Source organism: Streptomyces sp. NPDC049879 (assembly GCF_044461265.1).
Classification (GTDB): Bacteria; Actinomycetota; Actinomycetes; order Streptomycetales; family Streptomycetaceae; genus Streptomyces.
In genome coordinates, this window is record NZ_JBITKT010000012.1 from 114,232 (window position 1) to 163,324 (window position 49,093).

48 protein-coding genes and 3 tRNA genes (1 of these 51 cut by a window edge) are annotated in these 49,093 nt (G+C 73.4%); 8 read left to right on the forward strand and 43 right to left on the reverse strand.

The genetic code is table 11. The annotated features are described in order from the left end of the window. Positions 1-956, reverse strand: partial view of a hypothetical protein gene (locus ACIBPC_RS30315; protein WP_398849094.1) — the 5' portion only. 565 nt of this gene lie to the left of the window's left edge; 956 of the gene's 1,521 nt are visible here — the first part of the coding sequence; its start codon is at positions 954-956; its stop codon lies off the left edge, out of view. A 295-nt stretch (positions 957-1,251) separates the two neighbouring features. On the opposite strand from ACIBPC_RS30315, the gene ACIBPC_RS30320 reads away from it, so the two are divergent. Further along, positions 1,252-1,935 carry a bifunctional DNA primase/polymerase gene (locus ACIBPC_RS30320; protein WP_362968239.1) on the forward strand — a complete coding sequence of 228 codons (684 nt, stop codon included), beginning with the start codon at positions 1,252-1,254 and terminating at the stop codon, positions 1,933-1,935. A gap of 97 nt (positions 1,936-2,032) precedes the next feature. Here ACIBPC_RS30320 and ftsY read toward each other — a convergent pair whose 3' ends face one another. The 5 genes from ftsY to ACIBPC_RS30345 form a co-directional block, all read right to left on the reverse strand. Beyond that, entirely contained in the window at positions 2,033-3,235 is a 1,203-nt protein-coding gene (gene ftsY / locus ACIBPC_RS30325) for a signal recognition particle-docking protein FtsY (RefSeq protein ID WP_398849096.1), read from the reverse strand. Positions 3,236-3,313: 78 nt separating this feature from the next. Further along, the gene (locus tag ACIBPC_RS30330; protein ID WP_398849098.1) at positions 3,314-4,735 is read right to left on the reverse strand and encodes a sugar porter family MFS transporter; all 1,422 of its coding nucleotides are present in this window, start codon (positions 4,733-4,735) and stop codon (positions 3,314-3,316) included. A 173-nt stretch (positions 4,736-4,908) separates the two neighbouring features. Further along, entirely contained in the window at positions 4,909-8,463 is a 3,555-nt protein-coding gene (smc, locus tag ACIBPC_RS30335) for a chromosome segregation protein SMC (RefSeq protein ID WP_398849100.1), read from the reverse strand. Between the two features lie 236 nt (positions 8,464-8,699). Continuing rightward, positions 8,700-8,906, reverse strand: a complete 207-nt coding sequence (locus ACIBPC_RS30340) for a hypothetical protein (RefSeq protein WP_362968231.1) — start codon at positions 8,904-8,906, stop codon at positions 8,700-8,702. Positions 8,907-9,238: 332 nt separating this feature from the next. Next, entirely contained in the window at positions 9,239-9,550 is a 312-nt protein-coding gene (locus ACIBPC_RS30345; protein WP_398849103.1) for an acylphosphatase, read from the reverse strand. A 142-nt stretch (positions 9,551-9,692) separates the two neighbouring features. On the opposite strand from ACIBPC_RS30345, the gene ACIBPC_RS30350 reads away from it, so the two are divergent. Continuing rightward, positions 9,693-10,586, forward strand: coding sequence for a CAP domain-containing protein (locus tag ACIBPC_RS30350; protein ID WP_398849105.1), 894 nt, complete (start codon positions 9,693-9,695; stop codon positions 10,584-10,586). An 89-nt stretch (positions 10,587-10,675) separates the two neighbouring features. Here ACIBPC_RS30350 and mutM read toward each other — a convergent pair whose 3' ends face one another. From mutM to ACIBPC_RS30405, 11 genes are all read right to left on the reverse strand, one after another. Then, positions 10,676-11,530: a bifunctional DNA-formamidopyrimidine glycosylase/DNA-(apurinic or apyrimidinic site) lyase gene (gene mutM / locus ACIBPC_RS30355; protein WP_362968225.1), complete on the reverse strand. Its 855-nt coding sequence runs from the start codon at positions 11,528-11,530 to the stop codon at positions 10,676-10,678. Continuing rightward, entirely contained in the window at positions 11,523-12,341 is an 819-nt protein-coding gene (gene rnc, locus ACIBPC_RS30360; RefSeq protein ID WP_362968223.1) for a ribonuclease III, read from the reverse strand. Before rnc ends, mutM begins: the two co-directional genes overlap by 8 nt. A 19-nt stretch (positions 12,342-12,360) precedes the next feature. Continuing rightward, a complete protein-coding gene (gene rpmF, locus ACIBPC_RS30365) occupies positions 12,361-12,534 on the reverse strand; it encodes a 50S ribosomal protein L32 (protein WP_052852033.1) in 174 nt (57 codons plus the stop codon). Positions 12,535-12,664: 130 nt separating this feature from the next. Continuing rightward, positions 12,665-13,237, reverse strand: coding sequence for a DUF177 domain-containing protein (locus ACIBPC_RS30370; protein WP_362968221.1), 573 nt, complete (start codon positions 13,235-13,237; stop codon positions 12,665-12,667). Positions 13,238-13,468: 231 nt separating this feature from the next. Further along, on the reverse strand, positions 13,469-14,539 hold the full coding sequence (locus ACIBPC_RS30375) for a cell division initiation protein (protein WP_398849107.1): 1,071 nt from the start codon (positions 14,537-14,539) through the stop codon (positions 13,469-13,471). Positions 14,540-14,609: 70 nt separating this feature from the next. Then, positions 14,610-15,089, reverse strand: a complete 480-nt coding sequence (gene coaD, locus ACIBPC_RS30380) for a pantetheine-phosphate adenylyltransferase (protein ID WP_362968217.1) — start codon at positions 15,087-15,089, stop codon at positions 14,610-14,612. A gap of 50 nt (positions 15,090-15,139) precedes the next feature. Further along, on the reverse strand, positions 15,140-15,727 hold the full coding sequence (gene rsmD / locus ACIBPC_RS30385) for a 16S rRNA (guanine(966)-N(2))-methyltransferase RsmD (RefSeq protein ID WP_398849108.1): 588 nt from the start codon (positions 15,725-15,727) through the stop codon (positions 15,140-15,142). 98 nt (positions 15,728-15,825) lie between these two features. Next, complete coding sequence (locus ACIBPC_RS30390; protein ID WP_398849110.1) at positions 15,826-16,314, reverse strand: DUF6227 family protein; 489 nt, start codon at positions 16,312-16,314, stop codon at positions 15,826-15,828. Between the two features lie 235 nt (positions 16,315-16,549). After that, on the reverse strand, positions 16,550-17,071 hold the full coding sequence (locus ACIBPC_RS30395) for a hypothetical protein (RefSeq protein WP_398849112.1): 522 nt from the start codon (positions 17,069-17,071) through the stop codon (positions 16,550-16,552). 119 nt (positions 17,072-17,190) lie between these two features. Continuing rightward, on the reverse strand, positions 17,191-19,437 hold the full coding sequence (gene recG / locus ACIBPC_RS30400) for an ATP-dependent DNA helicase RecG (protein WP_398849114.1): 2,247 nt from the start codon (positions 19,435-19,437) through the stop codon (positions 17,191-17,193). Between the two features lie 58 nt (positions 19,438-19,495). Then, a complete protein-coding gene (locus ACIBPC_RS30405; RefSeq protein ID WP_398849116.1) occupies positions 19,496-21,103 on the reverse strand; it encodes a DAK2 domain-containing protein in 1,608 nt (535 codons plus the stop codon). 272 nt (positions 21,104-21,375) lie between these two features. Here ACIBPC_RS30405 and rpmB point away from each other — a divergent pair, with 272 nt between their 5' ends. Then, positions 21,376-21,561 carry a 50S ribosomal protein L28 gene (gene rpmB, locus ACIBPC_RS30410; protein ID WP_129842680.1) on the forward strand — a complete coding sequence of 62 codons (186 nt, stop codon included), beginning with the start codon at positions 21,376-21,378 and terminating at the stop codon, positions 21,559-21,561. A 92-nt stretch (positions 21,562-21,653) separates the two neighbouring features. On the opposite strand, the gene thiD is transcribed toward rpmB, so the two are convergent. Beyond that, positions 21,654-22,457: a bifunctional hydroxymethylpyrimidine kinase/phosphomethylpyrimidine kinase gene (gene thiD / locus ACIBPC_RS30415; protein ID WP_398849118.1), complete on the reverse strand. Its 804-nt coding sequence runs from the start codon at positions 22,455-22,457 to the stop codon at positions 21,654-21,656. Positions 22,458-22,500: 43 nt separating this feature from the next. Further along, on the reverse strand, positions 22,501-23,463 hold the full coding sequence (locus ACIBPC_RS30420; protein ID WP_398849120.1) for a thiamine-phosphate kinase: 963 nt from the start codon (positions 23,461-23,463) through the stop codon (positions 22,501-22,503). A 156-nt stretch (positions 23,464-23,619) separates the two neighbouring features. On the opposite strand from ACIBPC_RS30420, the gene ACIBPC_RS30425 reads away from it, so the two are divergent. Both ACIBPC_RS30425 and ACIBPC_RS30430 read left to right on the forward strand, forming a co-directional pair. After that, positions 23,620-23,853: an Lrp/AsnC ligand binding domain-containing protein gene (locus ACIBPC_RS30425; RefSeq protein WP_362968201.1), complete on the forward strand. Its 234-nt coding sequence runs from the start codon at positions 23,620-23,622 to the stop codon at positions 23,851-23,853. Positions 23,854-23,872: 19 nt separating this feature from the next. After that, on the forward strand, positions 23,873-24,442 hold the full coding sequence (locus ACIBPC_RS30430) for a DUF3515 domain-containing protein (protein ID WP_398849123.1): 570 nt from the start codon (positions 23,873-23,875) through the stop codon (positions 24,440-24,442). Between the two features lie 37 nt (positions 24,443-24,479). Here the strand turns inward: ACIBPC_RS30430 and ACIBPC_RS30435 are convergent, their stop codons facing one another. The 3 genes from ACIBPC_RS30435 to ACIBPC_RS30445 are packed head-to-tail and all read right to left on the reverse strand — an operon-like array spanning position 24,480 to position 27,416. Then, positions 24,480-25,622, reverse strand: coding sequence for a D-alanine--D-alanine ligase family protein (locus ACIBPC_RS30435; protein ID WP_398849125.1), 1,143 nt, complete (start codon positions 25,620-25,622; stop codon positions 24,480-24,482). Positions 25,623-25,656: 34 nt separating this feature from the next. Continuing rightward, the gene (locus ACIBPC_RS30440) at positions 25,657-26,658 is read right to left on the reverse strand and encodes an NAD(P)H-dependent glycerol-3-phosphate dehydrogenase (RefSeq protein WP_398849126.1); all 1,002 of its coding nucleotides are present in this window, start codon (positions 26,656-26,658) and stop codon (positions 25,657-25,659) included. Further along, entirely contained in the window at positions 26,655-27,416 is a 762-nt protein-coding gene (locus tag ACIBPC_RS30445; RefSeq protein ID WP_362968195.1) for a lysophospholipid acyltransferase family protein, read from the reverse strand. Before ACIBPC_RS30445 ends, ACIBPC_RS30440 begins: the two co-directional genes overlap by 4 nt. A 225-nt stretch (positions 27,417-27,641) precedes the next feature. Between ACIBPC_RS30445 and cofC the strand changes: the two genes are divergently transcribed. Further along, positions 27,642-28,307: a 2-phospho-L-lactate guanylyltransferase gene (gene cofC / locus ACIBPC_RS30450; RefSeq protein ID WP_398849128.1), complete on the forward strand. Its 666-nt coding sequence runs from the start codon at positions 27,642-27,644 to the stop codon at positions 28,305-28,307. Here the strand turns inward: cofC and ACIBPC_RS30455 are convergent. From ACIBPC_RS30455 to leuC, 5 genes are all read right to left on the reverse strand, one after another. Beyond that, positions 28,279-28,482, reverse strand: a complete 204-nt coding sequence (locus ACIBPC_RS30455; RefSeq protein ID WP_398849130.1) for a hypothetical protein — start codon at positions 28,480-28,482, stop codon at positions 28,279-28,281. The two genes, cofC and ACIBPC_RS30455, sit on opposite strands and share 29 nt — an antisense overlap. Before the next feature lie 138 nt (positions 28,483-28,620). After that, positions 28,621-29,208 carry an HU family DNA-binding protein gene (locus ACIBPC_RS30460; RefSeq protein WP_362968191.1) on the reverse strand — a complete coding sequence of 196 codons (588 nt, stop codon included), beginning with the start codon at positions 29,206-29,208 and terminating at the stop codon, positions 28,621-28,623. Between the two features lie 125 nt (positions 29,209-29,333). Further along, positions 29,334-29,588, reverse strand: a complete 255-nt coding sequence (locus ACIBPC_RS30465) for a hypothetical protein (protein WP_362968190.1) — start codon at positions 29,586-29,588, stop codon at positions 29,334-29,336. A 146-nt stretch (positions 29,589-29,734) separates the two neighbouring features. Further along, complete coding sequence (gene leuD, locus ACIBPC_RS30470) at positions 29,735-30,328, reverse strand: 3-isopropylmalate dehydratase small subunit (RefSeq protein WP_362968189.1); 594 nt, start codon at positions 30,326-30,328, stop codon at positions 29,735-29,737. Positions 30,329-30,333: 5 nt separating this feature from the next. Beyond that, positions 30,334-31,758: a 3-isopropylmalate dehydratase large subunit gene (gene leuC, locus ACIBPC_RS30475; RefSeq protein WP_398849132.1), complete on the reverse strand. Its 1,425-nt coding sequence runs from the start codon at positions 31,756-31,758 to the stop codon at positions 30,334-30,336. A 168-nt stretch (positions 31,759-31,926) separates the two neighbouring features. Between leuC and ACIBPC_RS30480 the strand changes: the two genes are divergently transcribed. Then, entirely contained in the window at positions 31,927-32,658 is a 732-nt protein-coding gene (locus ACIBPC_RS30480; RefSeq protein WP_362968187.1) for an IclR family transcriptional regulator, read from the forward strand. A gap of 53 nt (positions 32,659-32,711) precedes the next feature. Here ACIBPC_RS30480 and ACIBPC_RS30485 read toward each other — a convergent pair whose 3' ends face one another. Further along, the gene (locus ACIBPC_RS30485) at positions 32,712-33,221 is read right to left on the reverse strand and encodes a DUF4188 domain-containing protein (RefSeq protein ID WP_398849134.1); all 510 of its coding nucleotides are present in this window, start codon (positions 33,219-33,221) and stop codon (positions 32,712-32,714) included. A gap of 163 nt (positions 33,222-33,384) precedes the next feature. Between ACIBPC_RS30485 and ACIBPC_RS30490 the strand changes: the two genes are divergently transcribed. Further along, positions 33,385-34,023 (forward strand): MerR family transcriptional regulator, encoded by a 639-nt coding sequence (locus ACIBPC_RS30490; RefSeq protein ID WP_398849136.1) that lies wholly within the window; start codon positions 33,385-33,387, stop codon positions 34,021-34,023. 107 nt (positions 34,024-34,130) lie between these two features. Here ACIBPC_RS30490 and ACIBPC_RS30495 read toward each other — a convergent pair. The 15 genes from ACIBPC_RS30495 to ACIBPC_RS30565 all read right to left on the reverse strand — a co-directional run. Further along, positions 34,131-34,203: transfer RNA gene (locus tag ACIBPC_RS30495), tRNA-Glu, on the reverse strand. A gap of 32 nt (positions 34,204-34,235) precedes the next feature. Beyond that, a tRNA-Glu gene (locus ACIBPC_RS30500) sits at positions 34,236-34,308 on the reverse strand. A gap of 19 nt (positions 34,309-34,327) precedes the next feature. Beyond that, a tRNA-Gln gene (locus tag ACIBPC_RS30505) sits at positions 34,328-34,399 on the reverse strand. Between the two features lie 146 nt (positions 34,400-34,545). Then, on the reverse strand, positions 34,546-36,030 hold the full coding sequence (gltX, locus tag ACIBPC_RS30510) for a glutamate--tRNA ligase (RefSeq protein WP_398849138.1): 1,485 nt from the start codon (positions 36,028-36,030) through the stop codon (positions 34,546-34,548). After that, positions 36,023-36,805, reverse strand: coding sequence for a fumarylacetoacetate hydrolase family protein (locus ACIBPC_RS30515; RefSeq protein ID WP_362968183.1), 783 nt, complete (start codon positions 36,803-36,805; stop codon positions 36,023-36,025). The genes gltX and ACIBPC_RS30515 overlap by 8 nt, the downstream gene beginning before the upstream one ends. 107 nt (positions 36,806-36,912) lie before the next feature. Continuing rightward, on the reverse strand, positions 36,913-37,506 hold the full coding sequence (locus ACIBPC_RS30520) for an ATP/GTP-binding protein (RefSeq protein ID WP_362968181.1): 594 nt from the start codon (positions 37,504-37,506) through the stop codon (positions 36,913-36,915). Next, complete coding sequence (locus tag ACIBPC_RS30525) at positions 37,487-38,209, reverse strand: DUF742 domain-containing protein (protein WP_398849139.1); 723 nt, start codon at positions 38,207-38,209, stop codon at positions 37,487-37,489. Before ACIBPC_RS30525 ends, ACIBPC_RS30520 begins: the two co-directional genes overlap by 20 nt. A 105-nt stretch (positions 38,210-38,314) precedes the next feature. Beyond that, complete coding sequence (locus ACIBPC_RS30530; protein ID WP_059012614.1) at positions 38,315-38,728, reverse strand: roadblock/LC7 domain-containing protein; 414 nt, start codon at positions 38,726-38,728, stop codon at positions 38,315-38,317. Between the two features lie 10 nt (positions 38,729-38,738). Continuing rightward, complete coding sequence (locus ACIBPC_RS30535) at positions 38,739-41,543, reverse strand: nitrate- and nitrite sensing domain-containing protein (protein ID WP_398849141.1); 2,805 nt, start codon at positions 41,541-41,543, stop codon at positions 38,739-38,741. 321 nt (positions 41,544-41,864) lie between these two features. Beyond that, complete coding sequence (locus tag ACIBPC_RS30540) at positions 41,865-42,458, reverse strand: ATP/GTP-binding protein (RefSeq protein WP_362968833.1); 594 nt, start codon at positions 42,456-42,458, stop codon at positions 41,865-41,867. Next, on the reverse strand, positions 42,439-42,846 hold the full coding sequence (locus ACIBPC_RS30545) for a DUF742 domain-containing protein (protein ID WP_398849156.1): 408 nt from the start codon (positions 42,844-42,846) through the stop codon (positions 42,439-42,441). Before ACIBPC_RS30545 ends, ACIBPC_RS30540 begins: the two co-directional genes overlap by 20 nt. Positions 42,847-42,918: 72 nt before the next feature. Beyond that, positions 42,919-43,332: a roadblock/LC7 domain-containing protein gene (locus ACIBPC_RS30550; protein ID WP_059012614.1), complete on the reverse strand. Its 414-nt coding sequence runs from the start codon at positions 43,330-43,332 to the stop codon at positions 42,919-42,921. Between the two features lie 19 nt (positions 43,333-43,351). Further along, on the reverse strand, positions 43,352-47,059 hold the full coding sequence (locus ACIBPC_RS30555) for a nitrate- and nitrite sensing domain-containing protein (RefSeq protein ID WP_398849143.1): 3,708 nt from the start codon (positions 47,057-47,059) through the stop codon (positions 43,352-43,354). A gap of 675 nt (positions 47,060-47,734) precedes the next feature. Then, entirely contained in the window at positions 47,735-47,944 is a 210-nt protein-coding gene (locus tag ACIBPC_RS30560) for an acyl-CoA carboxylase subunit epsilon (protein WP_362968807.1), read from the reverse strand. Between the two features lie 55 nt (positions 47,945-47,999). Next, the coding region (locus tag ACIBPC_RS30565) for an acyl-CoA carboxylase subunit beta (RefSeq protein ID WP_362968805.1) at positions 48,000-49,093 on the reverse strand (1,094 nt) is incomplete at its 5' end.

Below are 49,093 nucleotides of genomic sequence, written 5' to 3' on the forward strand. Positions count from 1 at the left end.
GAGGTCGCCGTGTCGCGGCTGCCGTACTGGGCGAGGTGCACCAGTTCGAGGGCGTCGTCGCCCCGGCCGAGGTGGATCATCTGGCGGCACATCTTGGACAGGATGTACGCGCCGAGCGGCCGGTCGTCCGCCTCCTTCGCGGCGTGCAGGGCGAGCACGAAGTACTTCTGCGCCGTCGGCTGGAGCCCGATGTCGTAGCTCATCCACCCGGCCAGCTCCGCCAGCTCGGCGGTGACCCGGAACAGCCTGCGGCGCACCGGCTCGGGGTGCGACTCGGCGAGCAGGTCGGTGACCTCGTGCAGCTGCCCGACCACGGCCTTGCGCCGCAGGCCGCCGCCGCTCTGCGCGTCCCAGCGCCGGAACTGGGCGGTCGTCTCCTCCAGGACGGCCAGCTCCGGTTCGGAGATCCCGGACAGGCGCCGCGCCTCGCCGCGGCCGCCGCCCGCCACCGCCAGCAGCCGCGCCCCCGGCAGCGGCTCGCCGTCCGTGGGCGTGGGCACGAGCCACCGCTGCATGGGCTCTATCAGCGCGGGTCCCGCCGACATGGTGAGGGCCGTGCCGAGGAAGCCGCGGCGGCCGAGCATGAGGTCGCTGCGGGAGAACTCGTTGATCAGCGCCACGGTCTGCGGCCCGGCCCACGGCAGGTCGATGCCGGAGACGGCGGCCGGCTGGCGCGCGGAGCGCAGCCCCAGGTCCTCGACGCCGACGGCGCAGCCGAACCGCTCGGAGAACAGCTCGGCGAGGATGCGCGGGATCGGCTCGCGCGGCTGCTCGCCGTCGAGCCAGCGCCGTACGCGGGAGGTGTCGGTGCTGATGTGGTGCGCGCCGAGCCGTCTGGCCCGCCGGTTCACCTGCCTGGCCAGCTCGCCCTTGGACCAGCCGCTGCGCTGGAACCACGAGGTGAGCCGCTCGTTCGGCGGTTTGGCCTGGCTGTCACCACTCGCGTTGACCCCCACGGTGTCACGCCCCCGTTCCGGGTGTTGTCGGACGTGCGGACTGTTGACGGCACGTCTACCGATGAACCGAAAGTAATCCTACGATCACGGTACCGGTGAGGGGCAGCCCGTAAGCGCCACCATTCGCCACCCCTCCGCGTCCCCCTCATGCCCACCACGCGTGCTTCACCTGTGCGCGCACGCCGACCGCTTCGGGGAGGGCGAAGCACGCCGGGGGCGCACGTACGGCCGCGCGCTCCCCCGGGGCGCCACCCCCGGGCCGTAACCATCGGCGGGGCGGCCCGTTGGAGAGTGCATGGGCTTCACGATCGGCGGCATCCGCGAGATCCGTGACCTGCGGCTCGCGGCCCGGCGGCCGGGCCCGGTCTCGACCGCCGTCGCCGAGTACACCGGCCTGCGGGGCTGGGACGTGACGCCGGGCGCCTGGACCACCCGGGGCGCGCAGCACGGCACGGTCGTCTGCTCCTGCGGCAGCCCCCGCTGCTCCTCCCCCGGCGCCCACCCCCTCGATCCCGGGCTCACCATCCCGGCGGGCGCGACGCTCGACCACGTCGGCTGCTCCTGGGTGCCCGGCGCGTCCGTGCTGCTGCCCACCGGCCACAGCTTCGACGTCCTCGACGCCCCCGCCCCCGCCGCCCGCCGCGCCCTCCCCCGGCTGGAACGGCTCGGCCTGCCCATGGGCCCCGTCGCCCTGGCGCCGCACGGCCGCGCCTGGTTCTTCGTCGCCCCGGGCAGCACCGCCGAACTCCCCGCTCTGCTGCGCCGCCTCGGCTGGGCCGACGCGCCGCTCGACCTGCGCGGACTCGGCCCAGGACGGCACATCACGGCGCCGCCGTCCGACCACGGCGGCCACGGCCCGGTGCGCTGGCTGCGCGCGCCGGGCACGGGCGCCTCGGCCGCGCCGCCCACCACCCGGCTGCTGCTGGGCGCCCTCGCCTACACCTGCGTCTCCCTCGCCTCGCTGACCCGCCACGCCTGACCCGGCTCGTATACGGCCGCCCCTCGTACGTGCGACGGCCCCGGCCCGGTCTCCCCGGGCCGGGGCCGCCCCCCGGAACGTGACGCCTCGGCGCGCGTCAGGCCAGCAGCGCGTCCACGAACGCCTCCGGCTCGAACGGGGCGAGGTCGTCCGGCCCCTCGCCGAGCCCGATCAGCTTGACCGGCACGCCCAGCTCCCGCTGCACCGCGATGACGATGCCGCCCTTGGCGGTGCCGTCCAGCTTGGTGAGCGCGATGCCGGTGATGTCCACGACCTCCGAGAACACCCGGGCCTGCACAAGCCCGTTCTGCCCGGTGGTGGCGTCGAGGACGAGCAGCACCTCGTTGACCGGCCCGTGCTTCTCCACGACCCGCTTGACCTTGCCCAGCTCGTCCATCAGGCCGGTCTTCGTGTGCAGCCGCCCGGCGGTGTCCACGAGGACGACGTCCGCCGTCTCCGCGATGCCGTGCCGCACGGCCTCGAACGCGACCGACGCCGGGTCGCCGCCCTCGGGGCCGCGCACGGTGCGCGCGCCGACCCGTTCGCCCCAGGTCTGGAGCTGCTCGGCGGCGGCGGCGCGGAACGTGTCGGCCGCGCCCAGGACGACGGACTTCCCGTCCGCCACCAGGACGCGCGCCAGCTTGCCGGTCGTCGTCGTCTTGCCCGTCCCGTTGACGCCGACGACGAGGACGACCGCCGGGCGCTCCTCGCCCTCAACGGAGATGCCGCCCTCGGTGTGCACCACGCGGTCGAGGTCGGGCCCGACCAGGGTGAGCAGCTCCTCGCGCAGCAGGGCCCGCAGGTCCTCGGGCGTGCGCGTGCCGAGGACGCGGACGCGCTCGCGCAGCCGCTCGACCAGCTCCTGCGTCGGGCGGACGCCGACGTCGGCGGTCAGCAGGGTGTCCTCGATCTCCTCCCAGGTGTCCTCGTCGAGCCGCTCGCGCGACAGCAGGGTCAGCAGCCCCTTGCCCAGGGTGTTCTGGGAACGGGCCAGCCGCGCCCGCAGCCGTACGAGGCGCCCGGCGGCGGGCTCGGGCACCTCGACGGGCGGCGCCTCCGCCTCGGCCTCGACGGCGGGCGGCGAGGTGCCCGGCGGGAGGACGACGTCCTCGATGGTGCGCCGCGCCTCGTCGGGCGGCGCCTGCGAGTCCTCGCCGACCTGCGGCTCCGCGGGCGGCGCGGTGGGCGTGGGCCGCTCGCCCGGGGGCGCCGTACCGGCGCCGCGACCGCGCACGAGGAACGCCGCGATCGCGGCGACGGCGACCACGGCGATGACTACGACAAGGATGAGGATGTCCATCGATTCCCTTGGATGCTGCCTGTAGGAGGTGGGTGCCGGGCGACCCCAAGTATTGCCGACGCCGCCCGGCGCGGGGGGTCAGCCCATCTCCTCCAGCGCCTTGCCCTTGGTCTCGCGGACCCAGATGAGCAGGAACGGGATGGTCAGCAGCGCGATGCAGGTGTAGATGACGTACGCGCCCGACAGGTTCCAGTCCGAGAGGGTCGGGAAGCTCTGGGTGACGGCCCAGTTCGCGATCCACTGGGCGGACGCCGCCAGGCCCAGCGCGGCGGCCCTGATCCGGTTGGGGAACATCTCGCCCAGCAGCACCCAGACGACCACGCCCCACGACAGGGCGAAGAAGAGGACGAACGCGTGCGCCCCGATCAGCGCCACGGTGCCCTGGGGGTCGGGCAGGGAGATGTCGTCGCCGGAGCCGCGCTTGGCGGAGAACGCCCACGCGGTCGTGCCCAGCGAGACGGCCATCCCGATCGAGCCGATGAGCAGCAGCGGCTTCCGCCCGATCCGGTCCACGAAGATCATCGCGATGACCGTGCCGATGATGTTGATGATCGAGGTGGTGAAGGAGTAGAAGAACGAGCTCTCCGGGTCGATGCCCACCGACTGCCACAGCGAGTTCGAGTAGTAGAAGATCACGTTGATGCCGACGAGCTGCTGGAACGCCGACAGGACGACGCCGATCCAGACGATGGGCAGCAGCCCGGTGCGCCTGCTGAACAGGTTGCGCCAGGTGGAGCTGTGCTCGCTGTGCAGGGCGTCGCCGATCTCCCGGACCCTGGCGTCGAGGTCGGTACCCTTGGCCTCGACGTCGCCCAGCACCCGCTTGGCCTCCTCCGTCCGCCCGCGCGAGACGAGGTAGCGCGGCGACTCGGGGATGCCGAACGTCATCAGCCCGTAGACCAGCGCGGGGACGGCCTCGATGCCCAGCATCAGCTGCCACGCCTCGATGCCCAGCAGGTGCCCGCGCTGGTCGCCGTCGGCCAGGTTCACCAGGGTCCAGTTGACGAGCTGCGACACCGCGATGCCCAGCACGATCGCCGCCTGCTGGAACGAGGCGAGCCGCCCCCGGTACTCGGGCGGCGACACCTCGGCGATGTACGCCGGCGCGATCACCGAGGCCATGCCGATGGCGACGCCGCCGAGCGTGCGCCAGATGGCGAGGTCCCAGATGGCGAACGGCAGCATCGACCCGATGCCGCTGACGATGAAGAGGAACGCGGCGAGCTGCATGACCCTGATGCGGCCGACCCGGTCCGCGAGCCGCCCCGCGACCAGCGCGCCCACCGCGGCGCCGAGCAGCGCGATGGCGACGACCGTGCCGAGGCGCCCCGAGGAGACGTCGAACCGCCCGCGGATGCCCTCGACCGCGCCGTTGATCACCGAGCTGTCGTAGCCGAAGAGGAAGCCGCCGAGCGCGGCGGTGGCGGCGATGTAGATGACGAACGTCAGGTGGGGCGGGCGCCTCGGGGCTTCCGTACCGGCTTTCGAGGTCGGGGTCACGCTTCCCTCCAGGTTCCGTCCGACGGCATCGCCTGCCGTCTTCCCCGGCTCGCGTGGATCACCGATCCGGCTGCGGGTTCGAGGGTCGGCAGCGCTCTCCCGACGGGACAGCGTGCCCGAAGTCACATTACGCCCGAAAAGGGGCTATTTCACCCGCTGGCTCTCCGGCCGGCTCAGGACAGGCGCTGGCTGATGACCTTCGACACGCCGTCGCCCTGCATGGACACGCCGTACAGCGCGTCCGCGACCTCCATCGTCCGCTTCTGGTGCGTGATGACGATGAGCTGGGAGCTGCCCTTCAGCTCCTCCATGATCCGGATGAGCCGCTGGAGGTTGGTGTCGTCGAGCGCGGCCTCGACCTCGTCCATGACGTAGAACGGGCTCGGCCGCGCCTTGAAGATCGACACCAGCAGCGCCACCGCGGTGAGGGACCGCTCGCCGCCGGAGAGCAGCGAGAGCCGCTTCACCTTCTTGCCCGGCGGCCTGGCCTCCACCTCCACGCCGGTGGTCAGCATGTCCGACGGGTCGGTGAGCAGCAGCCTGCCCTCGCCGCCGGGGAAGAGCCGCGAGAAGACGCCCTCGAACTCGCGCGCCGTGTCGTGGTAGGCGGCGGTGAAGACCTGCTCCACCCGCTCGTCCACCTCCTTCACCACCTGGAGGAGGTCGGCCCTGGTCTTCTTCAGGTCGGCCAGCTGCTCGCTGAGGAACTGGTGCCGTTCCTCCAGCGCGGCGAACTCCTCAAGGGCCAGCGGGTTCACCTTGCCCAGCTGCTTGTACGCGCGCTCCGCCGCCCGCAGCCGTTTCTCCTGCCCCGCGCGGTCGAAGGGCCGCGGCCGGTTGCGCGGGTGGTCCGGGTCGTCCGGCAGCTCCTCGCCCTCGGCGGGCGGCGAGGGCGGTACGGGCTGGTCGGGGCCGTACTCGCGGACCAGCACGTCCGGGTCGACGCCCAGTTCCTCCAGCGCGCGGGCTTCGAGCTGCTCGATGCGCAGCCGCTTCTCCGCCCCCATGACCTCGCCGCGGTGCACCGAGTCGGTGAGCTTGTCCAGCTCGTCCTTGAGCCCGCGGCCGGCCGAGCGCTCGGCGGCGAGCGCCTCCTCACGCTCCGCCTTGGCGCGCTCGGCGGCGTCCCGTTCGGCGGCGGCGCGGGCGACGGACGCCTCGGCGTGGGCGAGCAGCTGCCGCGCGCCGTCCGCGACGGCGGCGGCGACCTCGGCCTCGTACCGCATACGGGCGCGGCGCCGCTCGGCGCGGACGCGGGCCTCCCGTTCGGCGCGGGCCGCGCGGTCGAGCCCCTCGGCGCGCCCGGCGAGGCCGCGCACCCGCTCCTCGTGGGTGCGGACCTGGAGCCTCGCCTCCATCTCGGTCTGCCGGGCGTTGGCGCCGTCGGCGGCGAGCCGGTCGCGGACCGACGTGTCCGGCTCCTCGTCCGCGTCGGCGCCCTCCTCGGCGGTGGCGAGACGTTCCGCCAGTTCCTCGGCCTGCTCGACCGCGCGGGCCAGCTCCTCCTCGGCCCGGGTGACGGCGGCGGCGGCGCGTTCGGCCTCGCCCGCCGCGCCCCTGGCCTGCCCCGCGAGGCGGCCGAGGTCCTGGGCGACGCGGGACTTGGCGCGTTCGGCCGCGCTGCGGCGCCCGGCCAGCTCCTCCACCCGGGCGGCGAGCGCGCGGCGCCGCTCCCCCGCCGCCTCGGACACGGCGGCCAGCTCGGCGCAGCGGGTGGTCAGTTCCCGCAGCTCGGCGGCCGCCTCGTCCACCGACGCCTGCACCTCCAGCAGGCTGGGCGCGCCCGCCGAGCCGCCGTGCGCGAGGTGGCGGGAGACGACGTCGCCCTCGCCGGTCACGGCGGTGAGGTCCGGGTGCGCGGCGAGCAGGGTGAGGGCCTCGTCCAGCGACTCGACCACGACGGTGCCGCGCAGCAGGCGGCGGACGGCCGGCATGAGGTCGGCCGGGCCGCGTACGAGGTCGGCTGCGCGGGAGAGCCCGTCGGGGGCCGGGGCGGCGGGCTCCTCCGGCATGCCGCCGAGCAGCAGCGCGGCCCGTCCGGCGTCCTGCTTGCGCAGCAGCCGCAGCGCCTCGGCGGCGGCGGCCGGGCCGTCCACGGCGATCGCGTCGGCGGCGGCGCCGAGGGCCGCGGCGACGGGCACCTCGTGGCCCGGCACGACGGTGAGCAGTTCGGCGGCGGGGCCGAGGACGCCGGTGAGCCGGTCGCCCGCGGACAGCAGCGCGCCGGTGCCGTCCTTGCGGCGCAGGCCGAGGGCGAGGGCGTCGTGGCGGGCGGAGACGGCGGCGCGTTCGCGCTCGGCGGTGGTCAGTGCGTCGCGGGCGCGGGCGCGTCCGGCCTCGGCGGCGGCCAGTTCGGCGCGGGCCGTCTCGTGCTCGCGCTCCAGCGCGGAGTCGCCCGCGTCCAGCCCTTCCACCTCGGCGCGCAGGGCCTCGTACTCCTCGCCCGCGCGCTCGGCACGCTCGGCGGCCTCGTCGCGGGCGGTGGCCAGCCGGTCGATCTGCGTCTGCGCCGAGGCCGCCCTGCTGCGCGCGGCGTTGGCCTGGCCGTGGAGGCGCGCGAGTCCCTCGCGGCGGTCGGCGAGCGCGCGGGCGGCGTCCTTGAGGCGGCGCTCCTCCTGGGCCAGGGCCCGTTCGAGTTCCGCGCGGTGGTCGACGGTGTCGTCCAGGGCACGGGACGCCGCTTCGAGCGCGGCGGTCAGCTCGGCCTCCTGCGCGCGGATGCGGGCCGCCTCCCGCTCCATGTCCTCGGGGTCGCGGCCGCGCCGCTCCTCTGGCGCCCCGGCGGCGGCGCTGGTGACGCGGGCGTCGGCGAGCCCGATCGTGCCGCGCACACGCTCGGCGAGCTGCGACAGCTCGTACCAGGTGGCCGTGGCGCGCTGGACGCGCGGGGCCAGCAGGCGCACCTCGGCCTCCAGTTCGGCCTCGCGGCGCAGGGCGTCCCGCAGCCGGGCCTCGGCCTCCTCCTTGCGCTGCTTGAGCGCGGCCTCGTCGGCGATCTCGGCGCTGAGCGCGGCGCGCTGCGCGACGAGGTCGTCGGCGAGCAGCCGCAGGCGGGCGTCGCGCAGGTCGGCCTGGATGACGGCGGCCTTGCGGGCGACGGCGGCCTGGCGGCCGAGCGGCTTGAGCTGGCGGCGCAGCTCGTCCGTGAGGTCCTGGACGCGCGCGAGGTTCGCCTGCATCGCGTCCAGCTTGCGCAGCGCCTTCTCCTTGCGCTTGCGGTGCTTGAGGACACCGGCGGCCTCCTCGATGAACGCGCGGCGGCCGGTGGGGTCGGCGTGCAGCACCGAGTCGAGGCGGCCCTGGCCGACGATGACGTGCATCTCGCGGCCGATGCCGGAGTCGGAGAGGAGTTCTTGGACGTCGAGGAGGCGGCAGGTGTTGCCGTTGATCTGGTACTCGCTGCCGCCGTTGCGGAACATCGTCCGCGTCACCGTGACCTCGGTGTACTCGATGGGCAGGGCGCCGTCGGCGTTGTCGATCGTCAGCGACACCTCGGCGCGGCCGAGCGGCGGGCGGCCGGTGGTGCCGGCGAAGATGACGTCCTCCATCTTTCCGCCGCGCAGGGATTTCGCGCCCTGTTCCCCCATGACCCAGGAAAGCGCGTCCACCACATTGGACTTGCCCGACCCGTTCGGCCCGACCACACAGGTGATGCCGGGCTCGAAGCGCAGCGTGGTGGCCGAGGCGAAGGACTTGAACCCCCGCAGGGTGAGGCTCTTGAGATGCACGCCGTGCGACTTTACCCGCCGGTTGTCCGTCCCCGGCTGTTTCGACGCGTCGGATGCAGGGCAGATCAGAGTCAGCACGTACGGCAATGGGGCGGGAGGCGGTTTCTCAAAGCCCGGTTTCCCGCGAATCGATCTTCGTGGCCCGGTCCTCTTCCGGAAATGACGAAGGGACGCCGAAGCGTCCCTCGCATTTCCGCAGGCGTCGAGCCGCGAGCGGCCTGTCCTCGCCGTTGAGGTCAGGTCAGGGCGGGCTCAGCCTGGGGCACATCGATGTTGTCGAGCACCGAGTCGCCGTGTCGAGCGGCGGCAGCCAGCGCGTCGTTCTCCGCCTGAACCCGGAGGAGCTGCGTCTCCAGGTCCTGTACGCGCTGCTGAAGCCGTCGCATCTCGGCGATGACTCGGGGGTCGAAGCCGCCGATGTGACCGAGAAGCGCCTTTGCCATGATGGATGGTCCTCCACACTGAGTGACCGACCGAAGCCGTTGGTGGGTCGTGAGGGTTGACTGCCGCGACGTCCGCCACACCCTGCTTTCGCGAGGCCGCACAGCGGAGAAGCGCGGGACTTTCAGCGTCTCACCAAAAAGTGGGACGGTCAACACGATCACACCGCGTATCGCCGAGGTGATCATTCACTCGGCGTCCTATGGCGGTTTTCGATCACTCTCGATCTCTCACGGCGGCTCCGCCCCTATGCCGCTGGTGGCCGCAGCCTTGCACGTCGGAGCGGTGTTGGCAACCCGTTTCCGGCACTTTCCCGGCCGCGGCGCGGGCCCGCTCACCGGATCGCGAAATCCGGATAGCCGCCACGCGGTGTGTCCCATATCTCGGTGACACCGTCCACGCGTCCGGGCGTGTCGCCCTCTCTGAGCCAGTCGAGCAGCCGCGCGCACTTCTCCCGGCTGCCCTCGGCGACCACCTGCACCCGCCCGTCCCCCAGATTCGAGGCGAATCCGCGCAGGTCGCCGATGGCCAGCGCCTGCGCGCGGGTGAACCAGCGGAAGCCGACGCCCTGGACGTGACCGCGCACCCACGCGGTCATCCGTACGCTCGCGGAGCCCTGCTCCGGCGGGGGTGCTGAGGACTGCATGTGACGCACGCTATCCGGTGTTTTCGCCGCGGGACACGTCCGCCGACCGGGCCATGCCGTACAGTCACGCGATGAGCATTCATCCATTCGGGTGAATTTGGATCTTGGTTGGCCCTCGACGATGACAAGGACGGTGTTGCGCATGGGACGCCATCGCCGCCGCCGGAGCCACGCGCGTACCGGCCTGATCGGCGCTTCCGCGGCTCTGGCCGTGGGTGCCGTGGGAGTCGGCAGCGGACTGCTGCCGGGCATGGGAGAGGCCTTCTCCCCCAGCGGCTCCCCCTCCACCGACGACATCCGCGCCCAGGGAAGCGGGCCATCGGCCCCCGGCTCCGTGTCACCCTCGCCGAACGGCTCGCTGTCGCCGCGCGAGCAGGCCACCGAGCCGGGCGCCAGCCGCAGCTCCGACCGCGGCACGCTCGACGACCGGGAGACCCCCTCCGAGACGGCCACGACGCCGCAGGAGGAGGACAGCCCGTCCGAGGAGGCACCGGAGACGACCGCGCCCGAGCGCACGGCGGAACCGGAGCGCACCGAGGAGGCCACGGCCCCCGAGCGCACCACGCCGCCGGCCGAGGAGGAGGAGACCGAGGCTCCGGCCCCCGAGACGCTCCGGCCCACGCCGAGCGAGGAGCCGAGCGCCCCCGCGACCGACGACAGGACCGCCGCCGTCCAGGCCGTGCTGGAACGGGTCAACGCGGAGCGCGCCGGAGCCGGTTGCCTGCCCCTGACGCTCGACCCCGCGCTCAACGCGCTGGCCGCCGGGTACAGCCAGGACATGGCCGCCCGCGGCTTCTTCGACCACACGGACCCCGACGGCCGCAGCCCCTGGGACCGTGCGGCCGCCGCCGGGATCGAGAGCATGGGCGGCGAGAACATAGCGCGCGGCCAGCAGGACGCCCAGGCGGTCATGGACGCCTGGATGGCCAGCGACGGCCACCGCGACAACATCCTCAACTGCAACTTCACCACGATGGGCGTCGGCGTCCACTTCGGTGAAGGCGGCCCCTGGTGGACGCAGGTCTTCGGCTACTGAGCCGCGTCCCCCCGCACGACGGTGCCCGCCCCCTTCCGAGGGGGCGGGCACCATTGCGTCAGATGCGTCAGAAGGGCGTCGGGGGTGCGTCAGAGGGAGCGCGGCGCCGGCTGGCAGCGGGGGCAGAAGTAGCTCGACCTGTTCATCCACGGCCGCCGCCGCATCTCCGTGCCGCACCGGCGGCACGGCAGGCCCTCGCGGCCGTACGCGTCGAGCGAGCGGTCGAAGTAGCCGGACTCGCCGTTCACGTTGACGTAGAGGCTGTCGAAGCTGGTCCCGCCCACCGCCAGGGCCGCGTTCATCACCGCCCTGATGTGCCCGACGAGTTCGGCCGTCCGCGGGCGGGTGAGCCCGGCGGTCGGGCGGTCGTAGTGCAGCCGGGTGCGCCAGAGCGCCTCGTCGGCGTAGATGTTGCCGACACCGCTGATCAGCGACTGGTCGAGCAGAGCGCGCTTCACCGTCGTACGGCGGCGGCGCAGCGCCGCGTGGAAGGCGTCCTCGTCGAACAGCGGGTCGAGCGGGTCGCGCGCGATGTGCCCGATGACGTCCGGCAGGCCGTCGGCGCCCACCGGGTGCAGCGACAGGCCGCCGAACGTGCGCTGGTCCACGAACCGCAGCTCGCCCCGCGCCGCGTCGTCGAACGTGATGCGGACCCGAAGGTGCTTCTCGTCCGGCGAGCCGTCCCGCTGCACGAGGAGCTGGCCGCTCATCCCGAGGTGGGCGAGCAGCGCCAGCTCCTCGCCCAGCGGCAGCCACAGGTACTTCCCGCGCCGCCGCACGTCAGTGACGCGCACGCCGCGCAGCCGCTCGGCGAAGTCCACGGCGCCCGCGACATGGCGGCGGACGGCCCGCGGGTGCAGCACCTCGGCCGCCGTGACGACGCGGCCGCCGACCCACCGGTCGAGCCCGCGCCGTACGACCTCGACCTCGGGCAGCTCAGGCAACGGACGCCCCGCCGTCCTGCTCGCGGGCCGCCGCCGCCGCGGCCGCCTCGGCCTCGGCGGCCGCACGCGCGGCGCGCTGGGCGTCGACGGAGGCGCGGATGGCGCGCCAGGCGTTCTCGGCGGCCTGCTGCTCGGCCTCCTTCTTGCTGCGGCCCGTGCCGGTGCCGTAGGTCTCGCCAGCGACACGGGCGGCAGCGGTGAAGGTCTTCTCGTGGTCGGGGCCGCTCTCCTCGATCACGTACTCGGGCACCCCGAGGCTCTCGGCGGCGCTCAGTTCCTGGAGACTCGTCTTCCAGTCCAGGCCCGCGCCGAGGCTGGAGGAACGCTCGATCACCGGGTCGAACAGGCGGTGGACCAGCGCGTCGGCGGCGTCGAGCCCCTGGTCGAGATAGACCGCGCCGATCACCGCCTCCAGCGTGTCCGCGAGGATCGACGCCTTGTCCCGGCCGCCCGTGCCCTCCTCGCCGCGCCCGAGCCGGACGAACGAGCCGAGGCCGAGCCCACGGGCCACCTCCGCGAGCGCCCGCGCCTGCACGACGGCGGCCCGCAGCTTGGCGAGCTGGCCCTCGGCGAGGTCGGGGTGCCTGCGGTACAGGGTGTCGGTGACGATCAGCCCGAGCACCGAGTCCCCGAGGAACTCGAGACGCTCGTTGGTGGGCAGGCCGCCGTTCTCGTAGGCGTACGAGCGGTGCGTGAGCGCACGCGCCAGAAGGGCGGGCTCGAGCGTGTAGCCGAGCCGCCCTTCCAGAGTCGCGAGGGACGAGGCCGTGTCCTGGGACGCCTGGGGTTGCGACCTCCTGGCGTGTGACATGGAGCCCGTCACCCGCCGATCAGACCTCGACGACCTGACGGCGGTTGTACGTGCCGCAGTTGGCGCACGCGGTGTGCGGCAGCCTCGGCTCCTGGCAGCGCTCGCAGCGCACCAGGTTGGGGACCGCAGCCTTCCACTGCGACCGGCGGTGGCGCGTGTTGCTGCGCGACATCTTCCGCTTCGGAACAGCCACGGCTACTTCTCCTGTGATCATCCCCGCTTCCGCGGGGGGCCTGTCGTGCTCGTCTCGCTGGTACTGCTGGTCGTGCTGGTCCTACGTGTCCTGCGTGTCCTGCTGTCCCGCCGGCGCCGTCCGCCCGGACCTAGCGGTCCGGACGCTCCGGGCCGTCGCCGGACTCCCCGGAGTCCGCCAAGTCCCGCAGCGCCGCCCAGCGGATGTCCACCGGGGCGTCGTGCCCATGGTCCGGGTCCTGCGCGAGCAGGGCCCCGCACTCGGGGCAGAGCCCCGGGCAGTCCTCCTGGCACACGGGCTGCAGCGGCAGTGAGAGCACCACCGCGTCCCGCAGCACGGGTTCGAGGTCGAACAGGTCGCCCTGGACGTACAGCGTCTCCTCGTCCTCCTCGTCGTCACCGGTCTCCGCGGGGCGGCGGCCGGTTCCCTCCGACTCGGGGTAGGAGAACATCTCCTGGAAGTCCGCCGTGACCTCGTCGGTCAGCGGCTCCAGACACCTTACGCACTCCCCCGCCAGCGGCGCGCGGGCGGTCCCCGTCACGAGGACGCCCTCCATGACGGACTCCATGCGCAGCTCGACCTCGATCCGCGCGTCCCCGGGCACCCCGATGACCTCGACCCCGAGATCGGCCGGTGCCGGGACGGTGCGGGAGACCCGTTTCATCGCACCGGGACGCCGCCCCAGTTCCCGTGTGTCGAACACGAGGGGGGCTCGGTGGTCCAGGAGGGCGTTCAGGGCCTTGTCGCTTTCTCGCGGATGAGGGGCTGTGCGGTCGCCGTGCGCGCCGGTCCCCCGACGCGTCTGGCGCGAGCGGGACCGGGCGGGCAGCCGCGTACACGGAGAGGTGGCGCGGCCGAAGAGCCAGCATACGCCACGGGCCGCCGGGCACCCAATCGGCCGGATCGGGCCCGGGGCGGGGTGCCGCGGGCGGGTCTAGTGCCTGCCCTGCTGGTACCTGCGGATCTGCTCGGCGTCGATCATGCTCGTGTCGAAGAGGCTGGTCTCGTCGAGCGCGGCGGGCTGCTGGTGCTGCGGCTGCTGGTCGTAGCCGTACCCGGCATTCTGCTGGGTGCCGTACGGGTCCTGCTGCGGGTAGCCGCCGGAGCCGTAGGGGTCCTGGGCGTAGGTGTACGTGCCCGCGTACGGGTCCTGCTGGCCGTAGCCGCCGTCCTGGGGGTAGCCGCCGGGCTGGGCGGCGTACGCGTCGGCGGCGCCCGTGTCGTAGCCGGCGGTCGCGGCCGCGGGTTCCGGCTGGTGCTGCCCCTGGTCGGTGACGGGCTGGTCCTGCTGCGGCTGGGCCATGCCGAGGTAGCCGTAGGTGTCCTGCTCGGCCCGCTGCTCGAAGTACGCGGCCGTCCGCGGCATGCCGCCGTCCGCCGCCTCCATGGCCTCCTGGGCGGCGACGTGCTCGGCCAGTTCGTCGATCGGCCGGTGGCCGGTGAGCTTCTGCCGCCCGCGGCCGACGGCTTCGAGGGTCTTGCGCAGGACCGCCTGGATCGCGCCGAACTGCGCCTCGACGTACGCGTCGGCGTTGGCGAGCAATTCCTGCGGGTCGCCCCGGTCGCCGCCGAGGAGCTTGTCCCGGCCCCGGTCGACCGAGCCGATGGTCTTGCCGAGGACCACCTCGAAGTTGGCCAGTTTGCTGTCCACGTAGTCGTCGGCCTCGGCCTTGACCTCGGCGGCCTCCCGCCGGGCCTCGGCGAGGATGCGGGCCGCCTCGTCCTGGGCGCGCTGGACGACCTCGGTGTTCTCGACGAGCGTGCCGCGTTCCTCGTGCGCCGCCTCGACGATGCGGCGCGCCTCCTGCTGCGCGTCGGCGACGACCTGCTCGCGGTCGCCGAGCACCTCGCGCGCCTGGGCCAGCGAGCCGGGGAGGGCCTCGCGCACGTCTTCGAGCCGGTCGAGCAGGTCGGACCGGTTGATGACGCAGGACGCCGACATCGGCATGCCCTTGGCGCCGCGCACGGCCGCGACGATCTCGTCCAGTTTCTGGTTCACGTCCACGGAGCGACTGTACGGCCAACCGGCGCCCGCCGGGCAGCGTTTGCGCCGCGCGGGGGACGCGGCGGGCCGGTCAGCGGGCGTCGAGCTTGGCCCTGACCGCCCGGAGCACCGGTCCCGGGACCAGGTGGGAGACGTCGCCGCCCCAGGTCGCGACCTCCTTGACCAGGCTGGAGGAGAGGAAGCTGTAGACGGGGTTGGTGGGGATGAACAGCGTCTCGACGCCGGAGAGGCCGTTGTTCATCTGGGCCATCTGCAGTTCGTAGTCGAAGTCGCTGACCGCCCGCAGGCCCTTCACGATGGCGGGGATGTCGCGCTGCTTGCAGTAGTCCACCAGCAGGCCGTGGTGGGACTCGACGACGACGTTGCCGTACTCGGTGGTGCACTCCTCGATGAGCGCGATGCGTTCCTCGACGGTGAACAGGCCCTGCTTGGACTTGTTCACCATCACGGCGACGTGCACGACGTCGTAGAGCCGCGAGGCGCGGTCGACGATGTCGAGGTGGCCGTTGGTGACGGGGTCGAAGGACCCCGGACAGACTGCGCGGCGCAACGCTCTCTCCCCAATCCGGTTCTGCCGGTCCTGCCGGTTCTGCGGGCCGGTCATGACCGGCCGTTCACGTCGTGGTCGGTGGCCCGGCCGTACCAGAGGGTTCCCTCTCCGTAGCGGCGCGAACGCAGGGCCTCGAAGCCGGGGGGCCAGGGGAACGGGCCGCCGCGCGTGGCGCGCTCGGCGGTGGCGAGCGCGCCGTCCGCGAGCCAGCCGCCGGTCAGCAGTATGACGAGGATCTCGCCGAGCGCGGCGTCCGTCGTGGCGTAGGGCGGGTCGAGGAAGACGAGGTCGTACGGCTCGGCCGGGGGCGGTTCGGCGACGAGCTGCTCGGCGCGCGCGGTGCGCAGTTCGGCGCCCGGCAGGGCGAGGGCCCTGATGTTGTCCCTGATGGTGCGGGCGGCCCGGGGGTCGGACTCGGCCAGCAGGGCGTGGGCGGCGCCCCGGGACAGGGCTTCGAGGCCGACGGCCCCCGACCCGCCGTACAGGTCGAGGACCCGGGCGCCGGACAGGGGGCCGGACAGCGCCTCCCAGGTGGAGAAGAGCCCCTCGCGCGCCCGGTCGGAGGTGGGCCGGGTGCCGCCGCCCGGCGGCACGGCGAGCCGCCGTCCGCCCGCGGTCCCGGCGATCACGCGGGTCATGTGAGGGTCCTCGCAGTGCTGTGCGTCGTCGTGGCCGTCGCCAGGCCGTCCGTACGCCCACCACGCTATACGGGCCGGGGCGGGGGGAGCCTGCCGGGTCAGGCGGGGGTGTCGCCCCTGAGGGGGCGGGCGTGCCGCCTGGCGGCCCGTCCGGCGGCGCTCTCGTCGGGGTAGACCTCGCAGACGAGGCGGCCGTCGGGGGTCTGGTCGTGCTCCAGTTCGTAGAGGCACAGCTCGCTGTCGTCGGCGAGCAGGAAGGCGTGTGCGTAGACCGAGCACCAGCGTCCCGCGGACCGGCCGCCGGGCTCGGGCATGCGCTCGATGAGGTAGCCGCGGGCGGCGGCGAGGAGGCGCAGGGTCTCCTCGCCCGGCCGGTCCGGGTTCACGGCCCGGCGCAGCAGGCGCCTGGCGTGGTCGGACGAGTCGCGCCCCGGATAGGCGCGGCGCTCCGGATGGACGCGCGGGCCGGGGACCCGGTCCGCGGGTCCGCCGGCGGCTCGGGCCGGCGGGCCCTGGTGGAACAGCCACTCCAGCTCCTCCACCGAGGGGACGTCGTCCCCCGGCAGGGACTCTGGCTGATCGGTCATGCGGATTCCTCCCGGTTTGACGCGCCCTGACCCGGCTGCGGGGGCACACACCGTAGTGCCCCGGCTGCTGCGTAGGGGTGCTTTTTACGGAAAGAGAGCCCAGCACGGAAAGAACGCAGCACGGAAAGAGAGCCCAGCACGGGATGACGATTCGGCCGCGGGGCGCCCGGGGCCCCCTCAGGGGCCGGACCGGCCGGGCGGGGTGCGCCGTTCCGCCCGGCCGGTCCGCGCCGGGTCACTCCGCGGCCATGTGCTCCTCGGGGGCGCCGACGAGGGCCGGTGAGACGTAGCGCGACCAGGAGAGGCAGCCGTCGGGCGGGCAGTACTCCGGGCGGCGCGGGTCGTGGCCCAGCTCGCGCAGCTTGGTGCGCACCGAGTCAGGGGTGCGGCCGAAGCGGGCGGCTATGCGCGCGATCGTCTCGCCCGCGTGGAAGCGCTGGGTGAGGTCCTCCTCGTGCTGCGGTATCCAGGGGGCGCCGTGGCCGGGGAAGAGTTCGCGGAGGATGTCGCGGTCGGGGATGGGTTCGGCGACGTCGGCGGCGAGGGCGAGGGCCCTGAGCGCGCGGTTGAACGCGATGCGCAGGGTCGGGACCTCCGCCAGGGGCATGGTGAGCGATCCGGAGGCGAGCGGGACCTCGGGCAGCGCCTCGCGCCAGCCGGTCAGGGTCAGGGTCACGGTGATGTCGTCGTCACTGGCCAGTTCGATGCGGAAGACCTTGTCGCCGAGCGGCAGTTCGTTGATGTGCCGGAATGCCATGCGGGCAACCCCCAGTGGTCCGGCCGCGGGCAATCCCGGATGGATCGCCGCGGACTGGGTCCATTCTCCCAGGCACCACTGACAATTGACGGGCCGTCAGCGACGCTGTCCGGGCGCGGTCAGCCCTTCTCCAGGAACTCCTCGCGGTCCGCGTCGAGCAGGGCGTCGAGCGCCGTGCGCAGGCCGGGGACGCCGGTCAGCTCCGGGTCGCGGTCCACCAGCGCGGCGGCCTCCGCGCGCGCCTCGGCGATGACGTCCTCGTCCTCGATGACGGCCAGCACGCGCAGGCTGCTGCGGCCGCCGGACTGCGCGGCGCCCAGGACGTCGCCCTCGCGGCGCTGCTCCAGGTCGATGCGGGACAGCTCGAAGCCGTCCGTCGTGGCGGCGACCGCGTCCAGCCGGGTGCGTGCCGCGCCGCCCTCGGCCGCGTCCGTGACGAGCAGGCACAGGCCGGGCGCCGAGCCGCGTCCGACCCGGCCGCGCAGCTGGTGCAGCTGGGAGACGCCGAAGCGGTCGGCGTCCATGATCACCATGGCGGTGGCGTTCGGCACGTTGACGCCCACCTCGATCACGGTGGTCGCCACCAGGACGTCCACCTCGCCCGCGGCGAAGCGGCGCATCACGTCGTCCTTCGCGTCGGGCGCGAGGCGGCCGTGCAGCACGGCGGTCCGCAGGCCCGCGAGGGGCCCGGCGGCGAGCTTCTCCGCGACGTCGAGGACGGCGAGCGGCGGGCGCCGCTCCGTACCGTCGGGGCCGTCGGCGCCGTCCTTGCCCTCCGTGCCGTCCGCCGCGTCCTGATCGCCGCCGCCGGACCCGCCGCCCGTGTCGTCGCCGATACGCGGGCACACGACGTACGCCTGGTGGCCGCCCGCCACCTCCTCCGTGACGCGCTCCCACGCCCGCGTCAGGAAGTGCGGCTTGTCGGCGACCGGGACGACATGGGTGGCGATGGGCGACCTGCCCTCCGGCAGCTGGTCCAGGACGGACGTCTCCAGGTCGCCGAAGACGGTCATGGCGACGGTGCGCGGGATCGGGGTCGCGGTCATCACGAGGAGGTGCGGTGGCCGTTCGCCCTTGGCGCGCAGGGCGTCCCGCTGCTCGACGCCGAAGCGGTGCTGCTCGTCCACCACGACGAGGCCGAGGTCGTCGAAGGAGACGACGTCCTCGATCAGGGCGTGCGTGCCGATGACGATGCCCGCCTCGCCGGTGGCGGCGGCGAGCAGGGCGCGGCGGCGGGCGGCCGTTCCCATGGAGCCGGTGAGCAGTTCGACGCGCGTGCCGCGCTCGGAGCCGCCGAGCATGCCGCCCTCGGCCAGGTCGCCCAGCATCGCGGTGAGCGAGCGGTGGTGCTGCTGCGCGAGCACCTCGGTGGGTGCCAGCAGGGCGGACTGGCCGCCCGAGTCGGCGACCGCGAGCATCGCGCGCAGCGCCACCAGCGTCTTGCCGCTGCCCACCTCGCCCTGGAGCAGCCGGTGCATGGGGTGTTCGGCGGCCAGGTCGGCGAAGATCTCGTCCCCCACGCGGCGCTGCCCCTCGGTGAGGGTGAACGGCAGCCGGGCGTCGAACGCGGCCAGCAGCCCGTCCTCGGCCGGACGGCGTGGCACGGCGGCCTGCTGCGCGGCGGCGCGGCGGCGGCGCGCGAGCGCGACCTGGAGGACGAACGCCTCGTCCCACTTGAGGCGCGTGCGCGCGGCGGCGACGTCGGCCGTGGAGCGCGGCCGGTGGATCTTCTCGAACGCCTCGGGCAGCGGCAGCAGTTCGCGCCGGCCCAGCAGGGCGGGCGGCAGGGGGTCGGCCAGGCCCGACCAGCCGGTGGCCTCCTGCGAGTCGAGGACGACGCCGACCGACTTGGCGATCCGCCAGGACTCCAGCTGCTTGCAGGCGGGGTAGAGCGGCAGCGGGCGGCCCGCGAACTCGCGGGCGGCCTCGTCGCCGCTCTCCTCGTCCAGCAGCTCGTAGGCCGGGTGGGACAGCTGGAGGCGGCGGTTGAACACGCCGACCTTGCCCGCGAACATGCCGCGCCTGCCGGGCACCAGGACCCGCTCGTGGTGCCGTACGGCCCGGCTGCCGAAGAAGACGAGCTGGAGCCGCCCGGCGCCGTCCGTGACGGTGACTTCGAGGCGCAGGCCGCGCCCCCGGTTGAACGAGAGGGTGCGGGCGTCCGCGACCTCGGCGACGACCGTCACGTGCTCGTCGAGCGGCAGCTCGGTGAGCCGCGTCAGCTCCCCGCGCTCGGCGTAGCGGCGCGGGTAGTGGTGCAGCAGGTCGCCGATGGTGTGCAGGTCGAGATGGGCGGCCATCACCTTGGCGGTGGTGCCGCCGACGGCTTTGGCCAGGGGCTCGGACAGCGCGGTCACACGGCCCATTGCACACCATGGCACCGACAATCGCGGTACGGGCCGCCCGGCCGCCGCGCGGCGGGGGCTACTCGACGCCGATCAGCAGCGGCACGCCCTGCCGCCCCTCGCAGACGACCGTGTCCACGCCGAGGTGCCCGCGGCGCACCTGCTCGCACAGCCGCGCCGCCAGCCCGGACGGCGCGCCCGCGCCGATGACGAGGGTGACCAGTTCGCCGCCCGCCGACAGCATCCGTTCAAGCACGTCGGCCGCGACCTGCCCGAGGTCGCCGCCGATCACCGCGACGTCGCCGTCCACCAGGCCGAGGACGTCCCCGGCCTGGCAGATGCCCGCCATGGTCCACGACTCGTGCTGCGCGACCGCGACCTCGCCGAAGCGGGTGGCGCCCGCCGCGGCCGTCATGGCGACCACGTCCTCGTCGAACCGGCGCTCCGGCGCGTGGACGGCGAGCGCCGCGATGCCCTGCACGGGCGAGCGGGTGGGGACCACCGCGACCCGTACCCCGGCGGCCCGCGCCTGCTCGGCGGCGGCGGAGGCGGCGTGCCAGAGGCTGTCGTCGTTGGGCAGCAGGACGACCTCGCCCGCGCGGGCGGCGAGGACGGCGGCGGCCAGTTCGGCGCCGCCGGGCGGCTCGCCGGGGTGGACGGTGAGGGCGGTCGCGCCCGCCTCGCGGCACAGCCCGGCGAGGCCCTCGCCCGGCATGACGGAGACGACGGTCCTGGTGTCGGCGCGCGGCGGGCGGTGCGCGGCGTCGTCGGTCAGCACGCTGATGCCGATGCGGTGCGGGCGTCCCGCCTCGACACCGGCCTCGACGGCGGCGCCGGGGCGCGCGGTGTGGACGTGCACGTTCCACAGGCCGTCGCCGCCGACGACGACGAGGGAGTCGCCGAGCGCGTCGAGGCGGGCGCGCAGGGCGGGGACGGCGGAGTCGGGGGCGTCCAAGAGGTAGATCACCTCGTAGCCGGTGCCCGCCGCGTCGGCCGCGGGCGCGGCGTCGCAGCCCCGGCGGCCGGGGGCGCGGCCGCGGCGTTCGCCGGGCCGTCCGGCGGGCGGGCGGCCGGAGAGTGCGGCGTCGAGCGCGTCGAGCACGGCGACCAGGCCGCTGCCGCCCGCGTCCACGACACCGGCGTCGGCGAGCACCTGGAGGTGGTCGGGGGTGGCGGCGAGGGCGTGGCGGGCGCCGTCGCAGGCGGCCGAGGCGATGTCGGCGGTACGGGCGCCACCGGGGGCCGTGGCGGCGGCGTCGGCCGCGGCCGTGGCGACGGTGAGCATGGTGCCCTCGACGGGATGGGCGACCGCCTCGTACGCGGAACGCGCCGCGTGGCGCAGGGCGCGGCGCAGCGTGTCGGGCCCTGCGGGCTCGGGCCCGGCGGCGAGGACGTCGGCCATGCCGCGCAGCAGCTGGGCGAGGATGGTGCCGGAGTTGCCGCGCGCGCCGATCAGCGCGCCGTGGGCCATGGCGCGGACGGCCTCGGCGAGCGTCGGGGTGCCGCTGTCCGCCGCCGCGACGGCCTGGGCGGCCGACTCGACGGTGAGGTAGAGGTTGGTGCCGGTGTCGCCGTCGGCGACCGGGTAGACGTTGATCGCGTCGATGTCCTCGCGGTCGCGGCCCAGCACGTCCAGCGAGAACCGGCACCAGCGCCGTACCGCTTCGGCGTCGAGCGGCTGCGGCACGTGGGCCTCCTCCCCGGTCGTCCGGTCTCGTCCGTCGCGAGGCAGCCCGGCGCCCGCGCGCTGGCAGCCTATGCTCTCACCGGCCCGGGGGGCGGCGGGGGAACGATTTCCCTGATCGGGACGGCCCGGGGTATGCTGCCCCGGTTGCCTGATGTCGCCGCCGTGTGGCGGCCGGACGTCGGGCGGACCCGCCGGGGTCGTCGGCCCCGGCTTCCCAGCGTACGTATCCGTCGCCCCGTCTCCACGGTGGTGACCCGTCTTTGGAGTGACCCGTGGCTGCCAACTGCGACGTCTGCGGCAAGGGGCCGGGCTTCGGCAACAGCATCTCCCACTCGCACCGCCGCACCCCCCGCCGTTGGAACCCCAACATCCAGCGGGTGCGTGCTGTCGTGAACGGGACGCCGAAGCGCCTGAACGCCTGCACCTCGTGCATCAAGGCGGGCAAGGTCACGCGCTAGCCCCCCGCGGCTTTCCCGGGCCGGTCCACCTCGTGGTGGACCGGCCTCTTGCATGCCCGCATGCCCGGCATGCCCCGGCACGGCCCGGCCGGTCAGCGGGCCCCGAACGCCGCGCCCGCGTGCCCGTGGTGCACGGGGCCGATGCCCGCGCCCAGCGGGAAGCCCGCCGCTATGGCGGCCGTCACGTACTCCTTCGCCGCCGCCACCGCCGTGGGCACGTCGTCGCCGTGCGCGAGGCGCGCCGCGACGGCGGACGCGAGGGTGCAGCCGGTGCCGTGCGTATGGCGGTTGTCGTGCCGGGGGGCGCGCAGCCAGTGCTCGGCGGCGCCGTCGGTGAGCAGGTCGGTGGCGGGCCCGTCGAGGTGGCCGCCCTTGACGAGCACCCAGCGGGGGCCGAACGCCAGCATCGCGTCGGCCGCGCGCCGCATGTCGTCCTCGGAGCCGACCCGGACGCCGGTGAGCTGCTCGACCTCGGGCAGGTTGGGCGTCACGACGGTGGCGGCGGGCAGCAGTTCGGCGCGTACGGCGTCGAGCGCGTCGGCGGCGAGCAGCGGGTCGCCGTGCTTGGAGACGCCGACCGGATCGACGACCACGGGCGCGTCGGTCGTCGCGAGCAGCGCCGCGACGGTACGGGCCAGCGCGGCCGTCGCCAGCATGCCCGTCTTGACGGCCTGGACGCCTATGTCGTCCACGACGCTGCGGTACTGGGCGGTGACCGCCTCCGCGGGCAGTTCCCACGCGCCCTGCACGCCGAGGGAGTTCTGCGCCGTGACGGCGGTGATGACGCTCATGCCGTGGGTGCCGAGCGCGAGCATGGTCTTGAGGTCGGCCTGGATGCCCGCGCCGCCGCCGGAGTCGGAGCCCGCGACGGTCAGGACGCGTGGAGGTGCCTGCATGGCGGTCACAGTACCCAGGGCGCGTCCCGCGCGGGCGGGCCGGTCAGGCGGAGAAGTGGTCCCAGCCGCCCGCCGTCGCCCAGGCCGCGCCGTCCACGGTGACGGGCGGCGCGTTCCTGGCGCGGGCCGGGAGCACCTCGCCGATCGTCCGCCAGCGGGCGGGCAGTTTGGTCTCCGGCGGGAAGACGGCGACGATCGCGTGGTCCTCGCCGCCGGTGAGCACCCAGGTCAGCGGGTCCACGCCGACGGCCTGCCCGATGTCGTTCATCTGCGCGGGGACGTCGAGGGCGGCGGAGCGCAGGTCGATGCGGACCTTGGAGCCCGACGCGATGTGCCCGAGGTCGGCGATCAGCCCGTCGCTGACGTCGGTCATGGCGGTGGCGCCGAGCGCGGCGGCGGCCGGGCCCGCGAGGTAGGGCGGTTCGGGGCGGCGGTGGGCCTCGACGAACGCGCGGGGCGAGCGGAAGCCGCGGGAGAGCACCGCGTGCCCGGCGGCCGACCAGCCGAGCCAGCCGGTGACGGCGACGACGTCCCCCGGCCGCGCGCCGGTCCTGGTGACGGGCTCGCGGCCGCCGAGGTCGCCGAGCGCGGTGATGGAGACGGTGATCGTGTCGCCGCGCACCACGTCGCCGCCCGCGACGCCCGCGCCGGCGACCTGGCACTCGTCGCGGATGCCGTCCATCAGCTCCACGGGCCAGGTGGCCGGGAGTTCGGCGGGGACGACGAGGCCGAGGAGGATCGCGGTGGGCACGGCGCCCATCGCCGCGATGTCGGCGAGGTTCTGCGCCGCGCCCTTGCGCCCGACGTCGTACGCGGTGGACCAGTCGCGCCGGAAGTGCCGTCCCTCCAGCAGGATGTCCGTGCTGGCGACGACCCGGCGGTCGGGTGCCGCGATCACCGCGGCGTCGTCCCCCGGGCCCAGCCGTACGGCGGGTGTCCCGCTGATCCGGGAGGTCAGCTCCCGGATCAGGCCGAACTCGCCCAGCTCCCCCACACTGCCCTTCACTCAGCTCTCCTCTTGTCCGTCCCGCTCGTCCGGCCGGCCCCGCAACGGCCGGCCCCGGCTCCGCCTGCCGCGATCGGCGCCCGCCGTGGTCTCCCGGCGCCGGTCGTGACGCGCTACGGTAGCGCCCCCAATCCTCGTAGCCGCTGTGGAGGACCCGTGGTGCAGGCGTACATCCTGATCCAGACCGAGGTGGGCAGGGCGTCGGCCGTGGCCGACGTCATCGCCAAGATGCCGGGGGTGGTGCAGGCCGACGACGTCACGGGACCCTATGACGTCATCGTCAGGGCGGAGGCCGCCACCGTGGACGAACTGGGGCGTCTCGTCGTCGCGCAGGTCCAGCGCGTGGCGGGTATCACGCGGACCCTGACCTGCCCCGTCGTCCATCTGTAGCACCCCGTATGCTCGCCGGGTGACTCTCACCGTACGCTGCGGTGGCGGGCGTTCCGCGGCCGGTCCCCGGCGGGCCGGGCTCGCCGCGGCCGCCCTGCTGCTCGCCTGCCAGGCCGCGCTGGCGGGCTGCTCGGGCGGCGACGCGACGGGCCCCGTCGAGGTCGCGCCCCCCTCCCCCGCGCCGTCCGGCGAGGCGGACGAGGTGTGCCGCGCGCTGGCGGACGCGCTGCCCGAACGTGTGGACGGCCACGACCGGCGGCCGACGGAGGGCGACTCGCCGTACGTCGCCGCCTGGGGCGATCCGGCGATCACGCTGCGCTGCGGCGTCGGCCGCCCGCCGGAGATGACGCCGGGCGACCCGGAGTACGACCCGTACACCACCGACGTGATGGCGGTGAACGAGGTGGCGTGGCTGGTGGACGAGGAGGACGGCCGGGTCAGGTTCACGACCTCGGAGTCGAAGTACTTCGTGGAGGTCGTCGTGCCGGACGACTACGCGCCCGAGGTCAACCCGCTGCTCGACCTCGCGGACCCGGTCCTGGCGACCGTCCCGCCCGACGACCTGCACGCGGACCCGGCGGCGGACTGACGCCCGCCCCCGGCCCGTTCACGGCCCTGAGCCGGGGTCAGCGCAGGCCGGTGGAGCGCCGCAGCGCCGCCTGGAGCAGCAGGTCCACCAATTCCGGGTAGCTCACGCCGGTCGCCTCCCACATCCGGGGGAACATGGAGATCGGTGTGAAGCCGGGCATGGTGTTGATCTCGTTGATGACGAACTCGCCGCTGTCCAGCAGGAAGAAGTCCGCCCGCACCAGGCCCTCGCAGGACGCCGCCTCGAAGGCGCGCAGCGCCAGCGCCCTGATCTCCGCCGTCTGCTCCTCGGTGAGCGGCGCGGGGACGACGCCCTCGGACGCGTCGATGTACTTCGCCTCGAAGTCGTAGAAGTCGTGCGTCGCGCTCGGCGGGATCTCGGCGGGCAGGCTGGCGCGCGGCCCGTCCTCGAACTCCAGCACGCCGCACTCGATCTCGCGGCCCGTGAGCTGCGCCTCGACGATGACCTTCGGGTCGTGCGCGCGCGCCTCCGCGATCGCCGCGTCGAGCCCCTCGGGGCCCGTCACCCGCGAGATGCCGACGGACGATCCGGCGCGCGCGGGCTTCACGAAGACGGGCCAGCCGTGTTCGGCGGCGAAGTCGGTGATCCGGCGGCGCGCGCCGTCCGGGTCCTGCTCCCACTCGCGCGGGCGCACGACGGTGAACGGGCCGACGGGCAGGCCGAAGGAGAGGAAGACGCGCTTCATGTACTCCTTGTCCATGCCGACCGCGGAGGCGAGCACGCCCGAGCCGACGTACGGCACCCCCGCGAGGTCGAGCATGCCCTGCAGCGTGCCGTCCTCGCCGTACGGGCCGTGGAGCAGCGGCAGGACGACGTCCACGTCGCCGAGGTCCTTCGGCACCGACCCGGCCTCGGCGAGCGTGATGTCGCGGCGGCCCGGGTCGACGGGCAGGACGACGCTTCCCGCGCCCTGCTCGGCGATCCGCTCGACGGTGGGCAGTTCGCGCCCGCTGATGGCCATGCGGTCGGGGTCGTCGGCGGCCAGGGTCCAGCGGCCGTCGGCGGTGATGCCGATGGGGAGCACGTCGTAGCGCGTGCGGTCGATGGCGCGCAGGACGGCGCCCGCGGTGACGACCGAGACGGTGTGCTCGGAGCTGCGGCCACCGAAGACGACGGCGACGCGCGGCTTGGGGCTCTGGGGGGAGTTCTCGCTGCTCATAACCCTGTGAGGCTACCTAACGGGAGGGCTGCGGTCAGTGGTGCTCGGCCTTGGCGGTTCGCGACATCAGCTCGCCGACCGCGACGAGGGGCTGCGTGCCCTCGTGGACGATGCCGACGACCGTCTCGGTCAGCGGCATCTCCACGCCGTGCCGCCGCGCCAGGTCGAGGATGGAGCGGCAGGACTTGACGCCCTCCGCCGTCTGCCGGGTGACGGCGATGGTCTCGGCGACGGTCATGCCGCGGCCGAGGTTGAGGCCGAAGGTGTGGTTGCGGGACAGCGGCGAGGAGCAGGTGGCGATCAGGTCGCCCATCCCGGCGAGGCCGGCGAACGTCTTGGGGTCGGCGCCCATCGCCTGGCCGAGCCGCGCGGTCTCGGCGAGGCCGCGGGTCATGAGGGACGCCTTGGTGTTGTCGCCCAGGCCCATCCCGTCGGCGATCCCGACGGCGAGCGCGATGACGTTCTTGACCGCGCCGCCCAGTTCGCAGCCGACGACGTCGGTGTTCGTGTACGGGCGGAAGTACGGGGTGTGGCAGGCCGTCTGGAGGCGGCGGGCGACGTCCTCGTCCGCGCAGGCGACGACGGCGGCGGCGGGCTGCCGTTCGGCGATCTCCCCGGCCAGGTTGGGCCCGGAGAGCACGGCGACGCGCTCGGGGCCGACGCCCGCCACCTCCCGTACGACCTCGCTCATCCGCTTGGCGCTGCCCAGCTCGACGCCCTTCATCAGGGAGACGAGGACGGTGCCGGGCTCCAGCAGCCCGCCCCAGTCGGCGAGGTTGTCGCGCAGCGTCTGGGACGGCACCGACAGGACGCTGAACTCGGCGCCGCGGCCGGCCTCCCCCGGGTCCGTCGTGGCCCGCACCCCGTCGGGCAGCAGGCAGCCCGGCAGGTAGTCGGGGTTGCTCCGGGTCGTGTTGACGGCTTCGACGACCTCCGGGCGGCGTGCCCAGAGCGTCACCTCGCAGCCCGCGTCGGCGAGGATCATGGCGAAAGCCGTCCCCCATGAGCCGGTGCCGTAGACGGCGACGCGTGTCACTCCGTTCTCTCCTCCTCAGGCGCGGGGTGCGTGCCGCGCCGGTCGGCCGAAGTCCTGCGGTGCACGTGGCGCCGGTCGGGCGGGGTCTCGTCGCGGATGCCGGCGAGCAGGACGGTGATGGCGTCCATGATCCTGTCAGACACCTCGCGCAGGACGTCGGCGGTCGGCTCCCGGTCGTAGAAGTCGCTGAGGTCCACGGGCGCGCCGGCGACGACCGTCAGGGTCTTGCGGGGGCGCAGGCGCGGTTTGATCGAGCCCGCGTACGGCGGCAGGACGGCCTGCGCGCCCCACTGCGCCACGGGGATCACGGGCGCGCGGGTCTTCAGCGCGACGCGCGCGGCGCCGGTCTTGGCCTCCATGGGCCACAGCGCCGGGTCGCGGGTGAGGGTGCCCTCGGGGTAGAACGCGACGCACTCGCCGCGCTGCACGGCGGCGACGGCGGCGCGGAAGGCGTCCGCCGCGTCGGAGGTCTCGCGGTACACGGGGATCTGGCCCGTCCCGGTCATGAAGCGGCCGACGAAGCCTTTGCGGAAGAGGCTGTCCTTGGCGAGGAAACGCGGCACGCGCCCGGTGTTGTACTGGAAGTGCGCGTAGGACAGCGGGTCGAGATAGGAGTTGTGATTCACGGCGGTGATGAATCCGCCCTCGGCGGGAATATGCTCCATTCCCCGCCAGTCCCGGTTGAACAGCGCCACGAGCGGCGGTTTTACCAGAATTGCGGCCAATCGGTACCAGAAGCCGATTCTGCGGCGAGACACTCGGACACCATCTCCTCTTGACTGCTCCGGCGCGGTCCGCCGCGGACAGTCGCACAAGTGTCGCCCCGGGGTGTAGGGCTGTCCAGCGGCGGCACCGCCCGCCACGACGGTCCAAGTTTGCACCCTGATGCCCGAAGCGCGACGGCCATCCCCGGGTGTCCCGGCGGTGTCGGGCGGCCGCGGACCTGCCCCCGGCCCGGCGGCGGGCCGGGGGAGAATGGCGTGGTGAGCGCGACGGAAGGACCCCGCTGGTCGTTGATCGTCCCCCTGAAGCCGCTGCGGCTGGCCAAGAGCAGGCTGGCCGATGTGGCGGGGGACGCGGTACGGCCGCTCCTCGCGCTCGCGTTCGCCGAGGACACGGTCGCGGCGGCGCTGACCTGCGCTTCCGTACGCGAGGTGCTCGTGGTGACGGACGATCCGCTGGCGGGGGGGCGATTGGCGCGAGCGGGCGCGCGTGTCGTACCGGACGCGCCGGGCAGCGGGCTGAACGCGGCGCTGGCGTACGGGGCCGCGACCGCGCGGGCCGCCAGGCCCGACGCCGCCGTGGCCGCTTTGAACGCGGATCTGCCCGCGCTGCGCGGCGCGGAACTGCTGCGGGTGCTCGGCGCGGCGTCGGAGCACGGGCGGAGCTTCCTGGCGGACGCCGCCGGAGTGGGAACAACGTTGCTCGCCGCGGCGGGTGGGGTGGATCTCGCACCGGCGTTCGGCGGGGCGTCGCGGGCGCGGCACCGCGCGTCGGGCGCCGCCGAACTGCTGCTCGACGGGGTGCCGGGCGCGCGGCGCGACGTGGACACCGGCGCGGACCTGCGGGCGGCGCTCGCCCTCGGCGTCGGGCCGAGGACGGCGGCGGGCGTGCGGCGGCTTACAGCGTTTGCAGCGTCAGGAAGGTGACGCGGCGCGCCGCGTCCTCCCCCTCGACCTCGATGCGGACGCGCTGCCCCGGCCGCAGCAGACGCAGGCCCCCCGCGTCGAACGCGTCGGCGTCGAAGGCGAGGGGCGTGCCGTCGTCCAGCAGCACGCTGCCGGAACGGGTGGCGGGGTCGTACGTGTACGCGGTGGCCTGCATGTGCCCGAGCCTACTGGCCGGGCGGTGACGGCTCCGGGGCGCGGCCGGCGGGACCGGCCGGGCCGCCGGGGGTGAACGGCGGCGGGCCGGACCCCGGTTGGGAGACCGGCCCGCTCGGTGGCCGAGCGCCGTGCGCCGTCACCCTCGGCGGGCGGCGGCCTTCGTCGCGGTGCGCGAGGAGCTCCGCTTGGCCGGGGCCTTGGTGGCGGTGGCCTTCTTGGCCGGGGCCTTCTTCGCGGCGGTCTTCTTGCCGGTGGCCTTCTTCGCCGTCTTCTTCGCCGCGGCGGCCTTCTGCGTGGTGGCCTTCTTGGCGGTGGCGGTCTTCTTCGCGGCCGTCTTCTTGGCCGCCGCCTTCTTGGTGGTGGCCTTCTTGGCCGCGCCGCCGGCGGCGCCCGCGGTCAGGCTGCCCTTGGGGGCCTTCTTGACGGCGACGTCGTTGCGCGGCAGTTTCTTCGTCCCGGCCACCAGGTCCTTGAAGCCCTGCCCGGCGCGGAAGCGGGGGACGGAGGTCTTCTTGACCCGCACGCGCTCACCGGTCTGCGGGTTCCGCGCGTAGCGCGCCGGGCGGTCCACCTTCTCGAACGAACCGAAACCGGTCACCGAGACCCGCTCCCCGGCGACCACGGCGCGGATGATGGCGTCGAGCACGATATCGACCGCGTCCGCGGCCTGCTGACGGCCACCGAGCTTGTCGGCAATCGCTTCTACGAGTTGTGCCTTGTTCACGTCTTCCCCTTCGCAGGCATTGCTGGAACGAATGCGTTCAAGCTTTTTCGCACGTTAGGCAGATATATATCGCAAATCAAACGCGAAACGGGCGAATCACCCTTGTGTCGCAACGAACTCGGCCGTCACGGAGTTCCGTCACGGCCGTCGCGGGACGGGCCCGGAGGCAGCCGGTCCGCGTCAACGTCCTCCATCAGCCGGTCCAGACGGCGGGCGGCACCGGGCAGGTCCTGCTTGGCCGCGGCGGTGATGACCAGCAGCTTCCGCGTGAGAGCCTGCCGTACGTCCGCGGGCACTTGCAGGGCCCGCACGCGGCGGTGCGCGTCCTTCAGGCGATCGGCGACGAGGTCGTAGAGTTCGAGTTGACCGTCGCGTTCCATGCGCCGATTGTGCCACCTTGAGGACGGTATCGCCCTCTAAGCCCCCAACGCCCGTGTCGGTGGCGGCGATCACGCGGAAACGCCCCCACCGGGCGGGGACCGGTGGGGGCGTTCGCTTGTGTGTCGGGGGGACCGCCGACGAGGCGTCAGGCGGCCTGTGTGCGCGGCTTCCAGGCCGGGCGCCCGGCCTCGTAGTCGGCGATGGCGTCCTCGTGCCGCAGCGTGATGCTGATGTCGTCGAGGCCTTCGAGCAGGCGCCAGCGGGCGTTCTCGTCCAGTTCGAACGGGGCGGTGATGCCCTCGGCGCGGACCTCGCGGGCCACCAGGTCCACGGTGACCTCCGCGGACGGGTCGGTCTCCGTGAGCTTCCACAGCGCCTCGACGGTCTCCTGCGGGAGGACGACCGTCAGCAGCCCGTTCTTGAGCGAGTTGCCCCGGAAGATGTCGGCGAAGCGGGAGGAGACGACGGCCTTGAAGCCGTAGTTCTGGAGGGCCCACACGGCGTGCTCGCGGGAGGAGCCGGTGCCGAAGTCGGGGCCGGCGACCAGGACGGTGGCGCCCTGGCGCTCCGGCTGGTTGAGGACGAACGAGGCGTCCTTGCGCCAGGCCTCGAACAGGCCGTCCTCGAAGCCGTCCCTGGTGACCTTCTTCAGCCAGTGGGCGGGGATGATCTGGTCCGTGTCCACGTTGCCGCGGCGCAGCGGGACGGCGCGGCCCGTGTGGGTGGTGAATGCTTCCATGTCGCTCAGACCTCCACGGGGGTGGGGACGTCGGCCAGGTCGGCCGGGGACGCGAGGCAGCCGGTGATCGCGGTGGCCGCGGCGACCTGCGGCGAGACCAGGTGGGTCCGGCCGCCCTTGCCCTGCCTGCCCTCGAAGTTGCGGTTGGAGGTGGAGGCGCAGCGCTCGCCGGGCGAGAGCTGGTCGGGGTTCATGCCCAGACACATCGAACACCCGGCGTGCCGCCACTCGGCGCCCGCCGCCGTGAACACCTTGTCGAGCCCCTCCTCGACGGCCTGGAGCGCGACGCGCACCGAGCCGGGGACGACCAGCATCCGTACGCCCTCGGCGATCGTCCTGCCCTCCAGGACGGAGGCGGCGGACCGCAGGTCCTCGATGCGCCCGTTGGTGCAGGAGCCGACGAAGACCGTGTCCACGGAGATGTCGCGGAGCTTCTGCCCGGCGGACAGGCCCATGTACTCCAGCGCCTTCTCGGCGGCGAGCCGCTCGTTCGGGTCGGTGAAGGAGTCCGGGTCCGGCACGCTCTGGGACAGCGGGGCGCCCTGGCCGGGGTTGGTGCCCCAGGTGACGAACGGCGCCAGCTCGGCGGCGTCGATGACGACCTCGTGGTCGAAGACCGCGTCGTCGTCGGTGCGCAGCGTCCGCCAGTAGGCGACGGCGTCGTCCCAGTCGGCGCCGCGCGGGGCGTGGTCGCGGCCCTCCAGGTAGGCGAAGGTGGTGTCGTCGGGGGCGATCATGCCCGCGCGGGCGCCCGCCTCGATCGACATGTTGCAGATGGTCATCCGGGCCTCCATCGAGAGCTTCTCGATGGCCTCGCCCCGGTACTCGATGACATAGCCCTGGCCGCCGCCGGTGCCGATGCGGGCGATGATCGCCAGGATCAGGTCCTTCGCGGTGACGCCCTCGGGCAGCTCGCCCAGCACCGTGACCGCCATGGTCCGGAACGGCGCCATCGGCAGCGTCTGGGTGGCGAGCACGTGCTCGACCTGGCTGGTGCCGATGCCGAACGCCAGCGCGCCGAAGGCGCCGTGCGTCGAGGTGTGGCTGTCGCCGCAGACCACGGTGGTGCCCGGCTGGGTCAGGCCGAGCTGCGGGCCGACCACGTGGACGACGCCCTGCTCGCTGTCGCCCAGGGAGTGCAGCCTGACGCCGAACTCGGCGCAGTTCTTGCGCAGGGTCTCCAGCTGCGTGCGCGAGACCGGGTCGGCGATCGGCTTGTCGATGTCGAGGGTCGGGGTGTTGTGGTCCTCGGTGGCGATCGTGAGGTCCGTGCGCCGCACGGGGCGACCGGTCTTGCGCAGGCCGTCGAACGCCTGCGGGCTGGTCACCTCGTGGAGCAGGTGGAGATCGATGAAGAGCAGATCGGGCTCGCCCTCCGCGCGCCGGACGACGTGGTCGTCCCAGACTTTCTCCGCCAGTGTCCGTCCCATGGCCTTCCCTCCGGAATCGCCGCTGATCGTCGGTGGACCGCCGTCCGTTCCCCTCGCACCGGACGGTGACCCCTGCGCGCGGGGAATCCCGCGAGCATGCCCCCAGCCTTGCGCTTTCTCTCGAAAAGCGGGCTTGCGTTTCACAGTGTGAGACGCGAGTATCGTTTCATGGACAACTCTAGCGGTGACACCAGCGGTGTGGGCGTGCTCGACAAGGCGGCCCTGGTCCTTGGTGCGCTGGAGTCAGGACCGGCCACTCTGGCGGCGCTGGTCGGGGCGACCGGCCTGGCCCGGCCGACCGCGCACCGGATGGCGGTGGCACTGGAGTACCACCGTCTGCTGGCCCGCGACATGCAGGGGCGCTTCGTCCTCGGCCCCCGGCTCGCCGAACTGGCGGCGGCCGCGGGCGAGGACCGGCTGCTGGCCGCCGCGGGACCCGTCCTGACCCAGCTGCGGGATCTGACGGGCGAGAGCGCCCAGCTCTACCGGCGGCAGGGCGACATGCGCATCTGCGTGGCCGCGGCCGAGCGGCTCTCCGGACTGCGGGACACCGTGCCCGTGGGCTCCACGCTGCCGATGAAGGCCGGGTCCGCCGCGCAGATCCTGCTCGCCTGGGAGGAGCCGGAGCGGCTGCACCACGGCCTTCAGGGCGCCCGGTTCACCGCCACCGCGCTCTCCGGGGTCAGGCGGCGCGGCTGGGCGCAGTCCATCGGCGAGCGGGAGCCAGGCGTGGCCTCCGTCTCCGCGCCGGTGCGCGGCCCGTCCAACCGCGTGGTCGCCGCGGTGTCCGTCTCCGGGCCCATCGAGCGCCTGACGCGCCACCCGGGCCGGATGCACGCCCAGGCACTCCTGGACGCCGCCGGGCGCCTCACGGAGGCCCTCCGCCGCAACGGCGGCTGACCAGCCGCCCCTGACCGCCCCCTCCCCCGTACGGGGCCGCCCGCCGCGAACCGTCAGGCCGCGGACGCCGGCCCGGCCTCCGTGCGGGCCGCGAGGCGGTCACCGGCCCGTTCGCCGCGGCGGCCCACGGGTATCACCCCGGTCGCAGCGCCGAGGCCGAAGTCCGGCATGGAGACGTAGACCGCCTCGTGGGCGCCCGCCGGGACGACATAGGTCTCGTGCCAGAACCCCACGCGGTTGCGCCCCTCGCGCATCCGCCGGTTGAACGCCGCCCAGGCCGGACGGTGCCGCCCCTCGCGGTCGCTCGCGTAGGCGAGCAGCTTCTCGTGCGACGACCAGTACTGCACCACGTAGATCAGCCGCGGGCCGCCGAACAGCAGCCGGTAGCCGAGCATCCCGCTGTCCTTGTCGCGGGCCAGTTCGGACAGCATCGGCGGCATCGCCCGGAAGGTCGGCCACCAGCTGCGCAGGTGCCGGAAGCTGTTGATCCGCATGCCGATCAGGAAGACGGTCACCTCGCCGGTGCCCGCCGCCGTCATCCGGCCCTCGTTGATCTTCGGCATCTGCCTCTCCCCTCGTCCGTGCCGTACCCGCCGCCCGCGCGTACGGGGACGGCGGCCAGACCGCCCCGCGACCGGGCGACGGTGTTGGATAGCTTCACTATCCATGGTTGGATAGTGCCACTCCCCAAAGGGATGCGCAAGCGGGAATCGACGAGGAGTGCACATGCGGCTGGCTGAGCTGAGCGCGCGCAGCGGGGTCTCGACCGCGACGATCAAGTACTACCTGCGGGAAGGGCTGCTGCCGCCCGGCGAGCGGATCTCCTCCACCCAGGCCGAGTACGACGAGGAGCACCTGCGCCGCCTGCGGCTCGTGCGCGCCCTGGTCCATGTGGGCCGCGTGCCGGTCGCGACCGCCCGCGAGGTCCTGGCCGCCCTGGAGGACGAGGACACACCCCAGCTGGAACGGCTCGGCACCGCCGTGGCGGCCCTCCCGACCGGCGCGACGGCCCCCGGCGACGACGCGGCGGCCCGTACCGCCGGGGAGACCGCCGAAGCGCTCCAGCGGCAGCTCGGCTGGCGCGTGGTGCCGGACAACCCGGCGCACCAGGGGCTGGTCGCCGCGCTCGCGACGCTCCTGCGCCTCGGCTACCCCTGCGACCTCGGCCAGCTGCTCCCCTACGGCAGGCTGGCGGGCGAGCTGGCCGGGCACGAGGTGGCGCTGATCGAGGACTTCGACGCGCCCACGACCCAGCTTGAGGCCGCCGTGGCGCTCACCGTGCTCTACGAGCCCGTGCTGCTGAACCTGCGGCGGCTGGCCCAGGCCGAGGAGGCGTCCCGGCGCTTCGGGCCCGGCACGGGCTGATGGGGCGGGGCGGGCCCGGCACGGGCTGATGGGGCGGGGCGGGCCGGACACGCGAAAACCCCCCGCCACTGGCGAGGGGTTCCGGCATGATCATCGAGGATCTCAAGTACCCCCGACCGGATTCGAACCGGCGCTACTGCCTTGAGAGGGCAGCGTGCTAGGCCGCTACACAACGGGGGCCCTCAACCCGGACCGACAAGAGATCCGGACCGTACCCCCGACCGGATTCGAACCGGCGCTACTGCCTTGAGAGGGCAGCGTGCTAGGCCGCTACACAACGGGGGCTTGATCTTGAGATAGACCGCTGGGGTACCAGGACTCGAACCTAGACTAACTGAACCAGAATCAGTCGTGCTGCCAATTACACCATACCCCACCAAAACGCCACCCCGCCGGGGGTGTTGTCCGGGTGATCGCTCCGGCGGCCCGTTTCCGGTCCGTCCCTTGCGACGCGCCAAACAATACCCGATCGAGAAGGGTCCCCCAAAACCGGTTCCCCGGCGGGCCGGCGGCGTCCGGTGCTCAGGCCGTGAGGCGGGCCAGCGCCGCGTCCACGCGGGCCAGCACGCGGTCGCGTCCCAGGACCTCAAGGGACTCGAAGAGCGGCAGCCCGACGGTGCGGCCCGTGACCGCCACGCGCACGGGCGCCTGTGCCTTGCCCAGCTTCAGCCCGTGCTCCTCGCCGGCCGTCTGCACGGCCTCCTTGAGTGCCTCGGCCGTCCACTCCGGCAGCGCCGCCAGCTTCTCCCGCGCGGTGCCGAGGACGGCCTCCGCGCCGGGCTTCATGGCCTTCTGCCACGACTTCTCGTCCGCCACCGGCTCGTCGAGGAAAAGGAAGTCGACGTTCTCGGTGATGTCGGACAGCACGGTCACCCGCGTCTGGGCCAGCGGCGCGAGGGCGGCGAAGGCGGCCGGGTCGTACTGCTCCGGCTTCCACGGCGCGTACGGGGCGCGCAGCCACGGCTCGCAGGCGGCCGTGAACTCCTCGGCCGTCAGCCGCTCGCGGATGTGCGTCGCGTTGACCGCCTCGGCCTTGGCCAGGTCGAAGCGCGCCGGGTTCGCGTTCACGGCGCCGATGTCGAAGGCGGCGACCATCTCGTCCATCGAGAAGATGTCGCGGTCCTCGGCGATCGACCAGCCGAGCAGCGCCAGGTAGTTCAGCAGGGCGCCCGGCAGGAAGCCGCGCTCCCGGTAGAGGTTCAGGGACGACTCGGGGTCGCGCTTGGAGAGCTTCTTGTTGCCCTGGCCCATCACATACGGCAGGTGCCCGAAGGCGGGCACGCCGCCGCCGCCCACGCCGATGTCCGCGAGCGCCCGGTAGAGCGCGATCTGCCGGGGCGTGGAGGAGAGCAGGTCCTCGCCGCGCAGGACGTGCGTGATCTCCATCAGCGCGTCGTCCACCGGGTTGACCAGCGTGTACAGCGGCGCGCCGTTCGCGCGCACGATGCCGTAGTCCGGCACGTTCTCCGGGGCGAACGTCAGCTCGCCGCGCACCAGGTCGGTGAACGTGATCGGCTCGTCCGGCATGCGGAAGCGGACGATCGGCGTCCGGCCCTCCGCCTCGTACCCGGCGCGCTGCTCCGGCGTCACGGTGCGGCAGCGGCCGTCGTACCCGGAGGGGCGGCCCGCGGCGCGGGCGGCCTCGCGGCGCTCCTCCAGCTCCTCGGCGGTGCAGTAGCAGTGGTACGCGTGCCCGGCATCGAGGAGGCGGGCGGCGACGTCGGCGTAGATCCCCATCCGCTGGGACTGGCGGTAGGGCGCGTGCGGGCCGCCGGTGGCGGGGCCCTCGTCCCAGTCGAAGCCGAGCCAGCTCATGGCGTCCAGCAGGGCGGTGTACGACTCCTCGGAGTCGCGGGCCGCGTCGGTGTCCTCGATACGGAAGACCGCCGTGCCGCCGTGGTGCCGCGCGTACGCCCAGTTGAACAGGGCGGTGCGGACCAGGCCGACATGCGGGTTGCCGGTCGGGGAGGGGCAGAAACGGACGCGGACGGTGGAGGGGCTAGTCACGCTTGACGACCTTGTTGGTGAGAGTGCCGATGCCTTCGATGGAGACGGCGACCTCGTCGCCGACGTGGAGCGGGCCGACGCCCGCGGGGGTGCCGGTGAGGATGACGTCCTGCGGGAGCAGCGTCATCGACTCGGAGACGTGCACGATCAGGTCCTCGACGGCGCGGATCATCTGGCTGGTGCGGCCGAGCTGGCGCTGCTCGCCGTTGACGGTGCACATGATGGCGAGGTCGGACGGGTCGAGGTCCGTCTCGATCCAGGGGCCGAGCGGGCAGGACGTGTCGAAGCCCTTGGCGCGCGCCCACTGGGCCTCGCGCTGCTGCACGTCGCGGGCGGTGAGGTCGTTCGCGCAGGTGTAGCCGAGGACGACGTCCAGGGCGCGTTCGCGGGGCACGTCGCGGCACAGGCGGCCGATGACGACGGCCAGCTCGGCCTCGTGGTGGACGTCGGACGAGATCGACGGGTACGCGATGGGGTCGCCCGAGCCGATCACGGACGTGGAGGGCTTGAAGAAGGTGATCGGGACGTCCGGCACCTCGTTGCCCAGCTCACGGGCGTGCTCGGCGTAGTTCCTGCCGACCGCGACGATCTTGCTGGGGAGGACGGGGGGCAGCAGCCTGACCTTGCTCAGCGGCACGCGGCGCCCCGACCGTTCGAACGCGGCGAAGGGGTGGCCCTTGATGATGTCGAGCTGGAGCCCGCCGTCCTCGGCGGGCTCCTCCTCCACCACGCCGAAGCCAACGGTCCCCTCGATGGAGAATCTGGCGATGCGCACGGCTGCGTACGTCCTTCACTGGCCGCTGTGAACCGGCTGTGCGGTTCCGGAAAATCTGCGGGACCAGCCTAGACGAACGGCCGCGCGGCGCGGCGTGGGCGGCGGACTCAGCGCAGGCGGGCCATGAGGGCGTGCTCGACGAGGGTGATCAGGGCGCTCTTGGCCTCGGCGCGGTGGCGTGCGTCGGTGGTGATGATCGGTGCGTCCGGGCCGATCTGCAGTGCCTCGCGGACCTCTTCGGGAGAGTAGGGCTGATGTCCGTCGAAGCCGTTGAGGGCGATGACGAACGGCAGGCCGCTGTTCTCGAAGTAGTCCACCGCCGGGAAACAGTCGGCGAGACGGCGGGTGTCCACCAGTACGACGGCGCCGATCGCGCCGCGGACCAGGTCGTCCCACATGAACCAGAAACGGTCCTGGCCGGGCGTGCCGAACAGGTAGAGGATCAGGTCCTGGTCCAGCGTGATGCGGCCGAAGTCCATCGCGACCGTGGTGGTCGTCTTGCCACCCGTGTGCGTCAGATCGTCGATCCCCGCGGACGCCGACGTCATCACGGCCTCGGTCCGCAGCGGATTGATCTCGGACACCGACCCCACGAACGTGGTCTTCCCCACACCGAACCCACCCGCGATCACGATCTTCGCGGAGGTCGTGGACCGGGACGGCGCGGTGAGACCGGCGTCGTTAGAGCTTGCGAAGTCCACTGAGCACCCTTTCGAGCAGTGTCACATCTGGCTGGCCACCCGGATCGCCTTCATGACCCGGCTGGTGAATGGCGACGAGCCCGGCCTCGGCCAGGTCGGCCACCAGAATCCGGGCCACCCCCAGAGGGATGGAGAGCAGCGCGGAAACCTCCGCGACGGACTTGACCTCGTAGCAGAGCTGGCAGATCCGCTGGTGCTCGGGGAGCTGGCCCTGGAGCTGCACCGGGTCGGCGGTGGTGCTCACCAGCGCCTCGATCGCCAGCTGGTACCGCGGCCTGGTCCGGCCACCGGTCATCGCGTAGGGACGGACGAGCGGCTGCTGCGGCTCGACGTCCGCGGGACGCCGGCCCGAGGGCGGCGGGTTCTGCCGGGCGGTGGGCGGGGTCCAGTCCCGCGCGCCCCCGCCGCCGTGGCCGTCCGCCGCGCCCTGGCCGGGGCCGCCCGCCGCGGGGGCGGGGCGTTCCGGGCGGGAGGACTCGGCGTGCGGGCGGCGCTGCGGCGGCTGACCGTGCGGGGGCGTGCCGTCGTGCCTGCCGCGCGGGTCCTGCGGGCCGTCCTGGGGAACGGCCTGCTGGTCCTGCGCGGGCCGCCGCCGCGAGCCGCTGGGGGCCGAGGGGAAGTTGAAACGCCCCGGGCGCCCTCCGCCGTGCGGCGGCTGCGCCGGGTACTCGTTGCCGTATGGTCCGCCTGGGGGCGTTGTCACTGTTCCTCCTCCGACTGCCTTCGCTCGTGAGCGGAAGCCGCGCTCATCTCGTCGCCACGCCTGGCACCTTATGGCGCCGGGGCCTCAATCCGCACATGTGGTCTGCTAGTTGAGCAGGCTTCCCTGGAGTTCGGCGCGGAGATCAGGCGTGAGAACGCTACCGGCACGATCCACCAGCAACGCCATCTCATACCCCACCAGACCGATGTCCGCCTCAGGATGCGCCAGCACCGCCAACGACGAACCGTCCGAGATCGACATGATGAAGAGGAAACCACGCTCCATCTCCACCACCGTCTGATTCACCGCACCACCCTCGAAGATCCGCGACGCACCCGCCGTCAACGACGTCAGCCCAGAAGCCACCGCCGCCAACTGATCCGCACGATCCCGCGGAAACCCCTCGGACAACGCCAGAAGAAGACCATCGGCAGACACCACCACCGTGTGCGACACCCCCGGGGTGTTCTCCACAAAACTGGTGATCAACCAGTTCAGGTTCTGCGCCGCCTGGCTCATCGGCCTCACACTAACGCTCCTGATCGTATTCGTCGTTCTGCGCGCCGCGGTCGTCCCGGACGCCGCGGCCCTGCTGCACACCGCGGCGCAGACTGCTCAGCCGGCCGCGGACGTCCTTCGGATCACGCGAGATCTGGGGTCGGTCCGGGGCGGATTCCTGTGGGGAGTGCTCGGTCAGATGTGCTTGCGGCACTCGTCGTGGGAGTCCGGCGGATGTGGTGCCGCCGGAGCGTTCCTCGCGGCGCGGCCCGCGATCCCGCCACGCCTCCCCGGACCCCGGCGGTTCCGCCGGGTCACGGGAATCGTCCCGCAGTCGCTGTGCCGGGTCCTCCTCGGGCTGCTGCATGGCTCGTTCACGGCGGGGTAGTCCCGCGCCGGTCGTGGCGCGGTCATCCGCCGCGACCGGTTCTGTGCCAGTGAAGCCTACGCGCTGCGCGGCCCCGGTGGGACCACCGCGGTGCGATTCCGCAGCGGGTGTGACCGGCTCGAAACCCCGCTGTGTCGTGGGATGTTCGCCCGACGGGGGCTCGGTGGTGCCGGTGGCGTACGGGGGCGCGTCCGCCGGTCCGAGCGCCGGGCGGCGTGCGTGGCGTGGTCCCTGGCGGCCCGCCGCCGGGGGGACGGGGGTGTGGGCGTCGTCCGTGTGGGGGATCGCGGGGGCGTGGACCGGGGGAAGCCCGGCGTAACCCCGGTCGTATGCCGCGCCGCCCTGCGCGGGCGTACGGGGCGTACGCGCCGGGGTGATCCGGTCCGCCGCGCTCCCCGGTCCGGCCTCCTCGTCGCGCGTCCCGGCGTTCGCGGGGGCGGGCGAGCACGCGGTCGGGGGGAGCATGACGACCGAGGTGGTGCCGGTGCCCTCGGCCGGGCGCAACTGGACGCGTATGCCGTGCCGTTCGGCGAGGCGGCTGACCACGAACAGGCCCATGCGGCCCGCGACGGCGGCGTCGAGCCTGGGCGGGTCGGCGAGGCGCGCGTTGATGTCCGCGAAGTCGGCCGGGGCGAGGCCGATGCCCTGGTCGTGGATCTCGGCGAGGACGCGGCCGTCGGGCAGGCGGGTCGCGGTGACGCGGACGGCGGTCTGCGGGGAGGAGAACACGGTGGCGTTCTCCAGCAGTTCGGCGAGCAGGTGCACGAGGTCGTTGACGACCTCGGCGTGGACCACCGTGGCGGCGACGCCGTGCAGCTCGATGCGGGCGTAGTCCTCGACCTCGGACGCGGCGGCGCGCAGGACGTCCACGAGGGAGATGGGCTGGTCCCAGCGGTGCTCGGGCTCCTGGCCGGCGAGGACGAGGAGGTTCTCGCCGTTGCGGCGCATGCGGGTCGCGAGGTGGTCGAGCTGGAAGAGGGAGGAGAGCTGGTCGGGGTCGGCCTCCTGGCTCTCCATGGCGCTGATCAGGGTGAGCTGCCGCTCGATCAGCCCCTGGTTGCGGCCGGAGAGGTTGCTGAACAGCGTGCTCACGTTGCCGCGCAGCACGGCCTGTTCGCCCGCGAGGCGGACGGCCTCGCGGTGGATCTGGTCGAACGCGCGGGCGATCTGGCCGATCTCGTCCCTGGTCGTGATGCCGATGGGCTCCACGCGGGTGTCGGCCCCGGCGGGGCCGCCCCGGGCGAGCCGGTCCACGACGGCCGGGAGGCGTTCGCCCGCGACGCCGAGCGCGGCGGCGCGCAGGCGGTGCATGCTGCGGCTCATCGACCGCGCGACGAGTCCGGCGACCAGGAAGGCCAGGAGGACGGCGGCGAGGACGGCGGCGGCGTTGAGCGCCATGTCGCGGCGGGCCGTGGCGGCGATGTCGCCCGCCTCGCGCACGGCGGCGTCCACGAGATCGGTCTCGATGTCGTGGTAGGCGTCGAACTCGGCGGTGGACGCCTGGAACCAGGTGCCCGCGTCCATGCCGTCCGGCAGGCCGCCCGCGGCCGTCGCGCCGCCCGCGAGGAGGGCGGTCATCGCGTCCAGGTCGGGCGCGGACGGCGCGCTCGCGGCCGCGCCCTCCGTGGCGTCCGCCATCGCGCGCTCCAGGCGGCGCGCGTCCTCCTCGGTCGCGGCGGCGGTGTACTCGCCGCGGGCGATCTCCTCCAGGCGGACGTAGGAGATGAAGGCGGCGCGCTGCTCGGCCGTGTCCTCCTCGCCGGGTCCCGGGGCGACGAGGAGGTGGACGCCGAGGGCGCGCTGGAGCGAACTGGCGGCCTTGGCGAGGGAGAGCGCGTAGACGCCGCGCCCGTAGGCCGCGAGGTTGCCGGTGCCGAGGCCCAGTTCGTTCGAGAAGGACATCAGGGGCCGCTGGACGCCGACGTACGCCTCCTCGGTGGCCGCGCCGGGCAGGGCCTCGGTGTACGCCTGCCGCCGCAGCGTGTCCAGGCGCGTCTCGGCGTCGTTGACGGCGGCGACGCGGCGGCGGATGTTCGGGGTGTCGGGGGCCGCGGCGGCGCGGGCGGCGAACTCCTCGCGCGCCTCGTCGGTGCGCTGCCGCGCGTCGGCGATGCCCGGGTCGTCGTCCCGGCCTTCGAGGAGCGGCCTGGCCGTGACGTCGCGCTCGTCGACGACGGCGTGGGCGTACGCGGTGGCGGCGCGGACGAGTCCGGCCGTGCGCTCGGCGTCCTCGGCCTCCTGCCAGCGGTCGTACGAGCCGTAGACCCGCAGGCCGCCCAGGACGAGGGCGACGAGGACGGGGATCAGCAGGATGGCGTTGAGCTTGGTGGCGACGCGCCAGTTGCGGAGGGCCAGGCGGGTGCCGGACGGTGCGGCGGGGCGTGGGCCGTCGGGGTACGGGGGCACCGGTCGGTCCGGTGCGTCGGGGGTCTTGCGCTTGCGGCTCACTGGTTTCCACCTCCCGGCACCGGCACGCGGTCGCGGACGGAGCCGTGACGTCTGCGGGGGTCGGGTGGATTCCAGCATGCCGCGCGGGGAGTTTCCAATCCCTGGAAACGCACAAGTTCGGACGAACTTGACGAGGAGGAAACGGACGCTTCGGCGCAGGCACCGCGAAACAGGCGATTGTTGTACGCGGAGGGGTCGGAGCCGTGTGCGGGCTGTTCGTGAAGCCCGGGTGAACGGTGGCCGGAGACGCGAAAGAACCCGCCCTGGACGTGTCGAACGACACAGGGCCGCGCGCGTCGTGCGCGGCCGGGCGGGTTCCGCTCAGTGAAGACGGGCGAGCAGCGCGTGCTCGACGAGGGTGATCAGGGCGCTCTTGGCCTCGGCGCGGTGGCGTGCGTCGGTGGTGATGATCGGTGCGTCCGGGCCGATCTGCAGCGCCTCGCGGACCTCTTCGGGAGAGTAGGGCTGGTGTCCGTCGAAACCGTTGAGGGCGATGACGAACGGCAGCCCGCTGTTCTCGAAGTAGTCCACCGCCGGGAAGCAGTCCGCCAACCGGCGCGTGTCCACCAGCACCACGGCACCGATCGCGCCGCGCACCAGGTCGTCCCACATGAACCAGAAACGGTCCTGACCCGGCGTGCCGAACAGATACAGGATCAGATCCTGGTCCAGCGTGATACGGCCGAAGTCCATCGCGACCGTCGTGGTCGTCTTCCCGCCCGTGTGCGTCAGATCGTCGATCCCCGCGGACGCCGACGTCATCACGGCCTCGGTCCGCAGCGGATTGATCTCCGACACCGACCCCACGAACGTCGTCTTCCCCACACCGAACCCACCCGCGATCACGATCTTCGCGGACGTGGTGTTCCGGGCCGGGGGCGGGTTCGCCGCACCGTCAGAGCTTGCGAAGTCCACTGAGCACCCTTTCGAGCAGTGTCACATCTGGCTGGCCACCCTCGCCCTCGTTGCCCGGCTGGTGGATCGCCACGAGCCCGGCCTCGGCCAGGTCGGCCACCAGAATCCGGGCCACCCCCAGAGGGATGGAGAGCAACGCGGAAACCTCCGCGACGGACTTCACCTCAAGGCACAGGTGGCAGATCCGCTGGTGCTCGGGAAGGAGTCCCTGGAGCTGCACCGGGTCCGCGCTGGTGCTCACCAGCGCCTCGATCGCCAGCTGGTACCGCGGCCTGGTCCGGCCACCGGTCATCGCGTAGGGGCGCACCAAGGGCTGGTCGCCCTCGTCGTCGAACGAGCCGTAATGATGCGACGCACCGTACGAGCCCTGGGAAGGGGGCGGGGTGATCATGGCTCCTCCGAGCTGATGGCAAGAGATCGGCGAGGCGGTCAATGGTGCTCATGTGGGGGGAGCTTTCGATCAGTTAAGCAAACTGCCCTGGAGTTCGGCGCGGAGATCAGGCGTGAGAACGCTACCGGCACGATCCACCAGCAACGCCATCTCATACCCCACCAGACCGATGTCCGCCTCAGGATGCGCCAGCACCGCCAACGACGAACCGTCCGAGATCGACATGATGAAGAGGAAACCACGCTCCATCTCCACCACCGTCTGATTCACCGCACCACCCTCGAAGATCCGCGACGCACCCGCCGTCAACGACGTCAGCCCAGAAGCCACCGCCGCCAACTGATCCGCACGATCCCGCGGAAACCCCTCGGACAACGCCAGAAGAAGACCATCGGCAGACACCACCACCGTGTGCGACACCCCCGGGGTGTTCTCCACAAAACTGGTGATCAACCAGTTCAGGTTCTGCGCCGCCTGGCTCATCGGCCTCACACTAACGCTCCTACTGGTACGTGGGGCCGAAGCCCCGGTCCGGCCGACCAGGCGGGTTACCGGCCTGGCGTCCCTGCTGAATCCCCCGGCGGAGGTTGGTCAGCCGGCCCCTGACATCGTCCGGGCGCCGGGAGACCGACGGACCGGCCGGGGCGGCCTGCTGGTGCTGCTGCGCGGCACCGGCCACGAGATTGGCCCGCGGCACGCGCCGGGGAAGCCCCGAGGTCGTGACCCCGCCGGCGGACGGCTGGCGCAGCTGCTCCGCCTGGCGCCACCGCTCGTCGTTGGGCGACGTGCGCCAGGTGCCCCCCGCGTCACCGGCGGGCTCCCGCCGGGGGGCGGAAGTCTGCGCCGGCCGGCGTGCGCCGGACTGCGGCCCCGGCTGGGCGGGCCGCGGCGGCAGGGGCGGGGGCGGGGCCTGGGGGGCCTGCTGCGGGGAGCTGTCCTGCTCCCCCGAGGACGGCGCGTCCGGTGGGGCGGGCGCGCGACGGAGACCGAACCAGGTCGACTCCATCTCCTCGAAGATCGGTGTGCGCTCGGACGTGCGCGGGAACTGCCGTGCCGACAGCGGCGTGTGGAGGTCCCCGCCGTCCTGCTGCCGCGGCTGCTCCCGGCGCTGCGGCTCCTGGCGCGGCGCGGGCTGCTGCGGGGCGGGCTCGTCCCGGTACCCCTGGGCCGGCTGGGCGCCGCTCGCGAAGACGTCGTCCTGGTACGCGGGCCCGGCGTCGTAACCACCGCGGTCCTGGTACGCGGGCTCGCCGTACGTGGCGGGCTGCGCGTAACCGGGGTCCTGGTACGCGGGCTCCTGGTAGGCGCGGTCCTGCTGCTGGTAGCCCTGGGGCTGGCGGTAGTCCGCACCCTGCTGGTAGCCGGGCTCCTGGTAGGGCTGGGCGTACGGCTGCGGTGCGGGGAACTCCCCGGTGTCCGAGGGGTTCCGGCCGTCCGGCGCGGGGGGCACGGGCCCCTGCGGCACCTGGGGCATCTGCTGGGTCTGGTCGGCCTGGGGGTACGCGTACTGGCCGGTCGTCGACGGGTCGTCGTCGTGGTCGGGCAGGCCCTGCGCGGCCCTGGCCTGGCGCGCGGCGAACGCGTCGGCCATCGCCGAACGGCCCGGCTGCGCGGGAGGCTGCTGCTGCGGGGGCTGCTGGTAACCGCCGGGCTGGACGGCCGGGAACTGGCCGCTCGTGGACAGCTCGTCGTGCCCGCGCGGCTGGTCCTGCCCACCCCTGGCGACCGGTATTCGGCCGCTGTCCTCCACGCTCGTGGCCCAGCTGGGGCGCCCGGCGCCCGGCGCGCCCGCCGGGGCGGGGGCGTCGGAGGGGGCAGGGGCGGGCGGCGGCGCGGGCGGTCCTGCCTGGGCGGGTGCCTGCGGCGCGGTGGGCGCGCCACCGGGACCGGCGGGTCCGCCGGAACGGGGCGGCAGCGCCGGGCGTTCGGCCGCGCCGCCGACCTGGTGGCGCGGCTCGTCCGCCGGGCCGCCGAGGCTGCGCCTGCCCGGCACGGTGGACGTGTCCCCGAGCCGCCCGGGACCGAGGCGGCCCGCCTCGGCGGCGGGGCGGCGTACGGGCGGGGGCTCGCGGTGCAGCGTCGCGGTCGGGGCGCCGCCCGCGCCGGCGGCCGGGCGCGGCCGTATGCCGTCCTGGGCCACGTCGGCGGGCAGCATCACCAGCGCGGTCGTGCCGCCGGAGTCGGAGGGCCGCAGCTGGATGCGGATGCCGTGCCGCAGGGACAGGCGGCCGACCACGAACAGGCCCATGCGGCGGGAGACGGAGACGTCCACCGTCGGCGGGTTGGCCAGCCGGTCGTTGATCTCGGCCAGGTCCTCGGGGGACAGGCCGATGCCGGTGTCGTGGATCTCGACGAGGACCCGCCCGTCGGGCAGGGCGTGGCCGGTGACCTTGACCTTGGTCTGCGGGGAGGAGAACGACGTGGCGTTCTCCAGCAGCTCGGCGAGCAGGTGCACGAGGTCGTTGACGACGCGGCCCGCGACGTCCGTCTTGGGGACCGCGGACAGTTCGATGCGCTCGTACTGCTCCACCTCGGACGCGGCGGCGCGCAGGACGTCCACCAGCGGGACGGGGCGCGTCCAGCGGCGGCCGGGCTCCTCGCCGGCGAGGACCAGGAGGTTCTCACCGTTGCGGCGCATGCGGGTCGCGAGGTGGTCGAGCTTGAACAGCGAGGACAGCTGGTCGGGGTCGGCCTCGCGGGACTCCAGTTCGGAGATCAGCGACAGCTGGCGCTGGATCAGGCCCTGGCTGCGGCGCGAGAGGTTGGTGAACATCGCGTTGACGTTGCCCCGCAGCAGGGCCTGTTCACCGGCGAGGCGGACGGCCTCGCGGTGGACGTCGTCGAACGCCTCGGCCACGCGGCCGATCTCGTCCCTCGTGTAGACGCCGATCGGCTCGACGGAGGTGTTGACGTCCTCCGGCTCGGCCTCGGACATCTGCCGGACGACCTCGGGCAGCCGCTTGTGGGCGACCTCCTGGGCGGTCGCCTGGAGGCGGCGCAGCGAGCGGACCATCGAGCGGGCGACGACGAAGGCGCCGACGAGCGAGAGGCCGAGGACGAGGAGGACGACGGCGCCGTTGATGATGGCGTCGTTCTCGGCCTCCTCCTGGAGGGAGCGGGCCTGCGCGATCATCTCGTCGAGCAGCTGCTGCTCGATGCGGTTCATCGCGTCGATCTTGTCGCGGTCCTGCTCGAACCAGGAGCGGTACGTGCGGTGCGAGGCGGTGATGCCCTCTTCGGCGGAGAAGACCTGGGCGGCGAAGCTGGTGGCGGCCGAGATGTTGACGATGCCGCCGCTCAGCGGCTCCAGCATCTCGGCGGCGCGGTCGCGGTCCTGGTAGATGGCCTCGAAGGTGTCGAGCTTGACGTCCTCGTTCCGCTGGCTGGTGCGGCCGTAGCGCCAGTCGCTCGCGGAGAGGTGGGCGCTGTCGTTCGGCAGCTGGTCGCGGGCGAGGCCGGCGGTGATGACGGCGCGCTGGATGGAGGCGTGCTCCTTGGCGGCCGAGAACGCGGCGAGCGCGCGGGTGCTGCGGATCATCTCGCCGTTGCCGGTCGCCTGGGCCATGTCCTGCGACAGGCTGAGCAGCGCGGTGATCATGCCGTTGTACTGCGAGATCGTCTGGGAGACGTAGTCCGGGTCCTCGAACGCGTTGTTGCGCAGGCTGCTCAGGTCGTTGAGCTGGCGGCCGATGTCCGTGACGGTGGCGGAGATGCCCGCCATGGCGCTGTCGGTGTTGTCGATGCGCAGCGTCGCGTTGCTGAACCGTTCGAGCGCCGAGTCGGTGGACTCGCGCGGGCCCGCCACCTCGTCGCTGGTGCGCGGCTCGCCGGTGATCAGCGGGCCGACGGAGCGGTCGCGTTCCTCCTGGAGCGCGGCGGCGAGGAGGGTGGCGTTCTCCGTGATCTCGGTGAGCAGCTGCATGTCGTCGAGCTGCTCGATGTTGGCCATCGAGTTCTGGAGGCGGAAACCGCCGAGGATGGTCGCCGCGACCACCGGCAGGGCGATCAGGGACACCAGGCGGGTGCTGATGCGCCAGTTGCGCAGCGCGAGGCGGGAGCCCGCGGCGCTGGGGCGCTGGGGCGCGGGCGTGCCGGTCTTGTCGGGTCCGGCGTCGGGCGAGCCGTCGGCCGCGGGGCGTTCGCCGTCGGGTGCGGCCGGTGCCGGGCTGTCGCCCGTACCGGTGCCGGACTGGGCTTCCCGGTCGGTCACACCACCTGGCCCCGCATCCCCCGCAGCACTGCCTTCCCTCTTCAAACGTCCCTGCACTAGCGTCGCAACCTCTGGACCTTAGCGCCCGTCGTCTGGACGACGAGGCGGTGTCGAGCCGGGGGCGGATGGAGAGCCCCGTTCCGGTCGTTCGGGCAACCGACGCGTCTTGCGATCAGCCAGTGCGTGACGCCTGGTGCGCGCCCCTCACAGGGCGGCCGACCCGCGACGGTCCGTGGAATTCCAGCACAGTGGCCGACGGGCAACAAGGGCCCGGAATAAGGCCGTGACATCTATGACGCTGTGCAGACAAGTCATCACGGTGTGTGGATGAGACGTGGGGGCAAACCGGACTTACGCGCACCTCAGCACCACGGGATGCACACGTGGCGACGGCCCGCCCTGCGGCAGGAGTAAAGCAATATCGGCCTTTGTCGGCTTTATTCGATTCGAACTTACGTCTGTTTTGTCGGTTTTCGATCGGCGGGCGTGAACAAAATCACAACAGTTCCGGGATCGATCGGTGGTTTATCGATGAGGGATCGGTGCCCTCCCGAGCAGATCCGGTCGCGAACGGTCCACCACGCCGTCCTGGGGGACGCGCGCGCACGACGGCCCCCCGGACGGCGGATGCCGTCCGGGGGGCCGGGGGATGCAGGAAGCCGACCTCGGGGGCGGTCAGCCCTGCCAGCTGTGGGGCGCGCGGAAGCCGCCGCTGCGCTCCAGGCGCCGCCAGCCCGCGCTGGAGCGGACCGGGGCGGCGGGCCCGGCGGGGACCCGCGCGGCGCGCGACATCAGCAGCGCCGTCACGGCCGCCAGCTCCTCGGCGCTGGCCTGGCCCTTCTCGACCCGGACCAGACGCGGGTCACCGCTCGTCTCGATGCTCATCGGTGGCTTCTCCTCGTTCCGTGCTCGTCGTTCGGTGTGGGGCGCGCGCCCCGGGTCACTGCGGCGGGTTGCCGTGCTTGCGGACCGGGAGGTCCGCGTGCTTCGTGCGCAGCATCGCCAGCGTCGAGATCAGGACGGAACGGGTCTCGCCCGGTTCGATGACGTCGTCGACCAGGCCGCGTTCGGCCGCGTAGTAGGGGTGCATCAGCTCGGCCTTGTACTCCTTGACCATGCGCGCCCGCATCGCCTCGGGGTCCTCGGCCGCCGCGATCTGGCGGCGGAAGATGACGTTGGCCGCGCCCTCCGCGCCCATGACCGCGATCTCGTTGGTCGGCCAGGCCAGCGTCACGTCGGCGCCGATGGTCTGCGAGTCCATGACGATGTACGCGCCGCCGTACGCCTTGCGCAGGATGAGGGAGATGCGCGGGACGGTCGCGTTGCAGTAGGCGTAGAGCAGCTTGGCGCCGTGCCGGATGATGCCGCCGTGCTCCTGGTCCACGCCGGGCAGGAAGCCGGGGACGTCGAGCAGCGTCAGGATCGGGATGTTGAACGCGTCGCACATCTGGACGAAGCGCGCCGCCTTCTCGGAGGCGTGGATGTCCAGGACGCCGGCCATGGACTGCGGCTGGTTCGCGACGATGCCGACGACCTGGCCGTCGAGGCGGGCGAGGGCGCAGATGATGTTCTGGGCCCAGCGCTCGTGGACCTCCAGGTACTCGCCGTCGTCGACGAGTTCCTCGATGACGGACCGCATGTCGTACGGCCGGTTGCCGTCGGCCGGGACGAGGTCCACCAGCGTGTCGCCGCGACGGTCCGGGGTGTCCTTGGGGGTGACGGCCGGGGGGTTCTCGCGGTTGTTGGACGGGAGGAGGGACAGGAGGTAGCGGACCTCCTCGATGCAGGTCTCCTCGTCGTCGTAGGCGAAGTGCGCGACGCCTGAGGTGCCCGCGTGGACGTCGGCGCCGCCGAGCCCGTTGTGGGAGACCTCGGCGCCGGTGACGGCCTGCACGACGTCCGGGCCCGTGATGAACATCTGGGACGTCTCACGGACCATGAACACGAAGTCGGTGAGTGCGGGTGAGTAGGCGGCGCCGCCGGCGCAGGGGCCGAGCATCACGGAGATCTGCGGGATGACGCCGGAGGCGCGGG

Excerpts from the sequence above, each read along its gene's own strand:
- ftsY (WP_398849096.1), bottom strand. The coding sequence starts at position 3,235 with ATGGACATCCTCATCCTTGTCGTAGTCATCGCCGTGGTCGCCGTCGCC.
- ACIBPC_RS30480 (WP_362968187.1), top strand. The coding sequence starts at position 31,927 with ATGGACAACTCTAGCGGTGACACCAGCGGTGTGGGCGTGCTCGACAAG.
- ACIBPC_RS30345 (WP_398849103.1), bottom strand. The coding sequence starts at position 9,550 with ATGCAGTCCTCAGCACCCCCGCCGGAGCAGGGCTCCGCGAGCGTACGG.
- thiD (WP_398849118.1), bottom strand. The coding sequence starts at position 22,457 with ATGCAGGCACCTCCACGCGTCCTGACCGTCGCGGGCTCCGACTCCGGC.
- ACIBPC_RS30350 (WP_398849105.1), top strand. The coding sequence starts at position 9,693 with ATGGGACGCCATCGCCGCCGCCGGAGCCACGCGCGTACCGGCCTGATC.
- ACIBPC_RS30395 (WP_398849112.1), bottom strand. The coding sequence starts at position 17,071 with ATGGCATTCCGGCACATCAACGAACTGCCGCTCGGCGACAAGGTCTTC.
- leuD (WP_362968189.1), bottom strand. The coding sequence starts at position 30,328 with ATGGAAGCATTCACCACCCACACGGGCCGCGCCGTCCCGCTGCGCCGC.
- leuC (WP_398849132.1), bottom strand. The coding sequence starts at position 31,758 with ATGGGACGGACACTGGCGGAGAAAGTCTGGGACGACCACGTCGTCCGG.
- ACIBPC_RS30465 (WP_362968190.1), bottom strand. The coding sequence starts at position 29,588 with ATGGAACGCGACGGTCAACTCGAACTCTACGACCTCGTCGCCGATCGC.
- ACIBPC_RS30455 (WP_398849130.1), bottom strand. The coding sequence starts at position 28,482 with ATGCAGGCCACCGCGTACACGTACGACCCCGCCACCCGTTCCGGCAGC.
- ACIBPC_RS30340 (WP_362968231.1), bottom strand. The coding sequence starts at position 8,906 with ATGGCAAAGGCGCTTCTCGGTCACATCGGCGGCTTCGACCCCCGAGTC.
- rnc (WP_362968223.1), bottom strand. The coding sequence starts at position 12,341 with ATGTCACACGCCAGGAGGTCGCAACCCCAGGCGTCCCAGGACACGGCC.
- ACIBPC_RS30390 (WP_398849110.1), bottom strand. The coding sequence starts at position 16,314 with ATGACCGATCAGCCAGAGTCCCTGCCGGGGGACGACGTCCCCTCGGTG.
- ACIBPC_RS30490 (WP_398849136.1), top strand. The coding sequence starts at position 33,385 with ATGCGGCTGGCTGAGCTGAGCGCGCGCAGCGGGGTCTCGACCGCGACG.
- ACIBPC_RS30560 (WP_362968807.1), bottom strand. The coding sequence starts at position 47,944 with ATGAGCATCGAGACGAGCGGTGACCCGCGTCTGGTCCGGGTCGAGAAG.
- ACIBPC_RS30550 (WP_059012614.1), bottom strand. The coding sequence starts at position 43,332 with ATGAGCCAGGCGGCGCAGAACCTGAACTGGTTGATCACCAGTTTTGTG.
- ACIBPC_RS30485 (WP_398849134.1), bottom strand. The coding sequence starts at position 33,221 with ATGCCGAAGATCAACGAGGGCCGGATGACGGCGGCGGGCACCGGCGAG.
- ACIBPC_RS30320 (WP_362968239.1), top strand. The coding sequence starts at position 1,252 with ATGGGCTTCACGATCGGCGGCATCCGCGAGATCCGTGACCTGCGGCTC.
- ACIBPC_RS30530 (WP_059012614.1), bottom strand. The coding sequence starts at position 38,728 with ATGAGCCAGGCGGCGCAGAACCTGAACTGGTTGATCACCAGTTTTGTG.
- recG (WP_398849114.1), bottom strand. The coding sequence starts at position 19,437 with ATGGGCCGTGTGACCGCGCTGTCCGAGCCCCTGGCCAAAGCCGTCGGC.
- rsmD (WP_398849108.1), bottom strand. The coding sequence starts at position 15,727 with ATGACCCGCGTGATCGCCGGGACCGCGGGCGGACGGCGGCTCGCCGTG.
- ACIBPC_RS30435 (WP_398849125.1), bottom strand. The coding sequence starts at position 25,622 with ATGAGCAGCGAGAACTCCCCCCAGAGCCCCAAGCCGCGCGTCGCCGTC.